Annotated in this window: 56 protein-coding genes, 1 pseudogene and 1 riboswitch; of the genes and pseudogenes, 31 read left to right on the top strand and 26 right to left on the bottom strand. The window is 71.1% G+C overall.

Annotation, left to right across the window (positions count from 1 at the left end; genetic code table 11):
• The first annotated feature begins 251 nt into the window (after positions 1-251).
• From AB0F82_RS12445 to def, 6 genes are all read left to right on the top strand, one after another.
• A complete protein-coding gene (locus tag AB0F82_RS12445) occupies positions 252-896 on the top strand; it encodes a sigma-70 family RNA polymerase sigma factor (protein WP_030771483.1) in 645 nt (214 codons plus the stop codon).
• Positions 893-1,198 carry a mycothiol system anti-sigma-R factor gene (gene rsrA / locus AB0F82_RS12440; protein ID WP_030771481.1) on the top strand — a complete coding sequence of 102 codons (306 nt, stop codon included), beginning with the start codon at positions 893-895 and terminating at the stop codon, positions 1,196-1,198. Before AB0F82_RS12445 ends, rsrA begins: the two co-directional genes overlap by 4 nt.
• 199 nt (positions 1,199-1,397) lie before the next feature.
• A complete protein-coding gene (locus tag AB0F82_RS12435) occupies positions 1,398-2,966 on the top strand; it encodes an HD-GYP domain-containing protein (protein WP_362626225.1) in 1,569 nt (522 codons plus the stop codon).
• Positions 2,963-4,222 (top strand): HD-GYP domain-containing protein, encoded by a 1,260-nt coding sequence (locus AB0F82_RS12430; RefSeq protein WP_362626222.1) that lies wholly within the window; start codon positions 2,963-2,965, stop codon positions 4,220-4,222. The genes AB0F82_RS12435 and AB0F82_RS12430 overlap by 4 nt, the downstream gene beginning before the upstream one ends.
• A 120-nt stretch (positions 4,223-4,342) precedes the next feature.
• The gene (locus tag AB0F82_RS12425) at positions 4,343-5,344 is read left to right on the top strand and encodes a tetratricopeptide repeat protein (RefSeq protein ID WP_326478279.1); all 1,002 of its coding nucleotides are present in this window, start codon (positions 4,343-4,345) and stop codon (positions 5,342-5,344) included.
• Between the two features lie 83 nt (positions 5,345-5,427).
• Positions 5,428-6,072: a peptide deformylase gene (def, locus tag AB0F82_RS12420; RefSeq protein ID WP_356815410.1), complete on the top strand. Its 645-nt coding sequence runs from the start codon at positions 5,428-5,430 to the stop codon at positions 6,070-6,072.
• Here def and AB0F82_RS12415 read toward each other — a convergent pair.
• On the bottom strand, positions 6,069-7,040 hold the full coding sequence (locus AB0F82_RS12415; protein WP_362626219.1) for a helix-turn-helix domain-containing protein: 972 nt from the start codon (positions 7,038-7,040) through the stop codon (positions 6,069-6,071). The genes def and AB0F82_RS12415 overlap by 4 nt on opposite strands.
• 81 nt (positions 7,041-7,121) lie before the next feature.
• Here AB0F82_RS12415 and AB0F82_RS12410 point away from each other — a divergent pair, with 81 nt between their 5' ends.
• The gene (locus AB0F82_RS12410; RefSeq protein WP_362626216.1) at positions 7,122-7,349 is read left to right on the top strand and encodes a hypothetical protein; all 228 of its coding nucleotides are present in this window, start codon (positions 7,122-7,124) and stop codon (positions 7,347-7,349) included.
• An 86-nt stretch (positions 7,350-7,435) separates the two neighbouring features.
• Here AB0F82_RS12410 and AB0F82_RS12405 read toward each other — a convergent pair whose 3' ends face one another.
• From AB0F82_RS12405 to AB0F82_RS12395, 3 genes are all read right to left on the bottom strand, one after another.
• Positions 7,436-8,452 carry a ribonucleotide-diphosphate reductase subunit beta gene (locus tag AB0F82_RS12405; RefSeq protein ID WP_356815413.1) on the bottom strand — a complete coding sequence of 339 codons (1,017 nt, stop codon included), beginning with the start codon at positions 8,450-8,452 and terminating at the stop codon, positions 7,436-7,438.
• Positions 8,452-10,833, bottom strand: coding sequence for a ribonucleoside-diphosphate reductase subunit alpha (locus AB0F82_RS12400; RefSeq protein ID WP_362626213.1), 2,382 nt, complete (start codon positions 10,831-10,833; stop codon positions 8,452-8,454). Before AB0F82_RS12400 ends, AB0F82_RS12405 begins: the two co-directional genes overlap by 1 nt.
• A 135-nt stretch (positions 10,834-10,968) precedes the next feature.
• A riboswitch (cobalamin riboswitch) is annotated at positions 10,969-11,090 on the bottom strand.
• Between the two features lie 51 nt (positions 11,091-11,141).
• A complete protein-coding gene (locus AB0F82_RS12395) occupies positions 11,142-11,639 on the bottom strand; it encodes a GNAT family N-acetyltransferase (protein ID WP_362626210.1) in 498 nt (165 codons plus the stop codon).
• Between the two features lie 79 nt (positions 11,640-11,718).
• Here AB0F82_RS12395 and AB0F82_RS12390 point away from each other — a divergent pair, with 79 nt between their 5' ends.
• The gene (locus AB0F82_RS12390; RefSeq protein WP_356815416.1) at positions 11,719-12,309 is read left to right on the top strand and encodes a Uma2 family endonuclease; all 591 of its coding nucleotides are present in this window, start codon (positions 11,719-11,721) and stop codon (positions 12,307-12,309) included.
• A 49-nt stretch (positions 12,310-12,358) separates the two neighbouring features.
• Here the strand turns inward: AB0F82_RS12390 and AB0F82_RS12385 are convergent, their stop codons facing one another.
• The 3 genes from AB0F82_RS12385 to AB0F82_RS12375 all read right to left on the bottom strand — a co-directional run bounded on the left by AB0F82_RS12385 (position 12,359) and on the right by AB0F82_RS12375 (position 15,670).
• Positions 12,359-12,556, bottom strand: coding sequence for a CstA-like transporter-associated (seleno)protein (locus AB0F82_RS12385; RefSeq protein ID WP_030016682.1), 198 nt, complete (start codon positions 12,554-12,556; stop codon positions 12,359-12,361).
• The gene (locus AB0F82_RS12380; RefSeq protein WP_362626206.1) at positions 12,553-14,775 is read right to left on the bottom strand and encodes a carbon starvation CstA family protein; all 2,223 of its coding nucleotides are present in this window, start codon (positions 14,773-14,775) and stop codon (positions 12,553-12,555) included. The genes AB0F82_RS12385 and AB0F82_RS12380 overlap by 4 nt, the downstream gene beginning before the upstream one ends.
• 130 nt (positions 14,776-14,905) lie before the next feature.
• Positions 14,906-15,670, bottom strand: coding sequence for a GntR family transcriptional regulator (locus AB0F82_RS12375; protein ID WP_356815421.1), 765 nt, complete (start codon positions 15,668-15,670; stop codon positions 14,906-14,908).
• A gap of 289 nt (positions 15,671-15,959) precedes the next feature.
• Here AB0F82_RS12375 and AB0F82_RS12370 point away from each other — a divergent pair, with 289 nt between their 5' ends.
• The 4 genes from AB0F82_RS12370 to AB0F82_RS12355 all read left to right on the top strand — a co-directional run bounded on the left by AB0F82_RS12370 (position 15,960) and on the right by AB0F82_RS12355 (position 20,789).
• Complete coding sequence (locus AB0F82_RS12370; protein WP_362626203.1) at positions 15,960-17,240, top strand: extracellular solute-binding protein; 1,281 nt, start codon at positions 15,960-15,962, stop codon at positions 17,238-17,240.
• A gap of 126 nt (positions 17,241-17,366) precedes the next feature.
• Positions 17,367-18,392, top strand: a complete 1,026-nt coding sequence (locus AB0F82_RS12365; protein ID WP_362626200.1) for a carbohydrate ABC transporter permease — start codon at positions 17,367-17,369, stop codon at positions 18,390-18,392.
• Entirely contained in the window at positions 18,389-19,279 is an 891-nt protein-coding gene (locus AB0F82_RS12360) for a carbohydrate ABC transporter permease (protein ID WP_436842076.1), read from the top strand. Before AB0F82_RS12365 ends, AB0F82_RS12360 begins: the two co-directional genes overlap by 4 nt.
• 7 nt (positions 19,280-19,286) lie before the next feature.
• Positions 19,287-20,789, top strand: coding sequence for a glycoside hydrolase family 3 protein (locus tag AB0F82_RS12355; RefSeq protein WP_362626197.1), 1,503 nt, complete (start codon positions 19,287-19,289; stop codon positions 20,787-20,789).
• A 112-nt stretch (positions 20,790-20,901) separates the two neighbouring features.
• Here the strand turns inward: AB0F82_RS12355 and nagB are convergent, their stop codons facing one another.
• A complete protein-coding gene (nagB, locus tag AB0F82_RS12350; RefSeq protein WP_362626194.1) occupies positions 20,902-21,687 on the bottom strand; it encodes a glucosamine-6-phosphate deaminase in 786 nt (261 codons plus the stop codon).
• Positions 21,688-21,945: 258 nt separating this feature from the next.
• On the opposite strand from nagB, the gene AB0F82_RS12345 reads away from it, so the two are divergent.
• The gene (locus tag AB0F82_RS12345; protein WP_362626191.1) at positions 21,946-22,827 is read left to right on the top strand and encodes a leishmanolysin-related zinc metalloendopeptidase; all 882 of its coding nucleotides are present in this window, start codon (positions 21,946-21,948) and stop codon (positions 22,825-22,827) included.
• Positions 22,828-22,830: 3 nt separating this feature from the next.
• Here AB0F82_RS12345 and AB0F82_RS12340 read toward each other — a convergent pair whose 3' ends face one another.
• Positions 22,831-23,592: an SDR family oxidoreductase gene (locus AB0F82_RS12340; protein WP_362626188.1), complete on the bottom strand. Its 762-nt coding sequence runs from the start codon at positions 23,590-23,592 to the stop codon at positions 22,831-22,833.
• 83 nt (positions 23,593-23,675) lie between these two features.
• Here AB0F82_RS12340 and AB0F82_RS12335 point away from each other — a divergent pair, with 83 nt between their 5' ends.
• Both AB0F82_RS12335 and AB0F82_RS12330 read left to right on the top strand, forming a co-directional pair.
• Entirely contained in the window at positions 23,676-24,266 is a 591-nt protein-coding gene (locus tag AB0F82_RS12335) for a TetR/AcrR family transcriptional regulator (RefSeq protein ID WP_362626185.1), read from the top strand.
• A gap of 358 nt (positions 24,267-24,624) precedes the next feature.
• The gene (locus AB0F82_RS12330) at positions 24,625-26,094 is read left to right on the top strand and encodes a sensor histidine kinase (protein WP_356815194.1); all 1,470 of its coding nucleotides are present in this window, start codon (positions 24,625-24,627) and stop codon (positions 26,092-26,094) included.
• 171 nt (positions 26,095-26,265) lie between these two features.
• On the opposite strand, the gene AB0F82_RS12325 is transcribed toward AB0F82_RS12330, so the two are convergent.
• Positions 26,266-26,523 carry a WhiB family transcriptional regulator gene (locus AB0F82_RS12325; RefSeq protein ID WP_003953983.1) on the bottom strand — a complete coding sequence of 86 codons (258 nt, stop codon included), beginning with the start codon at positions 26,521-26,523 and terminating at the stop codon, positions 26,266-26,268.
• Between the two features lie 324 nt (positions 26,524-26,847).
• Complete coding sequence (locus AB0F82_RS12320; protein WP_362626607.1) at positions 26,848-27,813, bottom strand: diacylglycerol/lipid kinase family protein; 966 nt, start codon at positions 27,811-27,813, stop codon at positions 26,848-26,850.
• 84 nt (positions 27,814-27,897) lie between these two features.
• Here AB0F82_RS12320 and AB0F82_RS12315 point away from each other — a divergent pair, with 84 nt between their 5' ends.
• Positions 27,898-28,344, top strand: coding sequence for a hypothetical protein (locus AB0F82_RS12315; protein ID WP_356815189.1), 447 nt, complete (start codon positions 27,898-27,900; stop codon positions 28,342-28,344).
• A gap of 24 nt (positions 28,345-28,368) precedes the next feature.
• Here AB0F82_RS12315 and AB0F82_RS12310 read toward each other — a convergent pair whose 3' ends face one another.
• From AB0F82_RS12310 to AB0F82_RS12300, 3 genes are all read right to left on the bottom strand, one after another.
• Positions 28,369-29,373 (bottom strand): RNA polymerase sigma factor SigF, encoded by a 1,005-nt coding sequence (locus AB0F82_RS12310; protein WP_356815188.1) that lies wholly within the window; start codon positions 29,371-29,373, stop codon positions 28,369-28,371.
• Positions 29,374-29,390: 17 nt separating this feature from the next.
• The gene (locus AB0F82_RS12305; RefSeq protein ID WP_030012703.1) at positions 29,391-29,804 is read right to left on the bottom strand and encodes an anti-sigma regulatory factor; all 414 of its coding nucleotides are present in this window, start codon (positions 29,802-29,804) and stop codon (positions 29,391-29,393) included.
• A 205-nt stretch (positions 29,805-30,009) separates the two neighbouring features.
• Positions 30,010-30,270 (bottom strand): UBP-type zinc finger domain-containing protein, encoded by a 261-nt coding sequence (locus AB0F82_RS12300; protein ID WP_356815187.1) that lies wholly within the window; start codon positions 30,268-30,270, stop codon positions 30,010-30,012.
• 55 nt (positions 30,271-30,325) lie between these two features.
• Here AB0F82_RS12300 and AB0F82_RS12295 point away from each other — a divergent pair, with 55 nt between their 5' ends.
• The gene (locus AB0F82_RS12295; RefSeq protein WP_362626180.1) at positions 30,326-31,906 is read left to right on the top strand and encodes a Na+/H+ antiporter; all 1,581 of its coding nucleotides are present in this window, start codon (positions 30,326-30,328) and stop codon (positions 31,904-31,906) included.
• A gap of 37 nt (positions 31,907-31,943) precedes the next feature.
• On the opposite strand, the gene AB0F82_RS12290 is transcribed toward AB0F82_RS12295, so the two are convergent.
• The 4 genes from AB0F82_RS12290 to AB0F82_RS12275 form a co-directional block, all read right to left on the bottom strand.
• Positions 31,944-32,837, bottom strand: a complete 894-nt coding sequence (locus AB0F82_RS12290; RefSeq protein WP_356815185.1) for a 1-aminocyclopropane-1-carboxylate deaminase/D-cysteine desulfhydrase — start codon at positions 32,835-32,837, stop codon at positions 31,944-31,946.
• A gap of 37 nt (positions 32,838-32,874) precedes the next feature.
• Positions 32,875-33,465: an N-acetylmuramoyl-L-alanine amidase gene (locus tag AB0F82_RS12285; protein WP_356815184.1), complete on the bottom strand. Its 591-nt coding sequence runs from the start codon at positions 33,463-33,465 to the stop codon at positions 32,875-32,877.
• A gap of 128 nt (positions 33,466-33,593) precedes the next feature.
• Complete coding sequence (locus tag AB0F82_RS12280) at positions 33,594-34,790, bottom strand: globin domain-containing protein (protein ID WP_362626176.1); 1,197 nt, start codon at positions 34,788-34,790, stop codon at positions 33,594-33,596.
• Positions 34,791-34,952: 162 nt separating this feature from the next.
• Positions 34,953-35,408, bottom strand: coding sequence for an Rrf2 family transcriptional regulator (locus AB0F82_RS12275; RefSeq protein ID WP_362626173.1), 456 nt, complete (start codon positions 35,406-35,408; stop codon positions 34,953-34,955).
• Between the two features lie 236 nt (positions 35,409-35,644).
• On the opposite strand from AB0F82_RS12275, the gene AB0F82_RS12270 reads away from it, so the two are divergent.
• From AB0F82_RS12270 to AB0F82_RS12250, 5 genes are all read left to right on the top strand, one after another.
• Complete coding sequence (locus tag AB0F82_RS12270) at positions 35,645-37,051, top strand: family 2B encapsulin nanocompartment shell protein (protein WP_362626170.1); 1,407 nt, start codon at positions 35,645-35,647, stop codon at positions 37,049-37,051.
• On the top strand, positions 37,042-38,100 hold the full coding sequence (locus AB0F82_RS12265; RefSeq protein ID WP_436842083.1) for a family 2 encapsulin nanocompartment cargo protein polyprenyl transferase: 1,059 nt from the start codon (positions 37,042-37,044) through the stop codon (positions 38,098-38,100). The genes AB0F82_RS12270 and AB0F82_RS12265 overlap by 10 nt, the downstream gene beginning before the upstream one ends.
• A 141-nt stretch (positions 38,101-38,241) precedes the next feature.
• Positions 38,242-38,835: a GNAT family N-acetyltransferase gene (locus tag AB0F82_RS12260; RefSeq protein ID WP_356815179.1), complete on the top strand. Its 594-nt coding sequence runs from the start codon at positions 38,242-38,244 to the stop codon at positions 38,833-38,835.
• A gap of 101 nt (positions 38,836-38,936) precedes the next feature.
• Positions 38,937-39,521 (top strand): dihydrofolate reductase family protein, encoded by a 585-nt coding sequence (locus AB0F82_RS12255; RefSeq protein ID WP_362626164.1) that lies wholly within the window; start codon positions 38,937-38,939, stop codon positions 39,519-39,521.
• Positions 39,522-39,558: 37 nt separating this feature from the next.
• Complete coding sequence (locus AB0F82_RS12250) at positions 39,559-39,774, top strand: hypothetical protein (RefSeq protein ID WP_362626161.1); 216 nt, start codon at positions 39,559-39,561, stop codon at positions 39,772-39,774.
• A gap of 1 nt (position 39,775) precedes the next feature.
• Here AB0F82_RS12250 and snpA read toward each other — a convergent pair whose 3' ends face one another.
• A complete protein-coding gene (gene snpA / locus AB0F82_RS12245) occupies positions 39,776-40,444 on the bottom strand; it encodes a snapalysin (protein ID WP_356815176.1) in 669 nt (222 codons plus the stop codon).
• A 210-nt stretch (positions 40,445-40,654) separates the two neighbouring features.
• On the opposite strand from snpA, the gene AB0F82_RS12240 reads away from it, so the two are divergent.
• A complete protein-coding gene (locus AB0F82_RS12240) occupies positions 40,655-41,590 on the top strand; it encodes a LysR family transcriptional regulator (protein WP_362626158.1) in 936 nt (311 codons plus the stop codon).
• 103 nt (positions 41,591-41,693) lie between these two features.
• On the opposite strand, the pseudogene AB0F82_RS12235 reads toward AB0F82_RS12240, so the two are convergent.
• Positions 41,694-42,526: pseudogene (locus AB0F82_RS12235) on the bottom strand (hypothetical protein).
• A 160-nt stretch (positions 42,527-42,686) separates the two neighbouring features.
• On the opposite strand from AB0F82_RS12235, the gene AB0F82_RS12230 reads away from it, so the two are divergent.
• Both AB0F82_RS12230 and AB0F82_RS12225 read left to right on the top strand, forming a co-directional pair.
• Positions 42,687-43,631: a DUF4097 family beta strand repeat-containing protein gene (locus AB0F82_RS12230; RefSeq protein WP_362626155.1), complete on the top strand. Its 945-nt coding sequence runs from the start codon at positions 42,687-42,689 to the stop codon at positions 43,629-43,631.
• Position 43,632: 1 nt separating this feature from the next.
• Positions 43,633-44,514, top strand: a complete 882-nt coding sequence (locus AB0F82_RS12225; RefSeq protein WP_362626152.1) for a PadR family transcriptional regulator — start codon at positions 43,633-43,635, stop codon at positions 44,512-44,514.
• 232 nt (positions 44,515-44,746) lie between these two features.
• On the opposite strand, the gene AB0F82_RS12220 is transcribed toward AB0F82_RS12225, so the two are convergent.
• From AB0F82_RS12220 to AB0F82_RS12210, 3 genes are all read right to left on the bottom strand, one after another.
• Complete coding sequence (locus AB0F82_RS12220; protein WP_362626150.1) at positions 44,747-45,319, bottom strand: Clp protease N-terminal domain-containing protein; 573 nt, start codon at positions 45,317-45,319, stop codon at positions 44,747-44,749.
• Positions 45,319-45,528, bottom strand: a complete 210-nt coding sequence (locus AB0F82_RS12215; RefSeq protein WP_030013034.1) for a helix-turn-helix domain-containing protein — start codon at positions 45,526-45,528, stop codon at positions 45,319-45,321. The genes AB0F82_RS12220 and AB0F82_RS12215 overlap by 1 nt, the downstream gene beginning before the upstream one ends.
• A gap of 68 nt (positions 45,529-45,596) precedes the next feature.
• Positions 45,597-46,559, bottom strand: coding sequence for a zinc-binding dehydrogenase (locus AB0F82_RS12210; RefSeq protein ID WP_356815820.1), 963 nt, complete (start codon positions 46,557-46,559; stop codon positions 45,597-45,599).
• A 114-nt stretch (positions 46,560-46,673) separates the two neighbouring features.
• On the opposite strand from AB0F82_RS12210, the gene AB0F82_RS12205 reads away from it, so the two are divergent.
• Positions 46,674-46,841, top strand: a complete 168-nt coding sequence (locus tag AB0F82_RS12205; protein WP_362626146.1) for a hypothetical protein — start codon at positions 46,674-46,676, stop codon at positions 46,839-46,841.
• Positions 46,842-47,039: 198 nt separating this feature from the next.
• On the opposite strand, the gene AB0F82_RS12200 is transcribed toward AB0F82_RS12205, so the two are convergent.
• Positions 47,040-48,242: an NAD(P)-dependent malic enzyme gene (locus AB0F82_RS12200; RefSeq protein WP_356815819.1), complete on the bottom strand. Its 1,203-nt coding sequence runs from the start codon at positions 48,240-48,242 to the stop codon at positions 47,040-47,042.
• A 526-nt stretch (positions 48,243-48,768) separates the two neighbouring features.
• Between AB0F82_RS12200 and AB0F82_RS12195 the strand changes: the two genes are divergently transcribed.
• Genes AB0F82_RS12195 through AB0F82_RS12185 form a run of 3 tightly spaced genes read left to right on the top strand, consistent with a single transcriptional unit; the run spans position 48,769 to position 51,473 of the window.
• Positions 48,769-49,731, top strand: coding sequence for an ABC transporter substrate-binding protein (locus AB0F82_RS12195; protein WP_356815818.1), 963 nt, complete (start codon positions 48,769-48,771; stop codon positions 49,729-49,731).
• Between the two features lie 39 nt (positions 49,732-49,770).
• The gene (locus tag AB0F82_RS12190; protein WP_390077715.1) at positions 49,771-50,712 is read left to right on the top strand and encodes an amino acid ABC transporter permease; all 942 of its coding nucleotides are present in this window, start codon (positions 49,771-49,773) and stop codon (positions 50,710-50,712) included.
• Positions 50,712-51,473, top strand: coding sequence for an amino acid ABC transporter ATP-binding protein (locus tag AB0F82_RS12185; protein ID WP_356815816.1), 762 nt, complete (start codon positions 50,712-50,714; stop codon positions 51,471-51,473). The genes AB0F82_RS12190 and AB0F82_RS12185 overlap by 1 nt, the downstream gene beginning before the upstream one ends.
• Before the next feature lie 106 nt (positions 51,474-51,579).
• Here the strand turns inward: AB0F82_RS12185 and AB0F82_RS12180 are convergent, their stop codons facing one another.
• The gene (locus AB0F82_RS12180; protein WP_362626604.1) at positions 51,580-52,362 is read right to left on the bottom strand and encodes a class I SAM-dependent methyltransferase; all 783 of its coding nucleotides are present in this window, start codon (positions 52,360-52,362) and stop codon (positions 51,580-51,582) included.
• 109 nt (positions 52,363-52,471) lie between these two features.
• On the opposite strand from AB0F82_RS12180, the gene AB0F82_RS12175 reads away from it, so the two are divergent.
• Entirely contained in the window at positions 52,472-53,101 is a 630-nt protein-coding gene (locus AB0F82_RS12175) for a CGNR zinc finger domain-containing protein (protein WP_356815815.1), read from the top strand.
• On the opposite strand, the gene sodX is transcribed toward AB0F82_RS12175, so the two are convergent.
• A complete protein-coding gene (sodX, locus tag AB0F82_RS12170; protein WP_356815814.1) occupies positions 53,005-53,427 on the bottom strand; it encodes a nickel-type superoxide dismutase maturation protease in 423 nt (140 codons plus the stop codon). The two genes, AB0F82_RS12175 and sodX, sit on opposite strands and share 97 nt — an antisense overlap.
• A gap of 171 nt (positions 53,428-53,598) precedes the next feature.
• Here sodX and sodN point away from each other — a divergent pair, with 171 nt between their 5' ends.
• Positions 53,599-53,994: a superoxide dismutase, Ni gene (gene sodN, locus AB0F82_RS12165; RefSeq protein ID WP_030036761.1), complete on the top strand. Its 396-nt coding sequence runs from the start codon at positions 53,599-53,601 to the stop codon at positions 53,992-53,994.
• Positions 53,995-54,127: the final 133 nt, after the last annotated feature.

The following is a 54,127-nucleotide window of genomic DNA, read 5'->3' as shown; positions in this document are numbered from 1 at the left end:
CCGTGGCGCGCCGGGGAATGCGCCGCCCCGCCCCTGGTGTTGTCCCGGATGTCGGTACACACGGAACGTCGGAGGAGAGGGAGCGAATGACCCAGGTCATCAGCCAGAACCGTCCGCAGGCCGCTGACCTGGACTGGACGGTGCTGCCCGCGCCCAAGCGCAGCCCGCTTCGAGCGGCGGAGGGCCGGGATGGTCGACTATTCTCCGATTCGAGCGGACCCGCTTTCGGAGCCGCCACGCAGTCGGAGGAGGTGGGTCCTGTCGCTGGGACCGACGAAGGCCACGCGGAGGAGACGACCCCGGAGCGCAACGCGCGCTTCGAACGGGACGCCCTCGGCTACCTCGACCAGATGTACTCGGCCGCTCTGCGCATGACGCGCAATCCGGCCGACGCCGAGGACCTGGTCCAGGAGACGTACGCGAAGGCGTACGCGTCCTTCCACCAGTTCCGCGAGGGCACCAACCTGAAGGCGTGGCTGTACCGCATTCTGACCAACACGTTCATCAACTCCTACCGCAAGAAGCAGCGCGAGCCCCAGCGCAGCGCCGCGGAGGAGATCGAGGACTGGCAGCTGGCGCGCGCCGAGTCGCACATGTCGACCGGACTGCGCTCGGCCGAGTCGCAGGCGCTCGACCACCTGCCCGACTCGGATGTGAAGGAAGCCCTGCAAGCCATTCCGGAAGAGTTCCGCATCGCGGTCTATCTTGCCGACGTAGAGGGCTTTGCGTACAAGGAGATCGCGGACATCATGGGTACACCCATCGGGACGGTCATGTCGCGACTGCACCGTGGCCGCCGTCAACTCCGCGGAATGCTGGAGGACTATGCCCGTGAGCGCGGGCTGGTTCCCGCGGGCGCGGGCGAGGCGAACGACCGGAAAGGCTCGGGCTCATGAGTTGCGGAGAGCCGCACGAGACAGAGTGCTCTGAGGTCCTGGACCACCTGTACGAGTTCCTCGACCATGAGATGCCCGACAGCGACTGCACGAAGTTCGAGACCCACTTCGGCGAGTGCAATCCCTGTCTGGAGAAGTACGGGCTGGAACAGGCCGTGAAGAAGCTGGTCAAGCGCTGCTGCGGGTCGGACGACGTGCCGAGCGACCTGCGGTCGAAGGTGATGGGCCGGATCGAGCTGATCCGGTCGGGTCAGGCGGTGCCCGACCACGACGTCACCGCCGACCATCCCGCTCCCGGCTGACCGCTCCCGGTACCGGTCGAACAGTTGAACAGCCGCCCCCGGCAGATCAGTTCATTCACCCGAATGCGCTAATCCGGGGGCGTCCGCACGGCGCAATAAGAAAAAGCGGCCCGCCCCGCTCGGGGCCCCACCTATTCTCCCCAATCGGTACCGGTCGGATTCGGTACCCGGCTTGCCCGGCCCAGGGGAGGAGAGCGCCATGCGGGGTCTTCCGCCGGCCGCACGCGGATTGGTCTTCTGCGCCGTCCTGGCGGCGCTCGCCTGCACCGCCCCGGCCCTCACGGACTCCGCCGTTTCCCGGCCGGCCGTGATCCTGCTCGCCGGGCTCTACCTCGGCTGCGAGCTGGTGAAGAGCTGCCCGCTGCCGGGCCGGCGGGTGCCCGAGGGCATCGGCTCCTTCTTCCCCGTGGTGCTCGCCGCCGTCTTCCTGCTGCCGCCCGCGGCCGCCGCGCTCGTGGCGCTGCCCGGGGCCTTCGCCGCTCCGGTGGTCCAGCGGCCCGCCCTGGTGCGCCGGGTCTGGCACGGCGCCCAGCAGTCCATGGGCGCCTGGGTCGCGGGGCAGGTGTTCGGGCTGCTCGCAGGCCCGGCCGCGCTCGGCGGCGGGCCCTCCGCGCGGGCGGCCGACTTCCCCTACGCGATGCTCCCCGCGACCGCGGCGGCCACTGCCTTCTGCCTGGTGGTCACCGCGCTCGACGGGGCCGTCCTGGCCGCCGCCGAACGCGGGCCCGCCGCCACCGCCCGGCACGGCCTGCTCACCCGCTCCGTCGCCCCGCACTGCGTCCACGGCCTCGCCGGCCTGATGATGGCCGTGATGTGGCGCAGCCCGTACGGGGTCCCGGCCGCACTGCTCGTCCTGCTGCCGATGTACGTCTCCTGCTGGGTCTTCGCCCAGTACCACCGCGAGCGCGCCGCCCACCAGGCCACCATCCGCGCCCTCGTCCAGGCCGTCGACATCAAGGACCGCTACACGCGCGGCCACAGCGAACGGGTCGGCCAGGCCTCCACGATGATCGCCCGCGAGCTGGGGATGGCCGAGGACCGGCTGGAAGTGGTGCGCATCGCCGGCATCCTGCACGACGTCGGCAAGCTCGGCGTCCCGACGCGGCTGCTGCGCAAGGACGGCCCCCTGACCCCGCAGGAGCGCCGGATCATCGAGCTGCACCCCGAGTACGGGCACGAGATGGTGCGCGGCATCGGTTTCCTGGGAGAGGCCAGGTCCGCGATCCTGCACCATCACGAACGGGTGGACGGCTCCGGCTATCCGTACGGGCTGACCGGCGAGCAGATCCCGGTGCTGGCCCGGGTGGTGGCGGTGGCCGACGCCTTCGACGCGATGACCTCGACCCGCTCGTACAGCCGGGCCCGGCCGGTGCCCACCGCCCTGGCGGAGCTGGACCGGTGCGCGGGCGCACAGTTCGATCCGGCGATGGTACGGGCCCTCACCGACGCCATCGGCCGGCACGGCTGGCATCCGGTGGTCACCTCCGACGACGACCTCCAGGTGATCAGCGAAAACGCGCCCGCCGGGGTGGCGGGTGCCGGGGTGCCGGGCCCGGCGGTACCGCTGCCGGGCCACGGCCCGGCCGACGGGAGCGGCGGCCCGCTGCCCGAGCGGGTCCGCACCGCCCGACCGGCCGCGCGGACGGCGCTGCGCGCCCTGTCCGCGCAGGACGCGGCGCCCGCCGGCGCCGACGCCCCCCGGAGCCAGGCCCCGCCCGCCGGGGGGCGGCGCGGTCGCGACGGGGACGGTGCCGGGGCGGGCGGATGAGGGCCGCAGCCGCATGGGCGGTGCGGGGGGCCGCGGCCGTGCTGACCGCCGCCGCCCTCGCCCACACCCTGTGGCACGGGCTGGCCGAGCCCGGCGCCGCTCTGGCCTTCGGCTTCCTGGTCGCCGTCGGCGAGCTCACCCGCAGGGACCGGCCCGGGGCCCCCGACCACCAGAGCGCGCCGCTCGGCTCGGCCGGCGCCCTCGCCTACGCACTGCTCGGCCAGAACGCCGGCCAGCCGACCCACCACGGTGTGCTGGAGACCGTCGCCGTCGTCGTCGCGGCCGCCCTGGCGGGGATCGTCCCGCACGTCGCCCGCGGCCGCGGGCCCGCCCTGGACCACCTGGCCCGCCGGGCGCTCACCGTCGCCTTCGCCGCGGCGTGCTTCCAGCCGCTCTACAACTCCGGCCGGCTGGAGGAGCGGGTGGGCCAGGGCCCGTACCTCGTCGTCTTCCTGCTGCTCCTGCTGGGCCTCACCGCCCTGTGCGACGCCGTACTCGCCGCGGCCCTCGCCGGAGCCCGTACGGGGTGGCCGTACGGGCCCCGGCTGCGCGACGGGCTGCGCGCCCAGCTCGGCATCGGCTCGGCGATCTGCGCCACCGGAGTCGTCATGGCGCTCGGCGCGGCCGTCGCGGGCCTGTGGGCCGTCCCCGTCTTCAGCGTGCCGCTGCTGCTGACCCAGCTGTCCTTCCACCGGATCACCGCGATCCGCACCACCTACCGCCAGACCATCACCTCCCTGGCCCGGGCCACCGAGATCGCCGGCTGCACCCCGCCGGGCCACTCCCGCCGGGTCGCGGCCCTCAGCTGCGCCGTCGGCCGGGAGCTGGGCCTGTCGGAGCGGGAGCTCACGGTGCTGGAGTACGCCGCCCTGATGCACGACATCGGCCAGCTCTCCCTGGTCGACCCGGTGCCAGACGGGGCCACCGCCGAGTTGCCCGCCGCCGAGGCCCGCCGGATCGCCGGACTGGGCGGGGAGGTGGCCCGGCAGACCGGGGTGCCCGCCGAGGTGGCGGTGGTGGTGGAGCGGCAGGCGGACCCGTACCGGGAGCAGCCCGCGCTGGCCCGGATCGTGCGCGCGGTGAACGCCTACGACGACCTGGTCGGCGGGAACCGTCACCCGGGCGGCTCACTGGCCGCCCTGGAGCAGCTCCGCCTGGGGACCGGGCGGGATTACCAGCCGGAGGTCGTGGAGTGTCTGGCGAGGGTTCTGGCCAGGGGCGGACGTGGCAGAGTGGTGCCCGTCCCACCTGGGTAACCCATGGGTAATGAGCGGCCGTCCGAGTGGGCATGGTTGGATGCCAGTAAGAGTGTCGGCAAGGCTGCACCGTAGTCCCCCAGCCACCGCTGGGAGGGTGCCCCCAGGCAGGCGGGAATCGTGAGGATCTTCGGGAAGGTACGGCATCGGCCCTCCGCCTCGTGGCGGCAGGCCACCGACCGCGCGTTCACGCTGATCGGCGACGGGCGGTACGAGGACGCCGGAGCGCTGCTGACCAGAGCCGCCGACCTGGAGCCGTGGCTCTCCGAGTCCTGGTTCAACCTGGCCCTGCTGCACAAGTTCCGGCACGACTGGGAGCAGGCGCGGGCCGCCGGACTGCGCGCCGTGGCCCTGCTGGACCGCGAGACCGGAGCCCCCGACTGGTGGAACGTCGGGATCGCCGCCACCGCGCTCCAGGACTGGCCGCTGGCCCGCCGGGCCTGGCAGGCGTACGGGCTGAAGGTGCCCGGAGACCCCCACGGAGCGAACGGCGGCGGGAACGGCGAGCCGGTCGGCATGGAGCTCGGCAGCGCCGCCGTGCGGCTCTCGCCCGAAGGCGAGGCCGAGGTGGTCTGGGGCCGTCGGCTCGATCCGGCCAGGCTGGAGGTCCTCTCGATCCCGCTGCCGTCCTCGGGACGGCGCTGGGGCGAGGTCGTCCTGCACGACGGGGTGCCGCACGGCGAGCGGGTGACCGCGGCGGGACCCTCGTACCCGGTGTTCGACGAGATCGAGCTGTGGGCGCCGTCGCCGGTGCCGACCTGGGTGGTGCTGCTGGAGGCGGCCACCGAGGCGGACCGCGACGCGCTGGAGCAGCTGGCCTCGGACGCGGGCTTCGCCGCCGAGGACTGGTCCTCGTCGGTGCGGCTGCTGTGCCGGACCTGCTCGGAGAGCGAGATGCCGAGCGACGAGGGCGACGGCGAGCACCTGGATCCGCACGACCACAGCGAGCCGGGGCACCCCGGACCGCTGGGGCACCGAACGGCGGGCTCCGGCTCCCTGTGGGTGCCCGAGCGGGAATGCGGCATCGCGGCACCGGCCGGACTCGTGCGCGGACTCCTGGACGGCTGGGTCGCCGACAGCCCCGACAGCCGCGAGTGGCGGGATCTCGAAGAAGTCTGCTGAGCCGGGGCCGTAGGCTGTACGGGCACATCGGTGGCCATCGGCGACCACCGGTGACCGGCACTTACGGAAGGCGTACGGCGGACATGGCGCAGCAGGAGAACCAGGTTGTCGATGGTGGCGAGGTCGTGAACGACGGGTACGTCGTGGACACCGAGGACTGTGAGGCGCGCGAGCTGGCCCACCGGCAGCGCGGCACCGCCCGCCCGATCACGGTCGTCGGCAACCCGGTCCTGCACAGCGAGTGCAAGGACGTCACCGAGTTCGGCGACGAGCTGGCCCAGCTGATCGACGACATGTTCGCCAGCCAGAAGGCGGCCGAGGGCGTGGGCCTGGCCGCGAACCAGATCGGCGTGGACGCCAAGGTCTTCGTCTACGACTGCCCGGACGACGAGGGCGTGCGCCACACCGGTGTCGTGGTCAACCCCAAGCTCGTCGAGCTGCCGGCGGGCTCGCGGGTGCTGGACGACTCCAACGAGGGCTGCCTGTCCGTCCCGACGGCCTACGCCTCGCTGGCCCGCCCGGACTACGCCGAGGTCGAGGGCCAGGACGCCCAGGGCAACCCGATCAAGGTCCGTGGCACCGGCTACTTCGCCCGCTGCCTGCAGCACGAGACCGACCACCTGTACGGCTACCTGTACATCGACCGGCTCTCGAAGCGGGACCGCAAGGACGCCCTGCGCCAGATGGAGGAGGGCACCCCCCGCTACGAGACCGTCCCCAACGCCTAGTTCCAGGCGGCCTGCGGGCCCCGGAAGGCACGCCTGAACGCGTTCGGCGTGGTGCCCAGGGTCCGCAGGAAGTGGTGGCGCAGCGCGGCCGCGTTGCCGAAGCCGGAGCGGCCGGCGATCGCGTCGACCGTGTCGTCGGTGGACTCCAGCAACTCCTGCGCCAGCAGCACCCGCTGGCGCAGTACCCACTTGTACGGGGTGGTGCCGGTCTCCTGCAGGAAGCGGCGGGCGAACGTCCGCGGTGACATGTGCGCGCGCTCCGCGAGCTGCTCGACGGTGATCTCCTCCTCCAGGTGGCGGGCCATCCACCCGATCACCTCGCCCACCGTGTCGCAGGACGTGCGCGGCAGCGGCCGCTGGATGTACTGTGCCTGCCCGCCGTCCCGGTGGGGCGGTACGACCATCCGCCGCGCGACGGCGTTGGCCACCTCGGCGCCGTGCTCCTGGCGGACCAGGTGCAGGCAGGCGTCGATGCCCGAGGCGGTGCCGGCCGAGGTGATCACCGGGCCCTCGTCGACGTAGAGCACGTCCGGGTCGACCAGCGCCCGCGGGAAGCGCCGCGCCAGGGCCGGGGCGTGCATCCAGTGCGTGGTGCAGCGCCGGCCGTCCAGCAGCCCCGCCGCGCCGAGCGCGTAGGCCCCGCTGCACACGCTGAACACCCGCGCGCCGCGCTCCACACCGCGGCGCAGCGCGGCCAGCAGCGGCTCCGGGTAAGTGCGTTCGGAAGCGTTGCGGAAGGCGGGCACGCAGATCAGGTCGGCGCTCTCCAGCCGCTCCAGCCCGTGGGCGGGGGCGAACGCGAAACCGGTCCCGGACATGGTCAGCGGGCCGTCCTCCGCCGCGCAGACGGCGTAGTCGTACACCGGCAGCCCGTGGTCGCTGCGGTCGATCCCGAAGACTTCGCAGAAGATCCCGAACTCGAAGGGGGCCACGTCGTCGAGGAGGGCCACGGCCACATTGGTCAGCATGGATCCAGTGTGGCAGTAATTCGCTCTTCCATGACAGTCCTGCCACTGGCCGGGTTTTGTGAACGGGGTGACAGTGGATACATGAACACGTTCCTGAGCTACCTCGCCGTCCTCGCCGTCGCCACCCTGCTCCTCGCCCCCAGCCTCTACGGGGCCCTGCGCGAGCGGCGGATCGACCGGGAGCTGCGGGCCGCCCGGACCCGGCTCGTGTGGCTGCCCCGGCAGAAGGCGGGCGGCATGCCGCCCACGCCGGGCCACCGGCACGGCCTGCGGTCCGCCGCCTGGCGCCGGGGACGCCTCGCCCACTGAGCTTGGCCGGCGCCCTCCCCGCCCCGGTACGCCGAGAGCCGGGACGCGATCGCCTCGCGTCCCGGCTCCCGGTGCACCTGTGGGACTTAGAAGTCCTCGTCCAGGTCGACCGTGCCCTCGACCGCGACCTGGTAGGCCGACGGGCGGCGCTCGAAGAAGTTCGTCAGCTCCTGGACACCCTGGAGCTCCATGAACGAGAACGGGTTCTGCGAGCCGTACACCGGCGGGAAGCCGAGACGGACCAGGCGCTGGTCCGCGACACACTCCAGGTACTCGCGCATCGACTCGGTGTTCATCCCCGGCAGGCCGTCACCGCACAGATCGCGGCCGAACTGCAGCTCCGCCTCCACGGCCTCCTTCAGCATGTCGGTGACCTGCTGCTGGAGCTCATCGTCGAAGAGTTCGGGCTCCTCCTTGCGGACCGTGTCCACGACCTCGAACGCGAAGTTCATGTGCATGGTCTCGTCACGGAACACCCAGTTGGTGCCGGTGGCCAGGCCGTGCAGCAGACCGCGGGAGCGGAACCAGTACACGTACGCGAAGGCGCCGTAGAAGAACAGGCCCTCGATGCACGCCGCGAAGCAGATCAGGTTCAGCAGGAAGCGGCGGCGGTCGGCCTGCGTCTCCAGCCGCTCGATCTTCTCGACCGAGTCCATCCACTTGAAGCAGAACTGCGCCTTCTCACGGATGGAGGGGATCTCCTCCACCGCGTCGAACGCGGCCGCGCGGTCGTCCGGGTCGGGCAGGTAGGTGTCGAGCAGCGTCAGATAGAACTGGACGTGCACGGCCTCCTCGAACAGCTGGCGCGACAGGTACAGGCGCGCCTCGGGGGAGTTGATGTGCTTGTAGAGCGTCAGCACCAGGTTGTTCGAGACGATCGAGTCGCCCGTCGCGAAGAACGCGACCAGACGGCCGATCATGTGCTGCTCGGCGGGCGTCAGCTTCGCGAGGTCGGCGACGTCCGAGTGGAGGTCGACCTCCTCGACGGTCCAGGTGTTCTTGATCGCGTCCCGGTAGCGCTCGTAGAAGTCCGGGTAGCGCATCGGGCGGAGCGTGAGCTCGAAGCCCGGGTCCAGGAGGTTCTTCTTGTCGGTGGAGCTCATTACTGGCAGGCCTCGCAGGACTCGGGGTTCTCAAGGGAGCAGGCAAGCGCCTCGGCGTCGACGGCCTGCGGGAGCGCCACCGGAGCGGCGGTGGCGGCCTGGGCGGCGCGGGCGATCTTCGTCGCCGGGCGCGAGCGCAGGTAGTACGTGGTCTTCAGGCCCTGCTTCCAGGCGTACGCGTACATCGAGCTGAGCTTGCCGATCGTGGGCGTCTCCAGGAACAGGTTCAGCGACTGCGACTGGTCCAGGAACGGTGTACGGGCCGCCGCCATGTCGATCAGACCGCGCTGCGGGATCTCCCACGCCGTGCGGTACAGCTCGCGGACCTCGGCCGGGATCCAGCCGAAGCCCTGGACCGAGCCGGAGGAGTCGCGCAGCGCCTCACGGGTCTGGGCGTCCCACACGCCGAGCGCCTTCAGCTCCTCCACCAGGTAGCCGTTCACCTGGAGGAACTCCCCCGACAGAGTCTCGCGCTTGAAGAGGTTGGAGACCTGCGGCTCGATGCACTCGTACACGCCGGCGATCGAGGCGATCGTCGCCGTCGGGGCGATGGCAAGGAGCAGGGAGTTGCGCATGCCGGTCTTGGCCACGCGGGCGCGCAGCGCGTCCCAGCGCTCCGGCCAGTTCAGCTCGGTGTCGTAGTGGTCCGGGTGCAGGACACCGCGCGCGGTGCGCGTCTGGTCCCAGGCTGGCAGCGGGCCGCTGCGCTCGGCGAGGTCGCAGGAGGCCTCGTACGCGGCCAGCATGATGCGCTCGGAGAGCTTGGTGGACAGGGCCTTCGCCGCGGCGGAGTCGAAGGGCAGCTTCAGCTTGAAGAAGACGTCCTGGAGGCCCATCGCGCCCAGGCCCACCGGACGCCAGCGGGCGTTGGAGCGGCCGGCCTGCTCGGTCGGGTAGAAGTTGATGTCCACCACGCGGTCGAGGAACGTCACGGCGGTGCGGACGGTCTCGTCGAGGCGCTCCCAGTCGATCTCGCCGTCCACGACGAAGGCACCCAGGTTGACCGAGCCGAGGTTGCAGACGGCCGTCTCGCCGTCGTTGGTGACCTCGATGATCTCGGTGCACAGGTTCGAGGAGTGCACGACCGTGCCCGGCTCGGCGGTCTGGTTCGCCGTGCGGTTGGAGGCGTCCTTGAAGGTCATCCAGCCCTGGCCGGTCTGCGCGAGGGTGCGCATCATCCGGCCGTACAGGTCCCGGGCGGGCATGGTCTTGCGGGCGAGGCCGTCCGCCTCGGCCTTGCGGTAGGCGGCGTCGAACTCGTCGCCCCACAGGTCGACCAGCTCGGGCACGTCGGCCGGGGAGAACAGCGACCACTCGGCGTCGGCGTTCACGCGGCGCATGAACTCGTCCGGGACCCAGTGGGCGAGGTTCAGGTTGTGGGTGCGGCGCTGGTCCTCACCGGTGTTGTCGCGGAGCTCCAGGAACTCCTCGATGTCCGCGTGCCAGGTCTCCAGGTAGACCGCGGCGGCGCCCTTGCGGCGGCCGCCCTGGTTCACGGCGGCGACGGACGCGTCGAGGGTCTTCAGGAACGGCACGATGCCGTTGGAGTGGCCGTTGGTGCCGCGGATCAGGGAACCGCGGGCGCGGATGCGGGAGTACGACAGGCCGATGCCGCCCGCGTGCTTCGACAGGCGTGCGACCTGGTGGTAGCGGTCGTAGATGGAGTCCAGCTCGTCCAGCGGGGAGTCCAGCAGGTAGCAGGAGGACATCTGCGGGTGCCGGGTGCCGGAGTTGAAGAGCGTGGGGGAGGAGGGCAGGTAGTCGAGGCGGCTCATCAGCCGGTACAGCGAGGCCACTTCCTCGACGGCCTGGACGCTCTCGTCCGCGGCGAGGCCGCAGGCCACGCGCAGCATGAAGTACTGCGGGGTCTCGATGACCTGACGGGTGATCGGGTGGCGCAGCAGGTAGCGGCTGTGCAGGGTGCGCAGGCCGAAGAAGCCGAAACGGTCGTCGGCGCCCTCGGCGAGGGTGTGCTCGACCAGCGCGTCCAGGCGGCTCGCGTGCGTGCGCACGAACTCGGCGGTGCGGTCGGCGATGAGGCCCTCGCGGTGGCCGACCTCGACGGAGGCGGAGAAGGAGGTGGAGCCCTGGCTCGCGGCCTCGTCACGCACGGCCAGCGTCAGCAGGCGGGCGGCGAGCTTGGAGTACGCGGGGTCTTCGGAGATCAGTCCGGCGGCGGACTCGGTGGCCAGCCCGCGCAGTTCGGCGTCGTCGGCGGCGGAGCTGCGGCCGCGGAGCGCGGCGGCGGCGACGCGGCCGGGGTCGGTGTCGGGGAGGTCCGCCGTAAGTTCGGTGAGGGTACGCAGCAGCGTGGCCCCCGGGCCCTCGGTGTTGTCGCCAGAAACGGACTCGGCGCGCGGTGCGGAAGGCGCGATGGTCACGGCGGGAGCTCTCCCTCGCTCGGCCCGGGGCATCGGCGGGGGGCGAGGGCGCATGCGGGCGTGGCAGGAGGGCACACCGCATGGCGTCCACCGGCCCAACCGCGAGGCCCGGACGTGTCGGCACCCGGGTCGGTCGATCCGGGCGCGCTGACGGCAGGTCATCGGACTTGGTGTCCGGTTGCCGGACACTTCATACCGTTGCGGGACAGTTCCGGATTCCCACCGGATTCCCCTGCGGCGACAGCAGGCATGAGCATACATGTGGGGGCGGCCTTGTGCGGCAACCCCCACATGTAGTGTCGGCGTCGCTACAGCTTGAGTCGGTACGTCAGGAGTGTCAGGCCTTCGACGGGCGCCCAGTCACGCTCCGGAGTGCGTACGAAGCCCAGGCGCGCGTAGATCCGGTGGGCCCCGGCCATGCTGCGCTGGGTGGAGAGGACGACGCCCGTGACGCCCTCGACGGCCCGCGCCCGTTCGATGCACGCCCGCACCAGGGCCTCGCCGGCGCCCTGTCCGCGGGCCGCGTGGGCCACCGCGAGCATCCGGAACTCGGCCTCGTCCGGGCCTGCGATGTCGGCGAGCGGGCTGCCGGGTGCGGCGAAGGTCACCCCGCCGAGCACCTGCCCGTCGCGCTCGGCGACGAGCACCTCGGCCTGCGCGGCCCGGCCGGCCACGTCGCGCAGCACGTTGAGGTAGACGTCGTCCTCGTTGAAGTCCAGGTGCCCGTCGGCGAGGTAGGCCCGCGCCGTGATCTCGCCCAGCTCGGCGTGGTCGGCGTCCCGGACCGCTCTGATCGTGATGTCCATGCGGTCGAGTGTGCAGGACGCCTGTCGGCGCCCGGCGCTATCGTCGGAAGGCAGCACCGTCGAGAAAGGCGAGCGAGGCATGACCGTGATGACCGGCCACCGTCCCCACATGCAGACACAGGACTTCGAAGCCGTCGCGCGCATAGCGGCCCGCGAGAGGGAGGGGACACGGCTGGAGTTCATCGACGGGGTGATCAGGAGTAAGGCAGTGCCGGACGGGGACCACGGGCGGATCATTCAGTGGCTGCTCAAGATCTGCATGCAGTCACGGCCGGATGACCTCTTCCTGCATCCAGGCCAGGGAATCAAGGTGGATCAGTACCGGACCGGTCGGGCCATCCCCGATGCGGTGCTGGCGCATCCGGATGCTTTCGTCGGGCAGGGCGACTGGGTCGACCCCGACCCGATCCTCATGGCTGTCGAGGTGACCTCGTGGGATTCGGACACCCACCGGCGGGATCATGTCGAGAAGCCCCGCGCGTACGCGGAGACCGGCATCCCCCTTTACCTGCTGATCGACCGGGCCAAGTGCGAGGTCTCCGTCTACAGCCAGCCCAACGGCCAGCGGTACGAGAGTATCCACATCGTGCCCTATGGGACGGACATCGCGTTGCCCGACCCCGTCGGCATCACCCTGCAGACCGAAGTCCTCAAGGACTGGGTGCGCTGAGCACACCGTAGGGCCCCGCCGCGTCGTGCGGCGGGGCCCTACGTGTGTGTCAGCAGCAGCGGAAGCCCTCGCGGGGGTCGGCCTCGCGGGCGTCGGTGCGGGCGCGTTCGAAGGCGCGGCGGGTGAGGACCTCCGCGTCCGGGTCGTGGGAGCGGGCATGGGCGACGTACCGGTCGTACGCGGCCTCCCCGGAGAACTCCCGTACGTAGAACCTGGCCCTGGCCAGCACGCTCCGTACGGTGCTCACCCCACCGGCTCCTTGACCTGCCCGCCGCCCAAATCGCGGTCGGCCGCGGCGGCGAGCTGGGCGCGCTCCTCGGCGGTCGCGATCAGGCCCGCCGGGGCGACGATCTTCGACTCGGTCCACGGGACCTCGGAGAGCTTCGCCGACCCCGGGTCGCGGACAGCCTTGAGGCAGGTGCGGAGCGCGTCCGCGAGGACCACGATGATCAGCACCGCGAAGAGGGCGCACAGCACGCCGTCCACCGTGGCGTTGGTGACGATCGTGTGCATGTCGTCCATGTTCTTGGCCGGGGCCAGGACCTTGTCGGCGTCGATGCCCGCCTGGTATTTGTCGCGCTGGGCGAAGAAGCCGACCTTCACGTCCTCGGAGAAGACCTTCTGGTAGCTGGCGGTGAGGGTCACCGTGGCGTCCCAGACCAGCGGGACGCCCGTCACCCAGGCCCACTTGAGCCGGCCGGACTTCACCAGCAGCGTGGTGCAGACGGCCAGCGCGACCGCGGCCAGCAGCTGGTTGGCGATGCCGAAGAGCGGGAAGAGCTGGTTGATGCCGCCCAGCGGGTCCTTGATGCCGACCCACAGGAAGTAGCCCCACGCGCCGACCACGATCGCGCTCGCGAACCACACGCCGGGCTTCCAGCTGACGTCCTTGAAGGACTTGTGGACGTTGCCGAGGGTGTCCTGGAGCATGAACCGGCCCACGCGGGTGCCGGCGTCGAGCGTCGTCAGGATGAAGAGCGCCTCGAACATGATCGCGAAGTGGTACCAGAACGCCTTCATCCCGGCGCCGCCGATGACGGAGGAGAAGATCTCCGACATCCCGAGTGCGAAGGTCGGCGCGCCGCCGGTACGGGACAGCAGGCTGGCTTCCTCGACGTCCTTGGCGGCCTGGGTGAGCGCCTCGGGCGAGATGGCGAAGCCGAAGTTCGTCACCGCCTGAGAGGCGGACTCGACGGTGGTGCCGATGACCCCGCCGGGGGAGTTGACGGCGAAGAAGAGGCCGGGCTCGATGATGCAGGCCGCGATGATCGCCATGACGGCGACGAAGGACTCGGTCAGCATGGCGCCGTAGCCGATCATGCGGACCTGGGTCTCCTTCTGGATCATCTTCGGGGTGGTGCCCGAGGAGACCAGGGCGTGGAAGCCCGAGAGCGCGCCGCACGCGATGGTGATGAAGACGAACGGAAACATCGACCCGGCGAAGACCGGGCCGTCGCCGCGGGCCGCGAAGTCGGTGACCGACGGCATCTTCAGCGTCGGCATCGCGACCACCACGCCGATCGCGAGGAGCGCGATGGTGCCGACCTTCATGAAGGTGGACAGGTAGTCGCGGGGCGCGAGCAGCATCCACACCGGGAGGACCGACGCCAGGAAGCCGTACACCACCATCCAGATGACGAGCGTCTCCTTCTCCAGGGTGAAGGTCCCGGCGAAGGAGGACTCGGCGACCCAGCCGCCCGCGACGATGGCGAGCAGCAGCAGGGCGACGCCGATGAGGGAGACCTCGGTGACCCGGCCCGGCCGCAGGACGCGCAGGTAGAAGCCCATGAAGACGGCGATAGGGATGGTCATGCCGATGGAGAAGACACCCCAGGGGGAGTGCGCCAGGGCGTTGACGATGACCAGTGCCAGCACCGCCAGCAGGATGATCATGATGGCGAACACGGCGACCAGGGCGGCGGCTCCGCCCACGGGGCCGATCTCGTCCCGCGCCATCTGGCCGAGCGAACGGCCGTCGCGGCGGGTGGAGAAGAACAGTGTCACCATGTCCTGGACGGCGCCGGCGAAGATCACGCCCGCGACGATCCAGATGGTCCCGGGCAAGTAGCCCATCTGCGCGGCGAGGACGGGTCCGACGAGCGGTCCGGCGCCGGCGACGGCGGCGAAGTGGTGGCCGAAGAGCACCCGGCGGTCGGTGGGATGGAAGTCGACACCGTTGTCAAGGCGTTCGGCGGGGGTGGCCCGCGTCGCGTCGACCTTCAGCACGCGCTGCGAGATGAAGCGGGCGTAGAAGCGGTAGGCGATGGCGTACGAGCCCAGCGCGGCGGCGAGCAGCCAGGCCGCGGAGATCTCCTCGCCGCGCGAGAGCGCCAGCACGCCCCAGCCGATGGCGCCGACGAGCCCGACGAGCACCCACACGGCGATGGACTTGGGGGAGGGCGAGCCCGATGGGGTCCCCGGACTCGCCGTGTCCCGTTGTGTCCCTGTTGCTTCCGGTTCAGGCATGACCTCTCGTCCCCTCGTCGATCATCTGCGTGAGCAGGCGGAATCTACGGGGGATTGGCTGGTGAACGTAAGACCCCGACCGCATTCCGGTCGCGGGGATCCGCTACGCGGGGGGGCCGGGGGAGGTGCCTCAGGCGGCGGGGCGCTTGAGCCTGGCGACGAACTTGTAGCGGTCGCCGCGGTACACCGATCGCACCCACTCCACCGGTTCGCCGTCGGCGTCCAGGGAGTGCCGGGACAGCATCAGCATCGGCAGCCCGACGTCGGTGCCGAGCAGGCCCGCCTCGCGCGGGGTGGCCAGGGAGGTCTCGATGGTCTCCTCGGCCTCCGCGAGGTGGACGTCGTACACCTCGGCGAGGGCCGTGTAGAGGGAGGTGTACTTGGCGAGCGACCGGCGCAGCGCGGGGAAGCGCTTGGCCGAAAGGTGGGTGGTCTCGATGGCCATCGGCTCTCCGCTGGCCAGCCGCAGGCGCTCGATGCGCAGCACCCGCCCACCGGTGTTGATCTTGAGCAGTCCGGCAAGGGTGTCGTCGGCGGTCACGTAGCCGATGTCGAGGAGTTGTGAGGTCGGTTCCAGGCCCTGGGCCCGCATGTCCTCCGTGTAGGAGGTCAGTTGCAGGGCCTGCGAGACTTTGGGCTTGGCGACGAAGGTGCCTTTGCCCTGGATCCGCTCCAGTCGCCCCTCGACGACCAGCTCTTGGAGGGCTTGGCGGACCGTGGTGCGCGAGGTGTCGAATTCGGCCGCGAGCGTGCGCTCCGGCGGTACCGGGGTGCCGGGCGGCAGCGTCTCGGTCATGTCGAGCAAGTGCCGCTTGAGTCGGTAGTACTTGGGTACACGCGCCGTGCGAGTGACTGCCCCGCCGTCCGGCTCCGTGAGTGCCCCTTCGGTGGCCATCGCCGCCCGCCTTCCCGACTCCAGTTTCGCTGCCGTCACCGGCTCCTCCGATATGTGCGGTCACATGGTGACACGGCTGGGGGGACAGGCCTTCTCTCTCCCCAGGTGTCGGTCCGATAACGGACGGGACACCCGCTCATTAGACCCTTGACACCCCTAAAGGTCTAGGCCAAGCTCCAGCTACTGGTCTACACCAATATGGATCAGATCCCAGCCCCACGGCAGTACTTCGCGTATGTCACCGCGGCGGGCAAGGGAAGTGCAGGCAGGCATCCCTGAGGAGGGTGGCGTGAAGCGCAAGCTCATCGCGGCGGTCGGTGTCGCGGGCATGATGGTCGGACTCGCGGCGTGTGGCAATGGGGACGACGACAAGGCCAAGGCCGACGCGGGTCCCAAGGAGATCACCGTCTGGGTCATGGACGGCTCCGCGCCGAAGGCCTGGATCGACGAGGTCAACAAGGAGTTCTCGGCCAAGCACCCCGGTGTGACGGTCAAGGTCGAGGAGCAGAAGTGGACCGGCATCCAGGAGAAGGTCACCACGGCCCTCTCCGAGAACAACCCTCCGGACGTCCTCGAGCTCGGCAACACCCAGACCGCCGGCTACGCGGTCACCGGCGGTCTCGCCGACCTCACCAAGGAGAAGGCCCAGCTCGGCGCTGACGCCTGGCAGAAGAGCATGCTCGCCTCGGCCGAGGTCGACGGCAAGCTCTACTCCGCCCCCTGGTACGCCGCCAACCGCGTCGTCATCTACGACAAGAAGGCCTTCGCGAAGGCCGGCGTCACCCCGCCCACCACCCGCGACGAGTGGATCGCCGGCCTGGAGAAGCTGAAGGCGGCCGACCCGGCCACCCAGCCCATCTACCTGCCCGGCCAGAGCTGGTACGTCCTCGCGGGTCTCATCTGGGACGAGGGCGGCGACCTCGCCGTCAAGGACGGCGCCAAGTGGAAGGGCGGCCTCGGCACCCCGCAGGCCGGCGCCGCGATGGAGTTCTACAAGAAGGTCCAGTCCTACTCCACCGCCCCCAAGGACAAGGACGAGGCCAACCCGCAGCAGTCCACCGACATCGTCCCCAAGGGCGGCGTCGCCTCCTGGATCGGTCTCGGCTGGGAGGCCGGCGGTGCCGAGAAGGCCCTGAAGGCCGCGGGCAAGGAAGCCGACTTCGGCTACTTCCCGATCCCGGGCAAGACCGCCGACAAGACCAGCACCGTCTTCCTCGGCGGCTCGAACCTCGCCGTCGCCGAGCGCTCCAAGAACAAGGAGCTCGCCAAGGAGTGGTTGGCCCTCGCCGCAGGCAAGGACCAGATGACCAAGTACGCCGCCGAGACCAAGGGCGCGCTGCTGCCGAACCAGGCCGCCGCCAACTTCACCCCGGCCGCGGGCTCCTTCGCCGAGGCCATGGGCAAGGCCGGCGTCAACGGCAAGATCACCCCGGTCACCGCGGGCTGGGCGAACGTCGAGACCGAGCCGAACCCCATCAAGGAGTTCATGACCAAGGTCCTCAAGGGTGAGGACGCGGCCAAGGCCGGCGCGGACGCGGACGCCGAGATCGCCAAGCGCATCAACAAGTAGTCCCGCCCCGCAGTACCCGCACCACCCAGCAGTGTGAACGCACCGGGGAGTGCGGCAGGTGCCCGGACACCCGCCGCGCCCCGGTCGCGCATTTGACTCCACAGTCAACCGCGAGGAAGCCAAGCCATGACCGTGCACTCCCAGGGAGCGGTGACCAGCGCTCCACAGGACGCACCACCGAAGTCCGCCGGACTGCCCGAGACGCCGGCCCCAGCAACCGGCCCCGGCCCCGGCGCCAGGCCGCCTCGCGGGAGCGGGAAGTCGCTCCCCACCGGGTGGCTGCCCTACCTGCTGGTCGCGCCCGCGGTGCTCGCCCTCGCGACGCTCCTGCTGTACCCGCTGATCAAGAACGTGATCCTGTCCCTCCAGGACATCAACAAGATCGAGTTCATCCAGCGGAAGTACCCCTTCGCGGGATTCGACAACTACACCGAACTGCTCGGCGACCCGGACTTCTGGACCGTCGTCGTCCGCAGCTTCGCCTTCACCCTGGCCAACGTCGCGCTGATCATGGTGCTGGGCAGCCTCATCGGCATCCTGCTCAACAAGCTCGGCAAGAAGATGCGCCTGGTCCTCTCGATGGCGCTGGTGATGGCCTGGGCCATGCCGATCGTCGCCTCGGTGCAGGTCTTCCGGTGGCTGTTCGACGAGCAGTTCGGCGTCATGAACTGGGTCATGCGCACCGCCGGCTTCTCCGGCTACGAACAGCACAACTGGATGGAGACCGGCCTCTCCACCATGGTGATCGTCACGATCCTGGTGGTCTGGGGCTCCATCCCCTTCGTCGCCCTCAACATGTACGCCGGCCTCACCACGGTCGGCGCCGAGCTGTACGAGGCCGCCCGCATGGACGGCGCCAATGGCTGGCAGACCTTCTGGAAGATCGTCTTCCCGAACCTGAAGCCCTTCTTCCTCATCACCACCTTCCTGGAGGTGATCTGGGTGTTCAAGGCCTTCACCCAGGTCTACGCGATGAACAAGGGCGGCCCGGACCGAGCTTCCGAGATCCTGCCGGTCTTCGCCTACGTCGAGGGCCAGAGCCAGGCCCACTACGGCCTCGCCGCCGCGATCTCCGTCCTGACGATCGTGATCCTCGTGATCGTCATGTCCTTCTACTTCCGCCTGATCCTGAAGCAGGAGGAGGAGCAGTGAGCACGACCACCGCCCCGGAGCCCGCGGCTCCCGAGAGGCCCGCACAGCAGCTCCGCACCCGCCGCCCGGTGCGACCCGCGGCCGTGGCCAAGAACCTCGGCGCCCTTCTGCTGGCCCTGGTCTTCGTCTTCCCCGTGTACTGGATGTTCTCGTCGGCCCTCAAGCCGTCCGACCAGATGCTCACGAAGGACCCGGTCTTCGTCTTCACGCCGACGCTGGACAACTTCGGCAAGGCCACCGGGGTCCAGAACTTCTGGACGTACGTCACCAACAGCGTCCTGGTCACCGTCGGCGCCGTCCTGCTGGCCCTGCTCGTCGCCCTCGCCGCGAGCTTCGCCATCGCCCGGATGCGGTTCAAGGGACGCAAGGGCCTGGTCCTCACGGTGATGATGGCCCAGATGGCCCCCTGGGAGGTCATGGTCATCGCGATGTACATGATCGCCCGCGACGGGGAGATGCTGAACAGCCTCCCGCTGCTCACGGCCATCTACTTCGTGATGATCCTCCCCTTCACCATCTGGACCCTGCGCGGCTTCATCGCCGCCGTCCCGGTGACCCTGGAGGAGGCCGCCCAGATCGACGGCTGCACCCGCGGCCAGGCCTTCCGCAAGGTGATCTTCCCGCTGCTGGCCCCCGGCCTGATGTCCACCTCGCTCTTCGGCTTCATCACGGCCTGGAACGAGTTCGCCATGGTCCTGATCCTCAACAAGGACAAGACCGCGCAGACCCTGCCCCTGTGGCTGACCGAGTTCATGTCCGCCTTCGGCAACGACTGGGGCGCCACCATGGCCGCCTCCTCGCTCTTCGCGGTCCCGGTCCTGCTGATCTTCATCTTCCTCCAGCGCAAGGCCGTCGGCGGCATGACCGCCGGCGCCGTGAAGGGATGACGCCCCCATGACCGTCCTTGCGCACCGCGCCACCGCCTCCGACGAGGTGACCCGCGACGCCCTCGCCGTCCTCCAGCCCGGCTTCGAGGGCACCACCGCCCCCGCCTGGCTGCTCCGCAGGATCGGCGAAGGCCTCACCTCCGTGGGCCTGTTCGGCCGCAACATCGCCTCGCCCGCACAACTGGCCGCGCTGACAGCGCAGCTGCGCGCCGAACGCGACGACGTCCTCGTCGCCATCGACGAGGAGGGCGGCGACGTCACCCGCCTGGAGGTCCGGGGTGGTTCGTCCTTCCCCGGAAACCTGGCCCTCGGCGCCGTCGACGACACCGGCCTGACCCGGGACGTCGCCCGCGAGCTCGGCCGCCGCCTCGCCGAGTGCGGGGTCAACCTCAACTGGGCCCCCTCCGCCGACGTCAACTCCAACCCGGACAACCCGGTCATCGGCGTACGCTCCTTCGGCGCCGACACCCACCTCGCCGCCCGGCACACCGCCGCCTACGTCGAGGGGCTCCAGGCCGCCGGCGTCGCCGCGTGCACCAAGCACTTCCCGGGTCACGGCGACACCAACGTCGACTCCCACCACGCCCTGCCCCGCATCGACGTCGACCTCGACACCCTCGCCGCGCGGGAACTCGTACCGTTCAAGGCCGCCATCGAGGCCGGGACGAAGGCCGTGATGAGCGCCCACATCCTGGTGCCCGCCCTCGACCCGACCCGGCCGGCCACGCTCAGCCCGCAGATCCTGACCGGCCTGCTGCGCAAGGAGCTCGGCTACGAGGGCCTCATCGTCACCGACGGCATGGAGATGCACGCCATCGCCGGGACGTACGGGATCGAGCGCGGCTCGGTCCTGGCCATCGCGGCGGGAGCCGACGCCATCTGCGTCGGAGGCGGACTCGCCGACGAGGCCACCGTCCTGCGGCTGCGCGACGCCCTGGTCGCGGCCGTACGGGAGGGCACGCTCCCCCAGGAGCGCCTCGCCGACGCGGCCGCCCGGGTCCGCGCGCTGGCCGCGTGGACCCGGGAGGCCCGGCCCGACGCGCGGCCGGAGGGGAGCCGCGCGTCCGGCATCGGCCTGACCGCCGCCCGCCGGGCCCTCGTCGTCACCGGTGTGGCCGGCCCGCTGACCGGCCCGTACGTCGCGACCCTCACCCCGGTCGCGAACATCGCGGTCGGCGACGAGACCCCGTGGGGCCCGGCCGCCGAGCTGGCCGAGCTGCTGCCGGACACGGTCTCGGACCTCTACCCGCAGGGCGCCACCGCCGCGCAGATCCTGGCGGCGGCGGGGGAGCGCACCGTGGTCGCGGTGGTCCGCGACACGCACCGCCACCCGTGGATGGCCGAGGTGCTGGACGCCCTGGTCGAGGCCCGGCCGGACACGGTGGTGGTCGAGATGGGGCTGCCGCGCGCCGAGCCGCGCGGGGCCCTGCACATCGCCACGCACGGTGCCGCGCGCGTCTGCGGACGCGCCGCCGCCGAGGTCGTCGCGGGGGCCGTCACGGCCATGTGACGCGCCGCGGAACCGGAGCCGGGCACCTGTCACAGGGGTGGTGCCCGGCTCCGCCGCGTACGAGGAAGGGCCGGGCCCCCCGAGGGGAGCCCGGCCTTGGCCGTGCGGAGGCCTACAGACCCTGCCAGGACGGCTTGTTGGCGTAGGCATGGCGGAAGTAGTCGGCCAGCTTGAGCTTCGAGGCGGCGGCCTCGTCCACGACGACGGTGGCGTGCCGGTGCAGTTGCAGCGCGGACGCCGGTACGAGAGCGGACAGCGGACCCTCGACGGTCTGCGCGACGGCCTCGGCCTTGCCCTCGCCGGTGGCCAGCAGCACCAGGTGGCGGGCGTCGAGGATGGTGCCGATGCCCTGGGTGATGACGTGGTGCGGCACCTGCTCCAGGTCGTCGTCGAAGAAGCGCGCGTTGTCCACGCGGGTCTGCTCCGTCAGCGTCTTGATGCGGGTGCGCGAGGCCAGGGACGAGCAGGGCTCGTTGAAGCCGATGTGCCCGTCCGTGCCGATGCCCAGCAGCTGCAGGTCGACGCCGCCGGCCTCGGCGAGGGCCCGGTCGTAGGCCTCGCAGGCGGCGACGAGGTCCTCGGCCGAACCGTCGGGGCCCATGAAGGAGGCCTCCGTCAGGCCGAGGGGCTCGACGACCTCGCGCAGGACGACGGCGCGGTAGGACTCGGGGTGGCCGGCCGGCAGGCCGACGTACTCGTCGAGCTGGCATATCCGGGCCGCGGAGGCGTCGACCTCCCCCGCCCCGACCTTGCGCGCGAGCGCCTCGTAGACGGGCAGCGGGGTAGAGCCGGTCGCCACGCCGAGCAGGGCGTCGGGCTTGCGGCGCACCAGGGCGGCCATGGCCTCCGCGATGAGCTCGCCGCCTGCCTTGGCGTCCGGGACGATGACAACTTCCACGCGGGGCCTGCCGATCTGGAGTGGGTGGTGTGGTATAGACCAATCTAGCAGAGGGGGGCCGGGTGCGGCGGGTCCCGCCGCTTTCCATGGTGATCCCGATCCCGCCCTCCGGCCTCCTGAGGGTCGCCCGGGAGGCCGGTGCGGTGCACGGGGCCACAGCCGGTCTGACCTGCGATTGGTTGCCCTGTCTACAACTCCTTTGTCGCATAGGGTGGCTTTGGTAGGTAAATCGTGCTATTTGCGATCGGAGTGGTAGTCATGGCCAGGAATCCGACCTACACCTTCGAGAGTTACAGAGCCGTGGCGAGCGCCACGCGCGCCGCCGATCTCGCGGAGACCACCTCCCCGTTCCAGATCGAGGTCCGCTTCATCGGAGGGCTGTCGAACAGCCAGAAGGACGTCTTCGCCGAGGCGGCCGAGCGCTGGGCACGGGTCATCGTCGGTGACCTGGAGACCGCGATCATCCGCGACTTCAGCGGCGAGGTGATCGTCGACGACATCCTGATCGACGCCGAAGGAGTGTTCCTCGACGGCGTCTTCGGCGTCCTCGGCGAGGCCGGACCGCGCGTCTTCCGGCCCCAGACGGCGCTCGCCGGGGCGGGTCTCCCGGTGAAGGCCATCATGCGGTTCGACAAGGCCGACCTCGGCCAGATGGAAGACGACGGCTCACTGCTCGACGTCATCACCCACGAGATGGGTCACTGCCTGGGGGTCGGCGCATTCGTCTGGAGCGCCTTCGGCCTGCTGAAGGACTGGCCCCCGATCGTCATGCCGGGCAACCCCACCTTCGTCGGCCCGGGCGCCATGGCGGAGTTCGGCCTTCTCCGCGGTGAGGGGCAGCCCCTCCCGGTCCCGGTCGCGAACGTCGGCGGCCCGGGCAGCGCGGGCAGTCACTGGCGCGAGACGGTCTTCGGCAACGAACTGATGTCGCCGACCATCGCCGCGGCAGGAAACCCGCTGAGCCGGCTGACCGCGGCGAGCCTCGGGGACATCGGCTACGAGGTCGACCTCGATGGCGCGGAGTCCTACGAACTGCCCGACCTCATGGCGATCGCGGCGGCCGGCGAAGGGCCGTCCCAGGCCCCGCGGGGCATCGTGCTCCCGACCGTCCCCAGCTCCATCCCCTCCGAACGGCCTTGAAGACTAGGTCAGTGCCAACTGCAGGCCGCCCGTGGCGTCCAGGTGCTGGCCGGTGACCCAGCGGGAGTCCGCCGAGGCCAGGAAGGCCACCACGTCCGCCACCTCCTCCGCCGTGCCCACCCGGTGGAAGACCGAGCGGGCGGCCAGGTGGGCCCGGGTCGCGGGGTCCCCGAGCAGGACCGCGTTCAGATCCGTCTCGGTGATCCCCGGCCCCACCGAGTTCACGGTGATCCCCCGCGGCGCCAGCTCGGCGGCCAGCGAGCGCGTCATGGCGTTCGCCGCGCCCTTCGCCATGACCGTCGCGAGGATCGCCGGCAGCGCGAGGTCCGGGGTGCCGGTCACGTTCACGATCCGGCCCCCGTCACGCAGCCGCGCCAGCCCGTGCTTGATCACGAAGAACGGCGCCTTGGCGTTCAGCGCGTGCGCCCGGTCGTAGGCCTCCTCGTCGGTGTCCGCGATCCCCGCGAAGGTCGCCGCCCCCGCGTTGTTCACGAGGATGTCCACCGCCTCCGTGTGCGCGGGGTGGGCCTCGTACGCCGCCCAGAGGGCCTGTGCGTCCCCCGGGACCCCCAGCTCGGCACCGATGGCGAAGGCCCGCCCGCCCGCCGCCCCGATCGCCGCGACGGTCTCCCCGGCCGCGGCCGCGTTGCGGCCGTAGTGCACCGCCACCAGTGCCCCGTCCCGTGCCAGCCGCTCCGCCACGGCCCGGCCGATGCCCCGGCTGCCGCCCGTGACCAGTGCCGTCTTTCCTTCGAGCACGCCCATGACGCGCCCCCCTCCGCATTTGCTAGTGGTCGCTACAGAAAGGACCGTACCAGATTCCTTAGCGCCCGCTATAGAATGTGGGAATGGTGACCGGACAGCGCGGCAGGCCCCGCTCCTTCGACCGTGACGCCGCCCTGGACAAGGCGATGGCGGCCTTCTGGGAACGTGGCTACGAGGCGACCTCGATCTCCGACCTGACCACCTCGATCGGCATCAGCGCGCCCAGCCTCTACGCGGCCTTCGGCGACAAGCGCAAGCTCTTCGACGAGGTCGTCGTGGTGTACGGGAGCCGCTACGGCGACTTCGCCGCCGTGGCGCTGGCCGAGGAGCCCACCGCCCGCGCCGCCGTCGGGCGCATCCTGCGCGAGGCGGCCGAGGTCTACACCGACCCGGCCCACCCGCCGGGCTGCATGGTGATCAGCGCGGCCACCAACACCACCTCGGAGGAGGTGGCCCAGGCGCTGCGCGATCGCCGCAACGCCAACCTGGAGCTCTTCGAGAGCCGGATCCGCGCCGACATCGCCACCGGCGAGCTGCCCGTGAACACGGACGCGCGGGCGCTGGCCCGGTACGCCGGAGCCGTGCTCCAGGGGATGTCCCAGCAGTCGCGCGACGGGGCGACCCGGAAAGAGCTGGAGGCGGTGGCGGAGCGCGCCCTGCTGGCCTGGCCGTGAAAAAGGCCCCGTAAATTCCTCTGGGCCACGGTGCAGGACGGGACCCTCAACCCGTCCGGCACCGTAGCCCGGAGTACTAACGGCCGTCAGGTGTGCGGTTCCCGGCGGCCGGTGAGAGGTGTCAGCGCGGTCAGGGCAGAGCGCGCGACCACCTCGATCCGTCCTCCTGTGCGGGGAGGGCGGAGACTCTAAGTCAATTCTGGACTAGACCATTCTGTTCTGTCCATCCAATGACGGTAGCGGGAAACCCGTCACTTCCTCCAACACTACGCGGCCCGCGCCCCTCCTGGATACTCCTGAGTACCGTCTCGGGGAAAGTCATCGTGCGTACCCGGGGTACGCTCGCAACGTGCCCTCCATGAACGACCTCGTACGCCAGCACACCGCTCTCGGAGAAACCGACCTGGAGTGGCTCCACCTGCTGGTCTCGGAGTGGCAGCTGCTCTCCGACCTCTCCTTCGCCGACCTCGTGCTGTGGGTGCCCACCCTCGACGGCAGCCGGTACGTCTCGGTCGCCCAGATGCGCCCCAACACCGGCCCCACCTCGTACCAGGACGACATGGTCGGCCACCTGGTGCCGCGAGGCCGCCGCCCGCTGCTGGACGCCGCGCTCGACGAGGGCCGCATCGTGCGCGAGGGCGATCCGGAGTGGCGCGAGGAGGTGCCGGTCCGCGTCGAGTCGATCCCCGTGCGCCGCGAGGGCCGCGTACTGGGAGTGATCGCCCGCAACACCAACCTGCTCACTGTGCGTACACCCAGCCGGCTGGAGCTGACCTACCTCCAGTCCGCCTCGGACCTCGCGCAGATGATCGCGGCGGGCTCCTTCCCCTTCCCCGGCCAGCAGGTCGACATGGACGCCTCCCCTCGCGTCGGGGACGGCCTGATCCGGCTCGACGCCGACGGCGTGGTCACCTACGCCTCCCCGAACGCGCTCTCCGCCTACCACCGCCTCGGCCTCGCCTCCGACCTGGTCGGCCAGGACCTCGGCGTGACCACCGCCGAACTCGCGCCCTCCCGCGGCCCGGTCGACGAGGCGCTGGTCAAGCTGGCCAGCGGCTGGGCCCCCCGGGAGACCGAGGTCGAGGGGAACGGCGGCGTCATCCAGCTGCGCGCCATCCCGCTGAAGCCGAAGGGCACCCGGATCGGCTCCCTGGTGCTCTGCCGCGACGTCACCGAACTGCGGCGTCGCGAACGTGAACTGATCACCAAGGACGCGACCATCCGGGAGATCCACCACCGGGTGAAGAACAACCTCCAGACCGTGGCCGCGCTGTTGCGGCTCCAGGCCCGCCGAATGGATTCTGCCCAGGGCCGCGAGGCGCTGAACGAGGCCGTGCGCCGCGTCGGTTCGATCGCGATCGTGCACGAGACGCTGTCTCAGAACCTCGACGAGCGGGTCGAGTTCGACGAGATCGCCGACCGCGTCATCGCGATGGTCTCGGAGATCTCGCCGGGCAAGGTCGACTGCCGGCGCACGGGCCGCTTCGGGATCCTCGACGCCGAGGTCGCCACCCCGCTGTCGATGGTGCTGACCGAGATCCTGCAGAACGCCCTGGAGCACGCCTTCACCCAGGGGGAGCGGGGCACCGTGGAAGTGGCCGCGCTGCGCAGCGGGACCGGCCGCAAGGACGGCCGGCTGCTGATCACCGTGCTCGACGACGGCAACGGCCTGCCCGAGGGCTTCGACCCCCAGCGGGCCGGCAACCTCGGACTGCAGATCGTACGGACGCTCGTGGAGGGCGAGCTCGGCGGCACCTTCGACATGGTCCGGGCCGAGCCGCGCGGCACCAAGGTCGTCCTCGACCTGCCGTCCAGCCCGCAGAAGTAGCAGCCGTACGGTGACTCAGTGTCAAAGGTGGCCTGCGGGCCGCGGGTACGCAGCGTAGTCGCGGCACAGCACTGAGCCCCGGACCGAATGCTTCGGTCCGGGGCTCAAGAGCACGTTGCTGAGCGCTTTTCGGTTACTGCGCGCTGCGCGTCGAGGCTCGAAAGTCGTTTGTCAGGCGCTGGCGTTGCGCGCCCGGTTGCGAGCGGCGCGGCGCTTCATGGCGCGGCGCTCGTCCTCGCTGAGACCGCCCCAGACGCCGGAGTCCTGACCGGACTCGAGCGCCCACTGCAGGCACTGCTCCATGACGGGGCAACGGCGGCAGACGGCCTTGGCTTCCTCGATCTGCAGCAGCGCAGGACCGGTGTTGCCGATGGGGAAGAAGAGTTCCGGGTCTTCCTCGCGGCAAACGGCGTTGTGACGCCAGTCCATGGCTGCTCCATCTCCTTGTATTGCGGGCACTTTGCTTGTGAATGTGAACGCTTTCACGAATCCCCCCGTGAGGGAAGGGCGACCGCCCGGTTTCACGCGGGTGATCAGTCTGAGATTCGTGGAGGGGTTCTGGCGGTCTGTGTGGGTGCCGGGTCTTGCGGGCTGTCCCGATCGCCATGAAGAGATTCGCAAACCTCGGACGGGGATACAACCCCTTCCGGAAAGTTTTTTTTGATTCGTCGGTGTCTACTAGGTCACAGCCCTACATCGTGAGGGTGGACCGGCGTGTAAACGTTCGAGTGAAAGGCCTGCGGGCCCTTCCACTCACACAATCACACGCAGTGCACGGCGTACGCCTGTGAACCGAACGCTGGTGCGCAGTCCGAGGTGATCACCGTCCATCTGGAACGGGAGGGGAACCTTCGAATGCAAGGTGAAGTCGGTCAGATCGTGCAGAGACACCGCATGCTTGCCGTGCGGACCCCGCTCAGGAGTGGAGGTCAGGAGCTGTGTCGCGTACCGAGCGACGGCCGGAGTTGACAAACGGTTGAGTGCCAATACGTCAAGCGCAGTATCGAACGACGCCTCCGGAGAGGCGTAAAGCGGACGATTCCCCAGATACGTCCAGGGTGAGGTGTTGCACACTATCGACAGCACCAGGTCCGTCACCGGATCCGCGCCGGGGCGCTCCAGCGTCACCGTCCCGTGCCGGCGGTTGGGCTCCTCCCAGAACTGGCGCATCAGCTGTCGTACATACAGGGCATGCGTCGAGCGCTTGCCGCGCTCGCGCTGCTGCTCCACCCGCCCCACGACACCCGCGTCGAAACCGAAGCCCGCGCAGAAGGTGAACCAGCGCGCCGGCACCGACTCGTCCTCCGTACCCGGAGTCCCCGCCGCCAGACCCAGGCCGACCGTCCGCTCACGCTCCTCGCGCATCGCGTCCAGGAGCGCGCCCGTCGCCTCGACCGCGTCGTTCGGCAGCCCCAGGGCGCGGGCGAACACATTCGTGGAGCCACCGGGGACCACCGCCAGCCGGGGGAGCCGGTCCGGATCGGGCCCGTTGTGCAGGAGCCCGTTCACCACCTCGTTGACCGTGCCGTCGCCGCCCAGGGCGACCACCAGGTCCAGCCCCTCGTGCGCGGCCTTGCGCCCCAGGTCCCGGGCGTGCCCGCGGTACTCGGTCGTGACCGCCTCCAGCTTCATCTCGCTGGCCAGGGCATGGATCAGGACGTCGCGCGTGCGCGCACTGGTGGTCGTCGCTGCTGGGTTGGCCACGAGAAGTGCACGCATGAGCGCCAGACTACCCACCCCTTCGCGAGCCGACCCTACTGCCCGTCCCCTCCGGCTTCCGGAGGGCGCCGCTACCCTGCAAGGGTGAGTAAGAAGCAGCCCGCGAACGCCCCCGCCCGCACCGTCGAAGCGCCCACCGCGCTGCCCCGCCGGCTGACCGCCGCGGCCGCCCTCACCGCCCTGGAGGGCCTGGCGCTCGCCGGCCTCGGCGTGTACATGCTGTTCGTCGGCATCGCCGGGGACCCCGACTCCCCGCAGCAGGCCGAGACGGGCGGCATCACCCTGCTCGCCCTCGCCGCGCTGCCGCTGATCGCCGCCCGCGGACTGCGCCTGGGCCGCCGCTGGAGCCGCGGCCCGGCACTGATCACCCAGCTGATGGCGCTTCCGGTGGCCTGGACGCTCTACACCACCGGCGGTGCCGTGACCGCCGCCGCCGCGGCCCTCGCGGTGGCAGCGGTGGCCGTCGTCGCACTCCTGGTGAACCCGACGGCGACCGAGGCGCTCGGCATCGGAGGGCCTTCCTCCTCCTGAGCCCCGCTCATTCCCGCAGTCCGCTCACTCCTCGACGAGGAGCTTCTCGCGGAGCTGGGCCAGGGTGCGGGCCAGCAGACGGGAGACGTGCATCTGGGAGATGCCCACCTCCTGAGCGATCTGCGACTGCGTCATGTTGCCGAAGAACCGAAGCAGCAGGATCCGCTTCTCCCGCGGCGGCAGTCCCTCCAGCAGCGGCTTGAGGGACTCGCGGTACTCGACGCCCTCCAGGGCCTCGTCCTCCGCACCCAGGGTGTCCGCGACCGCCGGCGACTCGTCGTCGGTGTCCGGGACGTCCAGGGAGAGCGTGCTGTAGGCATTGGCCGATTCCAGCCCCTCCAGCACCTCCTCCTCGGAGATGCCCAGCCGCTCGGCCAGCTCGTGCACCGTCGGGGAGCGGCCGTGCTGCTGCGACAGCTCGGCCGTGGCAGTCGTCAGCGAGAGCCGCAGCTCCTGCAGGCGCCGGGGCACCCGCACGGCCCAGCCCTTGTCGCGGAAGTGGCGCTTGATCTCGCCGACCACCGTGGGCGTGGCGTACGTGGAGAACTCGACCCCGCGGTCAGGGTCGAACCGGTCCACCGACTTGATCAGGCCGATCGTCGCCACCTGGGTCAGGTCGTCCAGCGGCTCACCGCGGTTGCGGAAGCGCCGCGCCAGGTGCTCGACCAGGGGCAGGTGCATCCGAACCAGCCGGTTGCGCAGCTCCGCCTTCTCCACCGAGCCGTCGGGCAGCGCCCGCAGCTCGACGAACAGGGCCCGCGCGCTGCTGCGGTCGCGCGGATCGGGCAGCGCCGCAGGCGGCGGAGACACCGGGAACCCCGCCACCGGGGCCGGCGCAGCGGCCTCCGGTGGCTGTACCGGCTGTGATTGGTCCTGCTGGTTCTCGCTCATAGGGCCCGCCCGTCGCTCCGCCGAGTCCAAAAAGCCGTCTTCCGCATCCGCGTCAGCCGGGTGCGGCCGGGCGTGCTGCTGCTCCGGGATGCCGCCGTCGACCTCGTGCCGTACCCGGGGCCGATCCCCGCCCCGCACCGGGATCTCCCCGCCGCTCACGCCGGGCCTGGCCCCGCGCCGCGTTGTTTGTAAAGGCTGATGCTCACCGTCCGGTTCTCCTCGACCGTGGCCTCGACCTTGCCGGCCAGTGCCGACAGGACCGTCCAGGCGAACGTGTCACGCTCCGGCGCGCGTCCGTCCGTGGTCGGTGCCGAGACGGTCACCTCCAGCGAATCGTCGATCAGCCGGAAGACGCAGCTGAGGACGGAGCCCGGCACGGCCTGCTGGAGCAGGATCGCGCAGGCCTCGTCCACCGCGATGCGGAGGTCCTCGATCTCGTCGAGGGTGAAGTCCAAACGTGCCGCGAGGCCGGCCGTGGCCGTCCGCAGCACCGACAGGTAGGCACCCGCAGCGGGCAGCCGGACTTCCACGAAGTCCTGAGTCCCGGGCTCGCCTGCGATCTGGGACACCCTCACCTCCAAGGTGGTACGAGCTCTTTTCGCCGGTGACGCTACCGCGATCCGGGCGATCGTGTCGCGGCACCCCTCGTGACACCCGCTCTGAGCACCCCGCCCTGCGTCCAGTGACTGATGGTAAGCCCATGGGTACGCACAGTGGCTAGGGGTCTGCGGGGATCAAATCAGGGGAACCGGCGGAGGGTTGAACTACCCCGCCTCACACGATCGAACCGTCCACGAAACACCATCGCCAGGTCTCGCCCGGCTCGAAGCTCCGCATGACCGGATGACCGCTCTCGTGGTGGTGCGCCGTAGCGTGCCGGAAGGGCGAGGAATCGCAGCACGCCACGTGTCCGCAGCCCAGGCACATGCGCAGTTGCACCGGGTGGCTGCCGAGCGCCAGACATTCGGCGCAGGTCTGTGCAGACGGGACCGGCTCGGGGCGCGGCAGTTCGGCAACGTGGGTGCACTCGCTCATGATGGCCAGCGTACGGCCAGGGTGCGGGCGCGCGACGAAGGAGGACGGATCTTCGATGGACGTATTGCAGCTGGTGGCGCTGGTCGCGGGCAGCGCGGCCGTGGCGGGGCTCGCGCGGCGCACACCGGTGCCCGCGCCGCTCCTGCTCGTCGCCGCCGGGCTGGCGGCCTCGTACATCCCCGGCGTGCCCGCCTACACCCTCGACCCGCACATCGTCCTGCCGCTGCTGCTCCCGCCGCTGCTGTACACGGCCGCCGTGGACAGCTCGTACCTGGACCTGCGCGCCAACGTCCGGCCGATCGCGATGCTGTCGGTCGGCTACGTGCTCTTCGCGACCGTCGCCGTCGGGTACGCGGCGTACCTGGTGGTGCCCGGGCTGTCCCTGCCGGTGGCGCTGGTGCTGGGTGCGGTGATCGCGCCGCCCGACGCGGTCGCCGCGACGGCGATCGCCCGCAAGCTGCGGCTGCCGAACCGGCTGACGACCATCCTGCAGGGTGAGTCCCTGGTCAACGACGCCACCGCGATCACCGCGTACAAGGTGGCGCTGGCGGCGGCGGTCGGGGTCAGCGCCGGCTGGGCGGGCGGCATCGCGGAGTTCCTGCTGGCCTCGGTGGGGGGGATCGGCGTCGGCCTGCTGCTGATGGTGCCGATCCACCAGCTGCGCAAGCGGATGCGCGAGCCCCTGCTGCAGAACACCCTCTCGCTGCTGATCCCCTTCGTGGCGTACGCGGCGGCCGAGCGGGTGCACGCGTCCGGCGTGCTGGCCGTGGTCGTCGTCGCGCTGTACCTCGGGCACCGCAACTGGCAGGTCGACTTCGCCACCCGGCTCCAGGAGGAGGCGGTGTGGAAGATGGTCGCCTTCGTCCTGGAGTCGCTCGTCTTCGCGCTGATCGGCCTCCAGCTGCCGGTGGTCCTCAAGGGGCTGGGGGAGTACGAGGGCTCCGCCGCGGCCTGGTACGCGGTCGCAGTGTTCCTCGTGGTGGTGGTGGCCCGCTTCGTGTGGGTGTTCCCGGCGACGTTCGTACCGCGCTGGATGTCGCCCCGGATCCGGACGCGCGAGCCGGAGACCGACTGGAAGTCCCCGGTGATCGTGGGGTGGGCCGGGATGCGGGGGGTCGTCTCGCTGGCGATCGCCTTCTCCGTGCCGATCTCGGTGCCGCACCGGAACCTGATCCTCTTCCTGACCTTCACGACGGTCATCGGGACGCTGGTGGTGCAGGGCCTGACACTGCCGCCGCTGATCAGGGTGCTGAGGCTGCCGCCGAAGGACGTGCAGGCCGAGACGCTGGCGGAGGCGCAGGCGCAGAGCGAGGCCTCGCGGGCGGCGGAGGAACGGCTGGCGGAACTGCTGGAGGAGCCGGAGAACGCCACGCTGCCGCCGCCGCTGGCGGACCGGCTGCGGACGGTGCTGGAGCGGCGGCGCAACGCGGTGTGGGAACGGCTGGGCGAGGTCAATCCGCTGACGGGGGAGTCCGCGGACGACATCTACCGTCGGCTCGCGGGGGAGATGATCGAGGCGGAGCGGGAGGTCTTCGTCGCGCTGCGGGACGGCCGGCGGATCGACGACGAGATGCTGCGGGTGCTGCTGCGCAGGCTGGACCTGGAGGAGGCGGCGGCGTACCGGGAGTCGACGTAGCCCGCCGGGGGCTCGGCGGTGCGGGCCGGCACCGCCCCTACGGGCGACCGGTGATGATCGCGGTGACGGTCGTGCCGGGCGGGAAGGCGCCGGTCTCGGTGAGGGCGGTCAGGGCCCAGAGGAGTTTGGCCACGTAGATCCGTTCCACCGGGAAGCCGTGGCGGGAGGCGAAGTCGGCGGCGAAGGACTCCAGGGCCGCAGGGACGCGGGCGTAGCCGCCGTGGTGGAAGTCCTCCGCCAGGGACCAGTCGCCGACCTGGCCGCCGTACGCCTCCGTCTGGAGGGAACGTATCTCCGCCGACAGGAAGCCGCCGGCCAGAACGGGGACGCCCAGCGCCCGCTGCCCGGGGGCGAGTCCCGCGGCCAGGCCCGCAAGGGTGCCGCCGGTGCCGCAGGCCACCGCCGCCACGTCGGTGACGCCGTGGAGCTCACGTCCCAGCTCCGCGCAGCCCGCCAGGGCGAGGGCGTTGCTGCCGCCCTCGGGGACGACGTACGCCCCGCCCGCGCCCGCCTCGTCCAGCAGCGCGGCGAGTGCCTGCGGATCGGCCTTGGCCCGGTACCGGGACCGGGAGGCGAAGTGCAGCCGCATGCCGTCGGCCGCGCACCGGGCGAGGGAGTCGTTCAGGGGCCGGCCGGCCAGCTCGTCGCCCCGCACGATGCCGACCGTCCCCAGACCCAGCAGCCGCCCCGCGGCCGCGGTGGCCCGCAGGTGGTTCGAGTACGCCCCGCCGAAGGTGACGAGCCTTTCGTGCCCCGCATCCAGGGCCGCCCGCAGGTTCGGCGCGAGCTTGCGCCACTTGTTGCCGGGCAGCTCGGGATGGACGAGGTCGTCCCGCTTCAGCAGCAGCCGCACGCCGTGCCCGGCGAACCGCTCGTCCACCGCCTCGACGAGCGGGGACGGCGGCCGCGACTGCAGTTCGGGGTGGTCCACCAGGCCATTGTCCCCGGACAGGGCCTGGTGGGAGCGGTCACTTCAGGCGTTCCGCGATGCGGTCGCGGAGGGAGTGCATCGTGAAGCCGCGGGGGTCGACCTTGCCCGGCTGCCATTCGCGGTGGCCGATGACCGAGCGGGCCGTCCAGCGGTGGACCCGGCACAGGGCTGCCGCAGCACGGGCGATGGCGTCGATCTGGGCCGCGGGCCAGGGGTCCTCGCCGTCGCCGAGGTTCACGCACTCGAAGCCGTAGAAGTGGCGGTTGCCGTCCGTGGTCGCCTCGTTGTCCGGCGGGAGCCGCCGCTCCGCGATCACCGCCGCCAGTACGTCGGGGTCGCCGAGGCCCGCGTGGTTGGCGCGGCCGTAGCCGACCAGGTGGACGCGGCCGTCCTTCGCGATCACGCCGTGGCAGAGCGGTCCCGGGAGGGCGCTGTGGCCGTCGCGGCAGAGCTCGACGCTGTGGGCGGTGCCGCGCGTGACGGTGTGGTGGATCATCACCCCGTGCATCGGGCCCCAGGGCCCCTTGTGGTTGCGGTTGTGGGTGCGCCAGGCGCCGACCTCGACGACGGTCACGCCTTCGTTCCTCAGTGCGTTGATGAACCGGTCCGCGGACATGGGTGCGGCCATGGCCGCCTCCTTCGTTGCGGTGCGGGTCGGACACCCTGTGTGTCCGACCCATCACGCTACGGTTTAGTGGAGGCGGGCCTTCCGCGGCTAGTGTTTTCGTACGGTGAGCGAGCCGATCCGGACAGGGCTCAAGCGGAAGCGAGCCACAGGTCGGGGCCGAACACCTCGTAGTGGATGTCGCTCGCCGGCACGCCCTTGGCGATCAGCTGCTCGCGCACGGACCGCATGAAGGGCACCGGCCCGCACAGGTAGGCCCTGGTGCCCGGGGCCACGCGGACGTCGGTCAGGTCCATGAGGCCCGTGCCGTCGCCCGGCTCCGCATCCTCCTCGTACCAGAAGCGGGCCGAGGCGTCGGCCAGCTTGTGGGTGAGGGCCCGGTGGTCGGCCCGCAGCGGGTGGTCGGCGGGGGAGCGGTCGGCGTGCAGCACCGTCACCGGGGCGGCGTGCCCGGTCTCGGCCAGGTGCTCCAGCATCGAGAGCATCGGCGTGCAGCCGATGCCCGCCGAGGCGAGCAGGACCGGGGCCCCGGAGTCCTCCAGGACCAGGTCCCCGTACGGGGCGGAGACCCGCAGGGTGTCGCCGGGCCGGACGCGGGCGTGCAGGTGGTTGGAGACCTCACCGTCGGGGCCCCCGGCGGCCGGGCCGTGGACCCGCTTCACGGTGATCGCGCGGACCGGGGAGCCGGGTGAGGAGGAGAGGCTGTACTGGCGGATCTGGCGGGCTCCGTCGGGGAGTTCGACCTGGACGGAGACGTACTGGCCGGGCAGGTGCGCGGGTGCGGGGGCGCCGTCCGCGGGGGCGATGCGGAAGGTGGCGCAGTCGGCCGTCTCCTCCGACCGGCCGGTCACGGTCCACTCGCGCCATACGTCGCCGGCGGCGATCCGGTGTCCGGCGTAGAGGCGCTCCTCGATGGCCGCGAGGGCGTTCGCCATCAGCCAGTAGACCTCGTCCCAGGCCTGGGCGACCTCGGGCGTGACGGCCTCGCCGAGGATTTCGGCGATCGCGGCGAAGAGGTGCCGGTGGACGACCGTGTACTGCTCGCGGGTGACGCCGAGGCTGGCGTGCTTATGCGCGATACGGCCGAGCATCACGTCGGGGCGGGTCTCCGGGTGCTCGACGAGGTGGGTCGCGAAGGCGGCGATGGAACCGGCGAGCGCCCGTTTCTGCAGGCCCGCGTTCTGGTTGCCCCGGTTGAAGAGGTCGCGGAGCAGCTCAGGGTGGGCCGCGAAGAGCTTCGCGTAGACGAGCTCCGTTATGTCGCCGATGGCCGCTCCGACGGCGGGCAGGGTGGCTCGGACGGTCTCGGTCGACTGCTCGGACAGCATGTGGAACTCCTCGCGTGGTGGAACCGGTCCATTAATTGGCATATTAGATGCGCATTTTTGATCGCAGAGGCCCGCCATGGTGCGGACTTCTGTTCGAACTACCGTCGGGGTGAGGCTATGGGGCCCGAGGGGTAGTGGTAACCGGCCATTGGGCCCGGACGGTCAGGGACCTTCGTCCCTCGTGGGCGCCCGGCTCGAAATGCCCAGGAGGAGCGGGCCGGTCGGGGCCGCCACCAGGTCGTTCACCGTCAGCGGGTCCAGTGCGGCGAAGAACGCCTCCTGGGCCCGGCGCAGCGCGCCGCGCAGCACGCACGCCCCGCGCAGCGGGCAGGGTGTGGTGCCGTCGCAGTCCACGACGTCGCCGGCGCCCTCCAGTTCGCGTACCACCGCACCCACCGAGGCGGCCCGTCCGGCGCCGGTCAGGGTGAGCCCTCCGCCGCGGCCGCGCCGCGCCTCGACCAGGCCGAGATGCTGCAGCCTGGCGACCACTTTGGCCGTGTGGGTGTACGGGACCTCCATCGTCGCCGCCACGTCGCGCGTGGTCGGCAGGTCCGTCTCCTCGACGGCCAGGCGCATCAGGGTGCGCAGCGCCAGGTCGGTGAATCGCGTCAACCGCATGGGATCACCGTAGAAAATTCGCATCCCACGTACAAATTAAGGCCCGGCCGCGATCACGGCTTGGCCGAAAACAACGGGTGCCGCGGGCCTCACGCGGCACGTGGGCGGGGAGTTCGATCCGAGAGAGTGCCCCGTCCCCGGAGGGAGTAGTCCCACCCTTTTGTGTAATGGTCCCATCACGTGGCGTGCTGAAAGGCTGCTCCCGCAGATCCATGGAGTGATCGAAAGGGATAGACATGTCGGTCCAGGCAGGTTCCGAGTCCGAGGCCCAGACACCGCAGCGCAGTCTGGGGACGGCCGCCGCACGGAACTTGGCAACCACGACCAAGTCCGCGCCGCAGATGCAGGAGATCACTTCCCGGTGGCTGCTGAAGATGCTGCCGTGGGTGTCGGTGCAGGGCGGCACCTACCGGGTGAACCGGCGGCTGAGCTACTCGGTCGGCAACGGCATCGTGGAGTTCGTCAAGACCGGCACCCAGGTGCAGGTGATCCCCGCCGAGCTCGGCGAACTCCCGCTGCTGCGCGACTACGAGGACCTCGACGTCCTCGGCGAACTCGCCCAGCGCTGCCGGCAGATCGACTTCGAGGCCGGCCAGGAGCTGACCTCCTTCGGCAGCCCCTCGGACGAGGTCTTCCTGCTCGCGCACGGCCGCATCGACCAGATCGGCCCCGGCCCCTACGGGGACGACGCCGTCCTGCGGACCGTCGCCGACGGCGCCTACTTCGGCGAGGACGCGCTCGTCGATGAAGAATCGATTTGGGAGTACACCGCCCGCGCCGCCACCCCCGGCACCGCGCTCGCCCTGTCCCGCCAGGACTTCCAGCTGCTGGCCGACCGGGTCCCCTCGCTGCGCGAGCACCTGGACCGCGTACGCTCCATGCCCGCCCAGCGCACCAACAAATACGGCGAGGCGGAGATCGACCTCTCGGCCGGCCACCAGGGCGAGGCCGTGCTCCCCGGCACCTTCGTGGACTACGAGGCCCGCCCGCGCGAGTACGAGCTCTCCATCGCCCAGACGGTCCTGCGGGTGCACACGCGCGTCGCCGACCTCTACAACCAGCCCATGAACCAGACCGAGCAGCAGCTGCGGCTCACGGTCGAGGCGCTGCGCGAGCGCCAGGAGCACGAAATGCTCAACAACCGCGACTTCGGCCTGCTCCACAACGCCGACTACGACCAGCGCATCCAGCCGCACGACGGCGGCCCCGGCCCGGACGACATGGACCAGCTGCTCAGCATGCGGCGCGGCTCCAAGCTCTTCCTGGCGCACCCCAAGGCCATCGCCGCCTTCGGCCGCGAGTGCAACAAGCGCGGGATCCACCCGGGAAGCGTGGACGTCGACGGGACCCGGGTGACCACCTGGCGCGGGGTGCCGATCTTCCCGAGCAACAAGATCCCGATCAGCGACGCCCGCACCACCTCCATCCTGTGCATGCGCACCGGCGAGAACGAACAGGGCGTGATCGGTCTGCACCAGCCGGGCATCCCGGACGAGATCGAGCCGAGCCTGTCGGTCCGTTTCATGGGGATCAGCGAGCAGGCGATCATCTCGTACCTGGTCACCGCGTACTTCTCCGCCGCGGTGCTGGTGCCGGACGCGATCGGCGTGCTGGAGAACGTCGAGATCGGCCGCTGGCGCTGAGCGAGGTGAACGTGATCGCGACCGGTGAGGGCCAGGAGGCCGCGGCCCTGCTGGAACGTACGAGAGAAACGGTCAACCCCGAACTGCGCCGCACCGTCGAGAGCCTGCCGGGTGGGATGCGGCGCGTGGCGATGTACCACTTCGGCTGGGAGCACGCGGACGGCACCCCGGCCGGGGGCGGCAACGGCAAGGCCGTCCGGCCGGCCCTGGTGCTGGCCGCCGCCCGGGCCCTGCAGGGGCCGGGCGGCGGCCCCGTCGACCACGCCGTGCGGGCAGCCGTCGCCGTGGAGCTGGCGCACAACTTCACGCTGCTCCACGACGACGTCATCGACCAGGACGTCCGCCGGCGCGGCCGGGCCACCGCGTGGACCGTGTTCGGGACACCGGACGCGATCATCACGGGCGACGCCATGATGGCGCTCGCGCTGCGACTGCTCGCGGAAGACCCGCACCCCGCCGCCGCGGCGGCCTCGTCCCGGCTCTCGACCTGCACCATCGAGCTGTGTGCGGGCCAGCAGGCCGACTGCGCCTTCGAGCAGCGTCCGGCCGTGTCGCTCGACGAGTGTCTGACCATGGCCACGGCCAAGACGGGGGCGCTGCTGGGCTGCGCGTGCGCGCTGGGCGCGCTGTACGCGGGGGCAGGACCGGACGAGGTCGACGCCATGGACGCCTTCGGCCGGGAGGCGGGCCTGGCCTTCCAGCTGATCGACGACCTGATCGGCATCTGGGGGGACCCCGGGCACACCGGCAAGTCCGCCGGAGCCGATCTGATCGCCCGCAAGAAGTCCCTGCCGGTCGTGGCCGCCCTCACCTCGGGCACCGGGGCGGGCGAGGAGCTGGCCGAGCTGTACGCGGGTCCCATGACCGGGGACGACGTGCTCAGGGCGGCCGACGCGGTGGACCGGGCCGGCGGCCGCGACTGGGCGCAGGCCCACGCCGCGGACCGGATGGGCCGGGCGGTCCAGCAGCTGTCCCGGGCCGTTCCGGACCTCGGGGCGGCGGGCGGGCTGCTGGCGCTGGCGGAGTTCGTGACGCGCCGTACGAGGTGAGTGCCCGGCGCCATGGCGCCCTGGCGCTGCGGGGGGAGGCCCGTTCCGGTACCGCACGGTGCCGGAACGGGCCTTACCGCGTCGGTGCGCCAACTCTAGGATCGCTGACGGTTGTTGACACGTGAGCGAAGGGTGTGACCAGTGGCGCTGGAGATACGTCAGGCGGATCAGTCGGACCGGGACGCGGTGGCGGGGCTGCTCGACGAGGCCTTCCGCACCGACCCGGTGAGCAGCTGGGTCTTCCCCGACCCGGAGCACCGGGCCGCCGTGCACGGAAGGTTCCTGGGCGTCTTCGTGGACGTCGCGCTGGCCGAGGGTCGGATCGACTACGCCGTGGACGGCTCGGCTGCGGCGCTGTGGCTGCGGATCCCCGCGGGCGAGCCGGAGGGCGAGGACGAGGTGCCGGCGAGGATGCGGGCCGTGGCCGACCCGGACAACGAGCGGTGCGAGCTGGTCGGGCGGCTGACGGGCGCGGTGCACCCGACCTCGGAGGAGCACGAGTACCTGCTCATGATCGCGGTCGCCCCGGGCCGGCAGGGGGAGGGGCTGGGTACCGAGCTGATGCGGCCGGTGCTGGAGCGCTGCGACCGCGAGGGCGTGCCGGCGTACCTGGAGGCGAGCAGTGAGCGCAGCAAGGGCCTGTACGAGCGGCTCGGCTGGGAGTGCACCGGTGAGGCGGTACGGCTGCCGGACGGGCCCCTGATGTGGCCGATGTGGCGCAAGCCGAGGGGCTGAGCCGTCCCCAGGAGGAACGAGGGCTTGCGTGACCACTTCAGGTGAAGTACTTTACTCGACGTGCCCCGGTGCGGTGGCACTGTCGGACGGAAGAGAATCGCTTGCGCAAGCTCACGTACTTCATCGCCACCACCGTCGACGGGTTCATCGGTGCCCCGGACGGCGACGGCGACTTCTTCTACAGTCACGTGGACCACGAGTTCACCGAGTACCTCAAGGCCGAGTACCCGGAGACCATCGCCGCCCTCGGCCGCGAGCACCTCGGCATCGCCGACCTGCCTCCGAAGCGCTTCGACGCGGTCCTCATGGGGCGGCGCACCTACGAGCCGGGCCTCAAGGCCGGCATGACCAGCCCCTACGGCCACCTGCCCGAGCAGTACGTCGTCTCGCGCTCCCTCGCCACTGCGCCCGACCCGCAGGTCCGGCTGATCAGCGGGGACCTGGCGGCCAGGGTCCGTGAGCTCAAGGCCCGCGACGGCCTCGGCATCTGGCTCTGCGGCGGCGCCGATCTCGCCACCCAGCTGATCGACGAGATCGACGAGTTCGTCGTCAAGACCTACCCGGTCTTCGCGGGCACCGGCATGCCGATGTCCCGGGCCGGCTTCGGCGTGCGCCCCCTGGAGCTGACCGGGGTCACGACCCTCGGCGGAGGCCAGATCGTCAGCACCTACGTCCGCAAGGTCTGACCCGACGAACGTGCGAAAACCGGCCTACCGTGGAGGTATGGCCGGTGAAGAGCAGCACGCGCACGCGAGGGTGGCCCCGCAGGCCGGGCACGAACAGCAGACGTGCCCGGCGTGCGGGCGCCGCGTCGACACGGTGGTCAGGCGGCGCAAGTCCCTCGGGGTCTTCGTCCCGGTGTGGAGCCGGGGTCCCTGCCGGAACCCCGACTGCACGGAATACGCGGACGAGGAGCACGAGGAGCACGAGGAGCGGTGACTCAGCCCGTGGGCGCGAGTTCCTTCGTGCCCAGGCCGGAGGCGAAGCCGTTGGCCCACAGCTGGTTGACGCGCGCCCGCTCGGCGGAGTTCGGGGTGGCGTTCTGGCACGAGGTGCCCGGGCCGCCGCCCGACATCAGCTCGCTGCACGGGCCCGAGTAGTGGTCCGGCAGGCCCAGCACGTGGCCGGTCTCGTGCGAGGTCACCCGGGTGGAGTTGTACTGCTGGTTCTGCCGGTAGTCGAGGAAGATGTAGCCCCGGCCGTGCCCGTCGGTGCTCGCGTACGAGCCGCGCGAGTCGTTGCCCTCGCGGTATGAGAAGTTCCCGCCGGAGGACACCTCCTGCAGCTTCACGTTGCTCACGGAGCTGTTCCAGATGCGGGTGGAGTTGGCTATCTGGGTACGGAAGCTCGGCGCGTTGCGGGTGTTGTACGTGACGGTGACGGCGAGGGCGCCCGGGTTCGCGGCGCGCTGCTCGGCGACCGAGCGCTGCACGGCCTCGAAGAAGGCCCGGTTGGCGGCCTCGTTCTCCGGCGAACGCTCGTACGCGGCGAAGCTCGCGGCATTGCCGACGGGGGCGGGTGCGGCGGCGGCGGTGGGGACGGCGCCGAGGGTGGCGGCGAGACCGATGCCGACGGCGGTCGCCAGCACGGCCTTACGGGAGTGGCGCATGTGGGGGAGCTCCTACTCATCCGGTGCGGTGGGGGGTGGGTCTTTCGGTACCGGAGTCTGCGGGAGCGGAACTGGCCCGCGGATGATGTCACTGGCCGATAGCGCCGGCCTATCGGGAAGATTTCGACAGCCCAACTAGCGTGAGAATGGCGGGATTCGGGGGGCTATCGGTGGCTGGTGCGGTCCACGGGCCCGGCCTACCCTCGGGGCATGGAGCTTGAGGTCAGGCACCTGCGCGCGCTGTGCGCCATCGCCGACACCGGCAGTCTGCACAAGGCTGCCCGGCAACTCGGCGTGAGCCAGCCCTCGTTGACGACCCAGTTGCGCCGGATCGAACGGGCCCTGGACGGCGAGCTGTTCCTGCGCGAGCGGACCGGCTGCCGGCCCACCCCTTTCGGTCGCACCGTACTGGGCCGGGCCCGGCCGCTTCTCGCCGACATGGCCGCCCTGGTGGCGGAGGCCCGTGCGCAGGCCCACGGCCCGCGGCTGCGCATCGGATCGACGGCCAGCAGGGCCCTGCCGGGGTGGCTGCGCCGGCTGCACCGGCGACTGCCGGACACCGAGACCTCGCTCCTGGTGGACGTCTCCGCGAACGCGCTGCTCAGGATGGTCGCGGCGGGGCAGCTGGACGTGGCGTTCGTGCACGAGGTGGAGGGCAGCCCGCTGCGGGTGCCCGAGGGGCTCCAGACGCACGTGCTGATGGAGCGCGAGCCGCAGTTCGTCTCGATGCCGAGGGATCACCCCGCGGCGGGGCAGGAGATCGTCTCCTTACGGGACCTGGCCGCCGACCGCTGGGCGGTCGACCCGTCGGTCGACGGTGAATGGGACGGCCTGCGCCGGGTCTTCGCCGGGGCCGGGCTCGACCCGCCGGTACTGCACACCGACTACCACACGGCGACCTCGCTGATCATCTCCGGCGAGGCGGTCGCCCCCTGCCAGCCCACCTCCGGGCCGCGCGAGGACATGGCGATCCGGCCGCTGTGCGGGGACCCCCTCGCCGTGCGGCTGCTGCTGGCCACCCGTCCCGGCGCGCACGCCGAGGTCTACGAGGACCTCCGCGAGGCCTACCGCGAGGCCGCCCTGCGCACACCTCCGTACCGGGCGTGGCTGCACCACCACGCGAGCCCCCTGTTGGAGGCGGCCTGAACCCTGCGGACAGGGCGGGCTCGTCAAGATCCGAAAGACACGCCCTGGGTCGTGTCGTCAAACTCCCGTATGGCCGGCGGCCCCGCCCTTCAGGCGGCCGACGCTACTTTGACGACACTCCCCAGCGGCGCGCGCGTGCCCGGTCGTAGGCCAGTGAGAGGGTCCCCCGGGCCAGCAGGAGGGCGCCCGCCGCGGCGCAAGCCGGGCTCCGGCGCCGGGCCGCCCACACCAGCAGCGGAGCCCCCGCCGCGACCTGGGCCGCGCCCAGCAGCCGGGCCTTCGGGTCGTGGTCCAGGGGCCCAGCGGGCCCGCCTCCACCGCGTCGAGCCGGGCCCGCACGGCGTCGCGCCGGCCCGACCACTCCACCGTCTCGACGCCGGGCGCCTCCCGGGCCGCGCCCCGCAGCCGGTCGGCCGGTTCGCCCGGCGTCAGCCCGGGCGGCAGGGCCAGCCCGGCGCACGTCAGCAGCGCGACCAGCCCGCGCAGCCGGGTCCCGCCGTCCACGTCCGGCCCGGGGTCGGGGCGGGTGAGCCGCTCCAGCTCCTCCCGGACCAGGACGGGATCCAGTCCGAGCCGCGCCGCCAGGGTCCGCATCGCGTCGGGCTCGCCCGCCGGCCGTCCGGCCGCGTCCCATTCCTGGGCGACGGTCCGCCGGAAGCCGCCGGCCAGCGAGAAGCCGGCACGGCCGCCCTCCCACCACAGACCCAGCACGGGCCAGTCGGTGCCGAGCGCGATCGCCGAGCCCCAGCCGGAGAACACCTCGGCCACGCTCTCCCCGCCGCCGAGCCACGGCTTGTCCTCGGGAACGAGCACGGTCCAGTCGCCCGCGGGGGCGAGCAGCAGGCACACGCGCAGCAGGTGCGCGGGGGAGCGGGCGACGAGCGGTGCGGTGCGGCAGAGCAGCATCCCGCCGACCGGGGTCCTGGAAATTGACATGCTCACACGCTAAGGCAAAACGCCCCCAAATGGCGGATTTCGGCAGCACTGCGACCCCACTCTTGACTTCGCCAACCCGCGATATATCGTGTTCTGGAGAAGACGCGATATGTTGCGTGCGTCGAGCCCGATCCGTGAACGCACGAGGAGGATCAGCACCATGGCAGAGCAGTCGTCCCAGCCGTCGCGGTCGACGTGGCACTTCGCCGAACCGCAGAAGCTCACCTTCGAGGAGCCGGTGACCGAGCTCCGCGTGCGCGTCGTCAGCGGAACGGTGAACGTGGTCGCCGCCGAGGCGGGCCCGGCCCGCCTGGAGGTGACCGAGGTCGACGGACCGCCGCTGTACGTCGTGCAGGAGGACGGCGTCCTCACCGTCTCCTACGAGGACCTGCCCTGGAACGGCTCCCAGGGCCTCAAGCAGTGGTTCGAGGACAAGCCCTGGAAGGCCTGGTCCGGTTCCTCCTCCTCCCGCCGCAAGGCGTGGGAGCGCCGCGCGGCGGTGACCCTCACCGTGCCGGCCGCCACCCGCGTCCACGTGGCCACGGTCGACGCCACCGCATTCGTCTCCGGCATCTCCGCCGCCACCGACGTCAAGGGGGTCTCCGGTGACGCCACGCTCGTCGCACTGTCCGGCCGGGTCAAGGCGCACACCGTCTCGGGCAGCGTCGAGGCCCAGTCCGTCACCGGCGACCTCGGCTTCCACTCCGTCTCCGGCGGCCTGACCGTCGTCGACGGCGGGGGCGTGAGCGTGCGGGCCGACTCGGTCAGCGGCGACATGCTGATCGACCTGGACCCCGGCCCGGGCGCAGCGCGCCCCGTGGACATCGCCCTCAACTCCGTCTCCGGCGAGGTCGCGATCCGCCTCCCGCACCCCGCTGACGCCCGCGTCGAGGCCAACACCGCCACCGGCGGCGTCTCCAACGCCTTCGAGGACCTGCGCGTCTCCGGCCAGCTCGGCACCAAGCGGATCACCGGCACGCTCGGGTCAGGCGCCGGCACCCTGCGGGCCACCACGGTCTCCGGGGCCATCGCGCTGCTGCGCCGCCCGAAGGCCGACGCCGACGCACCCGCCGCTCCCCTCGCGCTCGACAAGAAGGTGCTCTGACATGCCGCCCGTCTTCGCCCACGGCCGCCTCCGCCTCTACCTCCTCAAACTGCTCGACGAGGCGCCGCGCCACGGGTACGAGGTGATCCGCCTGCTGGAGGAGCGCTTCCAGGGCCTCTACGCCCCCTCCGCGGGCACGGTGTACCCGCGCCTGTCCAAGTTGGAGGCGGAGGGCCTGGTCACCTACGCCACCGAGGGCGGGCGCAAGGTGTACTCCATCACCGAGGCGGGCCGCGCCGAACTGGCCGACCGCAGCGGCGAGCTGGCGGACCTGGAGCTGGAGATCCGCGACTCGGTCACCGAACTGGCCGCCGAGATCCGCAGCGACGTCCGGGGCGCGGCGGGGGACCTGCGGCGCGAGATGCGGGCGGCGGCCTCCGCGTCGGCGACCCAGGTGGGCGAGGACGACTCCTGGCAGGCGGCCAAGGAGGAGCTGCGCAAGGCCAGGCAGGAGTGGAAGGAACAGGCCCGCCGGGCGAAGGACGAGAGCCGCCGGGCCCGTGAGGAGGCGCAGGCGGCCCGCCGCCAGGCGAAGGAGGCCCAGGACCGGGCCCGCGAGGAGGTCCAGCGCATCGCGGGCCAGCTCCAGGAGCAGTTCGCCAAGTCCGGCGGCGTGCTGGGCAGTCTGGCCGGAGCCTGGCTCGGCGGCACGCACGGCTCGGGCGCGGACCGGCCGTCGGACCAGCCGTCGGGCTGGGCCGGGGACCTGTCGGCCACCGGTGACCCGGCGCGGGACCTGGACCGGCTGCTGGACCGCTTCCGCGACGAGGTGCGGGACGCTGCGCGGGACCACGGGGTGACCGCGGCCCGGGTGGCCGAGGCCCGCGACCACCTCGCGGACGCCGCTGCCCGTCTGGGAGCGACGTTCGGCTCCAGGCCCTAACCGGCCCCCGCCACCCCTGCCGGGGCGCCGCCCCGGACCCCTCGACGCCGGCGGGGCCGGCACGGCGCCGCCGCCCTGTCGAGGCTCCTCCTCCTGCCGGGGCGCGCCCCGGACCCGCGCCGGGAAGGCCGTTGAGACCGGAACGGTGCCGCGCGGCGAAGAGGCCAGAGGTCGGGGCGCCGCCCCGGACCCCGCGCCTCAAACGCCGGCGGGGCTGGAACGGCGCCGGCGGCTACGCCGCCAGGGTCGCTTCCGCCGCCGTGTAGGTGATGCCGTGGTCCGTCAGGACCTCGGAGGGCGTGCCGGGGCGGGAGAGCAGGGCCAGGAGGAGGTGCAGGGTGCCGATGTGGTTGTCCTTGCGGCCCAGGGCGATGCGGAGGGACTGCTCCAGGACCTTCTTGGAGCCCTTGGTGAAGGGCACGTGGTGGTGGCCGCCGCGATCGTCCGGCTGCGTACGTCCCAGGGCCGAGCGGAGCGAGGCGCCCAGGGTCCGCCGGCGCGGCGCGGGGGCCGCGAGGACGCCTTCGCCGTGGGCCTCCTCGATCCGGGAGACGATCTCGGTGAGGTCGATGCCGAGTCCGGCCAGCGCCTCCTCGTCCGCCCGGGACATCCCGCCCCGGCGGCGGGCCGCCGCGAGGTCGGCGGCCACCGCCGCGCGGTCGACTCCGAGGGGTTCCAGGGTGCCCAGGGCCAACAGGGACAGCAGCAGGTGCTCCTCGGTGACCGTGGCGGCTCCGGCCTGCCGGGCCTCGGCCACCGCCCCGGTCACGGTCGACCGGGCGTCGCGGGTGAAGCGTTCGAACATCAGAGCCTCCCGTACTTCTTGTGCACGGCCTGCCGGCTCACGCCCAGCTCGGCCGCGATCTCCTGCCAGGACCACCCCTGCGCGCGGGCGCTGCGTACCTGCACGGCCTCCAGCTGCTCCAGCAGTCTGCGGAGGGCGGCCACGGCACGCAGGCCCACGCGTGGGTCCCGGTCACCTGCCCGTTCGGCGAGATCGGTCGCTTCCGTCATGCATGTCAATGTAGGTTGACGCGAGAGGTGATGTCAACCCCTGTTGACATCGGGCCGGGCCCCGGAGGTCAGGGCTTGAGGACGATCTTGCCGAAGAGGTCGCCCGACGCGAGCTTCTCGAACCCCTCCCTCGCCCGGTCCAGCGGCAGCACCTCGTCGATCACCGGACGCAGCCCGGTCGTGGCGCAGAAGGCGAGGAGGTCCTCCAGCTCGTCCTTCGAGCCCATGGTCGAGCCCACGACCTTCAGCTCCAGGAAGAAGATTCGGGTCAGCTCGGCGTGCGCCGGGCGGTCGCCGCTCGTGGCGCCGGAGATCACCAGGGTGCCGCCGGGGCGCAGGGACTTCACCGAGTGGGACCAGGTGGCCGCGCCCACGGTCTCGATCACCGCGTCCACCCGCTGCGGCAGCCGAGCGCCCGGCTCGAACGCCTCCACCGCGCCGAGCTCCACGGCCCGCTTGCGCTTGGCCTCGTCGCGGCTGGTGGCGTAGACCCGCAGGCCCGCCGCCTTGCCGAGGGCGATCGCGGCGGTCGCGACACCGCCGCCGGCGCCCTGGACCAGGACGGAGTCCCCGGGGCGGACCCCGGCGTTGGTGAAGAGCATCCGGTAGGCCGTCAGCCAGGCCGTCGGAAGGCAGGCGGCCTCCTCGAAGGACAGCTCGGCGGGCTTGCGCAGGACGTTCCAGGCGGGGACGGTCACCTGCTCGGCGAAAGTCCCCTGGTAGCGCTCGGTGAGGATGGAGCGGGGCTCGTCCGGCCCCACCCCATGGCCGCTCTGGCCGATCACGGAGTGCAGGACGACCTCGTTGCCGTCCTGGTCGGTCCCGGCCGCGTCGCAGCCGAGGATCATCGGGAGGCTCTCCTCGCCGAGGCCCACCCCGCGCAGCGACCACAGGTCGTGGTGGTTGAGGGAGGCGGCCTTGACGTTCACGGTCACCCAGCCGGGGCGGGCCTGCGGGGCGGGGCGATCGCCCAGCACAAGGCCGTTCAGCGGCTGGTCACGGTCGATTCGGGCGGCATAGGCAGCGAACATGCCGCGACGCTACCGCTCGGTAGCCCGCGCAACCACCCCCGTTCCCGTCACACGGCCGCCCGGCCGATCGAGTCCTCGTAGGCCGACAGGGGCTGCTGCCCATGACGAGGCGCCGTGGGCGCCGCGGACGGCGGCCCGACCCACCGCTGCCCGGCGACGCTCCGGGCACAGGGCACCAACGACGCCCGCCGCGTCCCGGACCACCTCATCGAGCACCCCGGCGCGCAGGTCACCTCCGCGGAGCTGGACCAGCAGGTGCTCGGCGCCCCGCCCGCGAGGTGAACCCGCACTCCTCTCCACCTCGTGGGAGCAGGGGGTGGGCGTCGGGGCCCGCTACGCGCTCCGGCCGTCCGTCGCCGCCGTCTTCCCGGCGGCGCGGATCCGGCTCGACCGGGGCGCCCACCGAGCCGAAGCGTTTACGCGAGGAGGCCCGGCCGGAGTGGATCCGGTCGGGCCTCCTCGCGCACTGCCGGGTCTCGGTCAGACCAGGCGGGCCACGCCGTCCGCCTTCGCGGCGGCGGCGACCGCCGCGGCCACGGCCGTCGCGACGCGCTCGTCGAACGGCGACGGGATCACGTAGTCGGCGGCGAGCTCGTCACCCACGACACCCGCGATGGCGTCGGCGGCGGCGATCTTCATGCCCTCGGTGATCCGGGTGGCGCGCACCTTGAAGGCACCCGCGAAGATGCCCGGGAACGCCAGCACGTTGTTGATCTGGTTCGGGAAGTCCGAGCGGCCCGTGGCCACGACCGCCGCGTACTTGTGCGCGACGTCCGGGTGGACCTCCGGGGTCGGGTTGGCCATGGCGAAGACGAACGCGTCCTTCGCCATGGTCGCCACCGCCTCCTCGGCGACGGAGCCGCCGGAGACGCCGATGAACACGTCCGCGCCGGACAGGGCCTGCTCCAGCGAGCCGGTCTGGCCCGTCTTGTTGGTCAGGGCCGCGATCTCCGCCTTGACGTCCGTCAGGTCGGAGCGGTCGGCGGACACGACGCCCTTGCGGTCGGTGACGCAGACGTCGCCGATGCCCGCGTCGACCAGGATCTTGGCGATGGCGATGCCCGCCGCGCCCGCGCCCGCGATCACGGCGCGCAGGTCGCCGAGGGTGCGACCGGTGAGCTTGGCGGCGTTGCGCAGCGCGGCCAGCGTCACGATGGCCGTGCCGTGCTGGTCGTCGTGGAAGATCGGGATGTCCAGCGCCTCCTGGAGGCGCCGCTCGATCTCGAAGCAGCGGGGCGCGGAGATGTCCTCCAGGTTCACCCCGCCGAAGGACGGCGCCAGACGGATGACCGTCTCGACGATCTCGTCCGTGTCCTTGGTGGCGAGCGCGATCGGAACCGCGTCCACACCACCGAACTGCTTGAAGAGGATGGCCTTGCCCTCCATCACGGGGAGGGAGGCTTCCGGGCCGATGTCACCGAGGCCGAGCACGGCCGTACCGTCGGTGACGACGGCGACCACGTTCGACTTCCACGTGTACTCGTTCACCAGCTCCGGCTGCTCGGCGATGGCGGTGCACACCTTCGCCACGCCCGGGGTGTACGCCAGGGACAGGTCGTCCTTGTCATTGACCGGAACCGTGGCCTGGATGGCCATCTTGCCGCCCCGGTGCAGTGCGAACACCGCGTCGGGGTTGTTGTCCGTCGCACTGTCGCTGCGAGGGTTGACGATCTCCGCTGCCACTTCGTGTGACCCCTTAATTCCTTTTGTTCGTTGAGGGTGGCCACTCCTGGTTAAGGGGTGGGCGGGCACCGCGTCCGTACTCCGCATCGACGGTTGGCCCGTCTCCGCGAAGGGGAGGTTCGTACGCGCGGGCGCGCCGCACGCGCGCCCTGAGCCCCGGATGAGGGGTGTAAGGATCTGTTCTACCCGAAGAACGCTCGCTCAGACGAGTCGATTCCGGCTCAACCGTAGGTCACTTGCCCGCCTTTTGGCGAAAAGTCCAAACCTTGCCGTCCGGTGGGCGAGACGCTCCGGAGAAACTGCGCCCAAAAGGCCTGGTCACAGCAGTATCTGCGGCCTTGAACCCCCTTCCCCGCAGTCCTGTTGGCCTACCCCGGGCGCCCGTTATGCGATTTTGACCTGACGGGCAGCCTGAATGTCTCAGTCCGAATGGCAAGATGCCGTAATCACACAAGGTCGCGACACTCGATGGTGCGTGTCCGACCGTTTTTCGATGCTTTTCCACCCCTGTCGGAGGAACGAAGCCATGACCGCAAGCACCACCCGTCGTACGACCGCCGCCCGGTCCCGGATCGCCGCGGTCGGCGCGATCGCGGTCGCCGGCGCCCTGATCCTCACCGGCTGTGGCGACCAGACCGACAAGGCGACCTCGACCCCGTCGGGTGCGGCGAACAACAGCAGCGCGCCGCTCTTCTCGAAGCTCCCGAAGAAGATCCAGGACGCCGGTGTGATCAAGGTCGGCACCGACGCGACCTACGCGCCGATGGAGTTCACCGAGGGCGGCAAGATCGTCGGCGTCGACCCCGACGTCGCGGCGGCCCTGAGCAAGCAGCTCGGCGTCCAGTTCAAGTTCGAGTCGGGCACCTTCGACACGCTGATCGGCAGCATGCAGACCGGCCGCAGCGACCTGGTCATGTCCTCCCTCACCGACACCAAGGCCCGTCAGGAGGGCCTGGACGACAAGGGCGCCAAGACCGGTGCCGGTGTCGACTTCGTCGACTACTTCTCCGCCTCGACCGGCATCCTGGTCAAGAAGGGCAACCCGGAGGGCATCAAGACCCTCGACGACCTGTGCGGCAAGACGGTCGCCGTGCAGCGCGGCACCACGTACGAGGAGTCCGCGAAGACCCAGGCCGAGAAGTGCAAGACGGACGGCAAGGGCGAGCTGAAGATCGAGTCCTTCCCGACCGACGCCGAGGCCCAGACCCGCGTGAAGGCCGGTGGCGCCGCCGCCGACCTGAACGACTCCCCGGTCGCCGCGTACATCGCGCAGACCGCCGGCGGCGGCAACGACTTCGAGGCCATCGCCAACCCGACCGACGCCGGCCTCTTCGGCATCGCGGTGGACAAGAAGAACACCGAGCTGCGTGACGCGCTCAAGGAAGCCCTCGACGCGATCATCAAGGACGGCACCTACAAGGCCGCCCTGGACAAGTGGAACGCTGGTTCCGGCGCCGTGACCGAGGCCAAGATCAACGCCGGTTCCTGACCTCCGCGTACCACCGCAGCACACTGAAGGGCAGTCACTGTGACTGACAAGCTCGACAAGGACCCGGGTCCGGCGGACACCCCGCCGGCCGGGGCCGTACCCCCCGAGGCGATCCGTGCCATTCCGGTCCGCCACTACGGCCGCTGGATCAGTGCCGTGGTCGTCATCGGTCTGGTCGTGGCGCTCATCGTCGCCTTCTCCCAGGGCAACGTGCGCTGGGAGACCGTGCCGGAGAAGCTGTTCGACCCCTCGATCCTGCGAGGAGTCGTCAACACGATCTGGATCAGCGTCACCGCCATGGCCCTGGGCCTGGCGCTCGGCGTCCTGTTCGCCGTCATGCGCCTCTCGAAGAACCCGGTGACCAGCACCATCGCCTGGTTCTACATCTGGCTCTTCCGCGGCACCCCGGTGTACGTGCAGCTCCTCATCTGGTTCAACCTCGCCCTGATCTTCCCGATCCTGAACCTCGGGTTCTACAAGGACGAGATGACCCAGGTCATGACGCCGTTCCTGGCGGCGCTGCTGGGTCTCGGCCTCAACGAGGGCGCGTACATGGCGGAGATCGTCCGTGCCGGCATCCAGTCGGTCGACGAGGGCCAGACCGAGGCCTCGCACGCGCTGGGCATGACCCGGACGCAGACCATGCGCCGCGTCGTCCTGCCGCAGGCCATGCGGGTGATCGTGCCGCCGACGGGCAACGAGTTCATCAACATGCTCAAGACCTCGTCGCTGGTCGTGGCCGTGCAGTACTTCGACCTGCTGCGCGCGGCCCAGGACATCGCCTCGACCTCGTTCGCGGTGATGGAGATGTTCTTCGTCGCCTCGATCTGGTACCTCGCCCTGACCAGCGTGTTCAGCGTCGGCCAGTACTACCTGGAGCGCCGCTACGCCCGCGGTGCGCTCCGTTCGCTGCCGCCGACGCCGCTGCAGAAGATCAAGGCGAAGCTGTCCAGCTTCTCGAACAGCAAGGCGGTGGCCTGATGACTGCCATGGTGAAGGCCGAGGGCGTCCACAAGTCCTACGGTGCGGCGCACATCCTCAAGGGCATCGACCTGGAGGTCGCCCCGCGTGAGGTCTTCTGCCTGGTCGGCCCGTCCGGCTCCGGCAAGTCGACGTTCCTGCGGTGCATCAACCACCTGGAGCAGATCAACGCCGGCCGGCTGTACGTCGACGGGGACCTCGTCGGCTACCGCCAGAAGGGCGACAAGCTCTACGAGCTCAAGGACAGCGAGGTCGCGGCGCAGCGCCGGGACATCGGCATGGTCTTCCAGCGCTTCAACCTGTTCCCGCACATGACGGCCATAGAGAACGTCATGGAAGCCCCCGTCATGGTCAAGGGCGAGTCCAAGGCGGTGGCGCGCGAGCGGGCCGTCCGGCTGCTGGACCGGGTCGGCCTGGGGGACAAGGGCGGGAACTACCCCACCCAGCTCTCCGGCGGCCAGCAGCAGCGTGTGGCAATCGCCCGCGCGCTGGCCATGGAGCCGAAGCTGATGCTCTTCGACGAGCCCACCTCCGCCCTCGACCCGGAGCTGGTCGGTGACGTCCTGGACGTCATGCGAGACCTCGCCGACTCGGGCATGACCATGATCGTGGTCACGCACGAGATGGGCTTCGCCCGCGAGGTCGGCGACAACCTCGTCTTCATGGACGGCGGCGTCGTCGTGGAGTCGGGCCACCCGCGCGACGTCCTGGGCAACCCCCAGCACGACCGGACGAAGGCATTCCTCTCCAAGGTGCTGTAGTCGGCGGCGCCGGGCGCCGCACGTGGACACGGCCGAGGGGCGGTACGGGAATCCGTACCGCCCCTCTGCCTTTCCGCCACTGTTCTTCCCGGGTCCTCCGGATTCCCTACTTCAGACCTAGGACCAGTGCGTCCGAGGGCGAGCGCCAGACCGTACGGGCCTCCGCGAAACCCGCGGCGCGCAGCGCCTCGGCGTGCCAGGCCGCGGAGGGGGTGTCGCCGTCGGCGTGCTCCCCGTAGATCTCGAAGCGGCGGGCGGTGGGCTCGGCCAGCGCCGGCTCGGCGGCGGCCAGGGCCCACCACTCGCGCCAGTCCACCGCCCCGGCCGTCTTGGCCCGGTCCATGCCGGCGTGCCGGTGGGCGCGCTCGGCGGCGTTGATGCGCGGGGTGGCCGGGTCGGGCATGTGGTCGGCGTTCATGAACACCCCGCCGGGGGCCAGCAGCGGGGCGAGCTGCCCGTACAGCACGGCCAGCTCCTCGCTGTGCAGCCAGTGCAGGGCGGTGGCGGTCAGGACCGCGTCGTAGGTGGCGTGGGGGAGGGCCGCACGCCAGTCGGGGTCCTTGAGGTCGGCGGTCACGAAGGTGACCCGCTCGTCGCCGGCGAAGTGGCCCCTGGCGATGGTCAACAGCGCGGGGTCGAGATCGACGCCCGTACTGGTGGCTCCCGGGAACCGCTTGAGGACGCGGTCCGTAATACTTCCCGTACCGCATGCGAGATCCAGCACCCGGGGGGTGGGTCCCACCAGTGCCTCGACCATGTCCAGCATCACCCGGAACCGCTCCTCGCGGTCGGGCATGTACCACTCCTGCTGGCGGTCCCAGCTGTCCTGCCAGGCCTGCCAGTCGGTACCGGTCCGTCCCGCGTCGGCCGTGTCGGTCGTGTCCGCCATGTCCGCCGTGTCCGTCGCATCCGCCATCCCGAACCCCTCCCTACGTAATACCCTCGAAGACGTCTCAGCCGTTACGAGAGACATTAATCCGCAGCCGTAAGGACTACAAGTGGAACTGGCCCATTACTCGGACTTCGCCGTGCGCCTGGTCAACACCGAGGAGCCGGCCCGCAACAAGGACGTGCTCACTTCGGTGGACGCCGTCCGCGCCCTGTTCGGCGCCAGCCAGCAGATGGCCCGCCGCGTCACGGACACCGACATCACCCGCTTCCGCAACGTCCGCGGCCGGCTGCGGGCCGTCTTCGAGGCCGCTGACGGCGGCGACCACGTCCTCGCGGTCGACCTGCTGAACTCGCTGCTCATGGAGTTCCCGGTCAGCCCCCAGGTCTCCGGCCACCAGACCCTCGACGACGACGGCCGCCCCGACTGGCACATCCACCTCGCCGAACACCCCTCCAACGCCTCGGCCGGCTACGCCGCCATGGCCGCCATGGGCCTGGCCTTCGCCCTCACCGAGCACGGCCCCGACCGCCTCGGCCTGTGCCAGGCCGCGCCCTGCCGCAACGCCTACCTCGACACCTCCACCAACCGCTCCCGGCGCTACTGCTCCGACCGCTGCGCCACCCGGGCGAACGTGGCCGCCTACCGCGCGCGCAAGCGCCTGGAGGCCGAGGCGTCGGCCCGCAGCACGCGCAGCGACGAGGCCGCCCAGGACAACCGGGCCCTCAGCGAGCGCTGATCCTCCTCGCGCGGCCGAAACCGCAGGACCGCCGTCGCCAGCACCAGCTCGCCGGGCACCGGCCCGTAGTCGGTGCTGTCGCCGGTCTCGTTGTACGGGTTGTCGCCGAGCACCCACCACGAGCCGCCGGGCCGCCGCTCCACCGCGCGCTTGACCACGAGCAGGTCCTGCTGGAAGGGGTGGCGCAGCACCACGATGTCGCCCGGCCGGACGGCGGCCCCGTACCGGACCACGAGCCGGTCTCCGTCCAGCAGCGTGGGCACCATCGACGGGCCCGTCACCTCCACCACCTCGAACCGCCTGCGCGGGCGCGCGTTCTCCACCATGCGTGTCCTCCTCGTCCCTCCCGCATGCTGCCGCACGGTCCCGTACATTCGCTCACCGGTCCGGCCGTGACCCTGGACTTTTGTCCTAAGCCCATGGGGGCGCCCGCGAAATCCGGTTCCCCAGCGAGTAATGTCCCCCTTGAGAAGACGATCACGAGGAGGACAAACTCCATGCTTTCCCGCCTCTTCGCCCCCAAGGCGAAGGTCTCCGCCCACTGCGACCTGCCGTGTGGCGTGTACGACCCTGCCCAGGCCCGCATCGAGGCCGAGTCCGTCAAGGCCGTCCAGGAGAAGTACCAGGCCAACGACGACGCCGACTTCCGCGCGCGCGCCATCACCATCAAGGAGCAGCGCGCCGAGCTCGCCAAGCACCACGTCTCGGTGCTGTGGAGCGACTACTTCAAGCCGCCGCACTTCGAGAAGTACCCGCAGCTGCACACCCTGGTCAACGACACCCTGAAGGCCCTCTCGGCCGCCAAGGCGTCGAACGACCCGGCGACCGGTCAGAAGGCCCTCGACCTCATCGCCGAGATCGACCGCATCTTCTGGGAGACCAAGGCCGCCTGAGCCTCCCTTCCATGCGCAGAGGGGCCCGTCCGCGATCGCGGACCGCGGGCCGCCAGGCCGGGAGGGAGGGGGTGAGAGAAGGACGAGGGGGGCGAGCCGCCAAACCCCCGGGGGGCGCCACACCCCCCCGCAG

This window comes from Streptomyces virginiae, from assembly GCF_040638905.1.
In the GTDB taxonomy this organism is placed as follows: domain Bacteria; phylum Actinomycetota; class Actinomycetes; order Streptomycetales; family Streptomycetaceae; genus Streptomyces; species Streptomyces virginiae_B.
Note: the sequence above shows the minus strand (reverse complement) of the source record. Positions and strands in the feature narration are given on the sequence as shown.

What these genes read in the sequence shown, in the direction of transcription:
- def (WP_356815410.1), top strand. Translation starts at nt 5,428, where the DNA reads ATGGCGCAGCAGGAGAACCAGGTTGTCGATGGTGGCGAGGTCGTGAAC.
- AB0F82_RS12220 (WP_362626150.1), bottom strand. Translation starts at nt 45,319, where the DNA reads ATGTTCGAACGCTTCACCCGCGACGCCCGGTCGACCGTGACCGGGGCG.
- AB0F82_RS12365 (WP_362626200.1), top strand. Translation starts at nt 17,367, where the DNA reads ATGACCGTGCACTCCCAGGGAGCGGTGACCAGCGCTCCACAGGACGCA.
- AB0F82_RS12195 (WP_356815818.1), top strand. Translation starts at nt 48,769, where the DNA reads ATGACCGCAAGCACCACCCGTCGTACGACCGCCGCCCGGTCCCGGATC.
- snpA (WP_356815176.1), bottom strand. Translation starts at nt 40,444, where the DNA reads ATGCGCCACTCCCGTAAGGCCGTGCTGGCGACCGCCGTCGGCATCGGT.
- sodX (WP_356815814.1), bottom strand. Translation starts at nt 53,427, where the DNA reads ATGGTGGAGAACGCGCGCCCGCGCAGGCGGTTCGAGGTGGTGGAGGTG.
- AB0F82_RS12390 (WP_356815416.1), top strand. Translation starts at nt 11,719, where the DNA reads ATGACCGTGATGACCGGCCACCGTCCCCACATGCAGACACAGGACTTC.
- AB0F82_RS12430 (WP_362626222.1), top strand. Translation starts at nt 2,963, where the DNA reads ATGAGGGCCGCAGCCGCATGGGCGGTGCGGGGGGCCGCGGCCGTGCTG.
- AB0F82_RS12330 (WP_356815194.1), top strand. Translation starts at nt 24,625, where the DNA reads ATGAACGACCTCGTACGCCAGCACACCGCTCTCGGAGAAACCGACCTG.
- AB0F82_RS12275 (WP_362626173.1), bottom strand. Translation starts at nt 35,408, where the DNA reads ATGCGGTTGACGCGATTCACCGACCTGGCGCTGCGCACCCTGATGCGC.
- AB0F82_RS12415 (WP_362626219.1), bottom strand. Translation starts at nt 7,040, where the DNA reads ATGCTGACCAATGTGGCCGTGGCCCTCCTCGACGACGTGGCCCCCTTC.
- AB0F82_RS12345 (WP_362626191.1), top strand. Translation starts at nt 21,946, where the DNA reads ATGGCCAGGAATCCGACCTACACCTTCGAGAGTTACAGAGCCGTGGCG.
- AB0F82_RS12240 (WP_362626158.1), top strand. Translation starts at nt 40,655, where the DNA reads ATGGAGCTTGAGGTCAGGCACCTGCGCGCGCTGTGCGCCATCGCCGAC.
- AB0F82_RS12185 (WP_356815816.1), top strand. Translation starts at nt 50,712, where the DNA reads ATGACTGCCATGGTGAAGGCCGAGGGCGTCCACAAGTCCTACGGTGCG.
- AB0F82_RS12435 (WP_362626225.1), top strand. Translation starts at nt 1,398, where the DNA reads ATGCGGGGTCTTCCGCCGGCCGCACGCGGATTGGTCTTCTGCGCCGTC.
- AB0F82_RS12325 (WP_003953983.1), bottom strand. Translation starts at nt 26,523, where the DNA reads ATGGACTGGCGTCACAACGCCGTTTGCCGCGAGGAAGACCCGGAACTC.
- AB0F82_RS12395 (WP_362626210.1), bottom strand. Translation starts at nt 11,639, where the DNA reads ATGGACATCACGATCAGAGCGGTCCGGGACGCCGACCACGCCGAGCTG.
- AB0F82_RS12180 (WP_362626604.1), bottom strand. Translation starts at nt 52,362, where the DNA reads ATGGCGGACACGACCGACACGGCCGACGCGGGACGGACCGGTACCGAC.
- AB0F82_RS12335 (WP_362626185.1), top strand. Translation starts at nt 23,676, where the DNA reads ATGGTGACCGGACAGCGCGGCAGGCCCCGCTCCTTCGACCGTGACGCC.
- AB0F82_RS12355 (WP_362626197.1), top strand. Translation starts at nt 19,287, where the DNA reads ATGACCGTCCTTGCGCACCGCGCCACCGCCTCCGACGAGGTGACCCGC.
- AB0F82_RS12225 (WP_362626152.1), top strand. Translation starts at nt 43,633, where the DNA reads ATGCCGCCCGTCTTCGCCCACGGCCGCCTCCGCCTCTACCTCCTCAAA.
- AB0F82_RS12285 (WP_356815184.1), bottom strand. Translation starts at nt 33,465, where the DNA reads ATGGCCGCACCCATGTCCGCGGACCGGTTCATCAACGCACTGAGGAAC.
- AB0F82_RS12300 (WP_356815187.1), bottom strand. Translation starts at nt 30,270, where the DNA reads ATGAGCGAGTGCACCCACGTTGCCGAACTGCCGCGCCCCGAGCCGGTC.
- AB0F82_RS12230 (WP_362626155.1), top strand. Translation starts at nt 42,687, where the DNA reads ATGGCAGAGCAGTCGTCCCAGCCGTCGCGGTCGACGTGGCACTTCGCC.
- AB0F82_RS12280 (WP_362626176.1), bottom strand. Translation starts at nt 34,790, where the DNA reads ATGCTGTCCGAGCAGTCGACCGAGACCGTCCGAGCCACCCTGCCCGCC.
- AB0F82_RS12380 (WP_362626206.1), bottom strand. Translation starts at nt 14,775, where the DNA reads ATGCCTGAACCGGAAGCAACAGGGACACAACGGGACACGGCGAGTCCG.
- AB0F82_RS12405 (WP_356815413.1), bottom strand. Translation starts at nt 8,452, where the DNA reads ATGAGCTCCACCGACAAGAAGAACCTCCTGGACCCGGGCTTCGAGCTC.
- AB0F82_RS12410 (WP_362626216.1), top strand. Translation starts at nt 7,122, where the DNA reads ATGAACACGTTCCTGAGCTACCTCGCCGTCCTCGCCGTCGCCACCCTG.
- AB0F82_RS12215 (WP_030013034.1), bottom strand. Translation starts at nt 45,528, where the DNA reads ATGACGGAAGCGACCGATCTCGCCGAACGGGCAGGTGACCGGGACCCA.
- AB0F82_RS12210 (WP_356815820.1), bottom strand. Translation starts at nt 46,559, where the DNA reads ATGTTCGCTGCCTATGCCGCCCGAATCGACCGTGACCAGCCGCTGAAC.
- AB0F82_RS12340 (WP_362626188.1), bottom strand. Translation starts at nt 23,592, where the DNA reads ATGGGCGTGCTCGAAGGAAAGACGGCACTGGTCACGGGCGGCAGCCGG.
- AB0F82_RS12375 (WP_356815421.1), bottom strand. Translation starts at nt 15,670, where the DNA reads ATGGCCACCGAAGGGGCACTCACGGAGCCGGACGGCGGGGCAGTCACT.
- AB0F82_RS12320 (WP_362626607.1), bottom strand. Translation starts at nt 27,813, where the DNA reads ATGCGTGCACTTCTCGTGGCCAACCCAGCAGCGACGACCACCAGTGCG.
- rsrA (WP_030771481.1), top strand. Translation starts at nt 893, where the DNA reads ATGAGTTGCGGAGAGCCGCACGAGACAGAGTGCTCTGAGGTCCTGGAC.
- sodN (WP_030036761.1), top strand. Translation starts at nt 53,599, where the DNA reads ATGCTTTCCCGCCTCTTCGCCCCCAAGGCGAAGGTCTCCGCCCACTGC.
- AB0F82_RS12250 (WP_362626161.1), top strand. Translation starts at nt 39,559, where the DNA reads ATGGCCGGTGAAGAGCAGCACGCGCACGCGAGGGTGGCCCCGCAGGCC.
- AB0F82_RS12295 (WP_362626180.1), top strand. Translation starts at nt 30,326, where the DNA reads ATGGACGTATTGCAGCTGGTGGCGCTGGTCGCGGGCAGCGCGGCCGTG.
- AB0F82_RS12270 (WP_362626170.1), top strand. Translation starts at nt 35,645, where the DNA reads ATGTCGGTCCAGGCAGGTTCCGAGTCCGAGGCCCAGACACCGCAGCGC.